The sequence below is a fragment of the Arthrobacter sp. YAF17 genome (genome assembly GCF_052113365.1).
Classification (GTDB): Bacteria; Actinomycetota; Actinomycetes; order Actinomycetales; family Micrococcaceae; genus Arthrobacter.
Window position 1 is genome coordinate 114,349 of record NZ_JBFRDB010000004.1, and the last position, 56,191, is coordinate 170,539.

A 56,191-nucleotide genomic window follows, 5' to 3' on the forward strand; every position below is an offset into this window, starting at 1 on the left:
GATGGATGGTGCCCCAAGGGCAAAACCAGAGGCGCTGAACGGAAAGGTGCTGCTGCTGTCACGGCTGTCCCAGGGTGGGGTCCGCAGTGCCCGAGGAGGCACGGACAATGAGTTCGCTCGGGAGGACGACCGATTCGGGCCTCCGTCCGTCGATGACCTCGAGCAGCAGCCTCACAGCGGTTCGGCCCATCGCCTCCACATCATGGGAGATGACGGTCAGCGGGGGATCCAGGAGCGAGAACCATTCGATGTCGTCGAAGGCAATGAGGGCCATGTCCCGGCCGATCCGCAGCCCTTTCCGGTTCAAAGTGGCCAGGGCTCCGACGGCCATGGGGCTGTCGGCGGCCAGTAGCGCGGTCGGCGGCTGCGTGAGGCCCAGCAGGTGGTGCGCGCCGGCGGAGCCGCTGGCGGACTGGAAGTCGCCAAAATACGTCAGGGCCGGGTCCGTGCTGAGCCCGAAGTCCAGGGCCGCCCGGGAGAAGGACTTGAGTCGGTCCCGACCGGTGGATGTGGTTTGAGGCCCTGCGATGTACCCGACGCGTTCGTGGCCCTGCCGGACGAGGTGCTCGACGGCCTGGCGGATTCCGGAGTCGCTGTCTGTGGTCACGCTCGGGACGTCGACGCCGTCGACGGTCCGGTCAACGAACACGGTGGGGATGTCCCGTTCCAGCAGCGCGCGAAGGCTGGAACTTCCTTCGCCCTGGGGTGCGGCGATTACGCCGTCAACACGCTGTGAGATGAAGGTATCCAGGTACCGGTCCTGCTGCGGAATGCTCTCGTTGGCGTTTCCCAGCAGGGTGACGAGTCCCTCGGCGAGGGCGGCCTGCTCGGCTGCATGGGCAAGGTCGGCGAAGAACGGGTTGCGCACATCGGACACGAGCAGTCCGATGACATTGGTTCTGGTGGAACGGAGGGCGCGCGCCTGGGCGTTGGGGTGGAAATCGAGCTCAGTGACGGCTGCGGCCACTTTCTGCCTGGACTGCGGCGACGTGGCCGGGTTTCCGGACAACACCCTTGACGCCGTTGCCGGCGAGACGCCGGCGAGTGCCGCTACGTCCTTGATGGTGATGGATGGTCCTGTCACTGCTGCGCACCTCGTTGTGGGACTGCCTTTGAAAACTGCTCATGGAATCGATTCCATGGAATCGGTTCCACAATTATGTGACGGGTATTACGTTCTGTCAATGATGGGGAGTCTTCGGCTGGATTTTTGACGTGGGCCGGTCGTGAAGGCGGGGGCCGCGGAGCTCGCATCGCCGGCGCCGATCCAGCGCGCTCAGTCCCCGTGGACGGCTTTCTGCTTCGCCTCCGAGCGGTCCAGGTAGGCCAGCAGCAGGTCCCCGGCGCGGTCCAGGTCGCCGGCTTCCAAGGCCGCGCAGATCTCCTCGTTGTCGTCGAGGTAGCCGCGGTAGAAGTGCGCATCCAGCGTGGCCTTGTGGAAGAACAGGCGCATCTCGGCGAGGACCTGGGACATGATCGTGTCCAGCCGGCGGCTTTCCGCCAGCGCCACAATGGCGCCATGGAAGTGCTGGTTCGCTGTACCCAGGGCTTCCTCGTCGCCGGCCGCCGCCGCAGCCCGGCCTTCCTCGACCGCGGCACGGACGGCTGCCACCCGCTCCGGACTGCCGCCGCTCCGGATCGCACTGACCTCGACGGCGCGGCGCACGGTGTAGACGTCATGGACGTCCCCCGGTCCCAGGCTGGCAACGAACACGCCACGGTTGGGCAGCCGGACCACCAGCCGCTCCGCCGCCAGTTCGGCAAAGGCTTCCCGGACGGTGTTGCGGGACACGCCGAGGTCCTCCGCGATGGTCGATTCGGTCAGTCTCGCGCCAGGAAGGAGGACCCCTTCCGCCAGTTGCAGGCGAAGCTCCGCCGCCACCCGGTCCGCCACCGAGGGAACCGTTACGCGGAGCCGCGCCGCCGATGCAGCCTGCGCTGCTGCCTGGGCGCGGGTTCCCGCGTCGGAAGTCGTCATGGGGCCGAATCTACACGATTGTTCCAAGATTTAATTGTCGGATTGTTGAACAATCGGTGAAAGTGATGCATCCTTGGTAGGGGGCTATCATGAGACGAGGATCACAAATGGCAACCATTGACCTGAACAGCGACGTCGGCGAGTCCTTCGGACGCTGGACCTTGGGTGACGACACAGCGATGTTCCGCTCGGTGTCCAGCGCAAACGTGGCTTGCGGATTCCACGCGGGAGACCCCAGCGTCATCCGCCAGACCTGCCGGGAGGCAGTTGGCGCCAACGTCGTGATCGGCGCCCACGTCGGCTACCGCGACCTCGCCGGCTTTGGCCGCCGCTTCCTGGACATCGATCCGAAAGAACTGGCCGACGACGTCGTCTACCAGATCGGCGCGCTGCAGGCCCTGGCCGCCGTAGAGGGCGGCGCGGTCCGGTACGTGAAGCCGCACGGCGGCCTCTACAACGCGATCGTGTCGCATACCGCCCAGGCGCAGGCCGTCGTCGACGCCGTGAAGTCAGTGGACCCGAACCTGCCGATCATGGGCCTGCCGGGCTCTGAAGTGTTGCGCCTCGCCGAGGCCGCCGGCCTCCGCGCGGTCCCCGAAGCCTTCGCCGACCGCGCCTACAACCCGGACGGCACCCTCGTATCCCGTACGCTCCCCGGAGCCGTACTGGAGGACCCCGCTCTCGTCACTGAGCATGTCCTCCGGATGGCCACCGATTCCGCCGTCCGCACCATCGACGGCTCCATCCTGAAGATCAGCGCCGAAAGCATCTGCGTCCACGGGGACTCCCCGGGAGCCGTCACCATGGCCGCGGCCGTCCGCAAGGCGCTCACCGCCGCGGGCATCACCACCGCCGCGTTCGTCTAGGCAGCTCCACCGCTTCACACCCGGCTCCACACCGGGCCCTTTCCGTACGAACACCCGAGCACAGGCAGCACCACGCACCCTGGAGGAAAATCATGTCCGCACCGCACCAGGCCACTCCGGCCGCCAGCAAGAGGAAGGTGCCGCCCGGTGCCCTCAAGGCCTACGTGGCGAGCCTCACCGGCACTTCGCTGGAGTACTACGACTTCGCGATCTACTCCGTGGCCTCGGCCCTGGTGTTTCCCAAGGTCTTCTTCCCGGGCAACGACGAATACGTCGGGCTGCTGCTGTCCTTCTCGACCTTTGCGGTGGGCTACCTCGCCCGTCCCATCGGCGGCGTGATCTTCGGCCGGCTCGGTGACAAGATCGGCCGCAAGCACGTCCTCGTGACCACCCTGCTGCTGATCGGCATCGCAACGGTGGTGATCGGCGCGCTCCCGGGCTACGCCACCATCGGTATTGCCGCACCCATCATCCTCGTGTTGCTGCGTCTGGCGCAGGGCATCGGCGTCGGCGGCGAGTGGGGCGGTGCCGTCCTGCTCTCCAGCGAATTCGGCGATGCCAAGCGTCGCGGCTTCTGGTCTTCCGCCGCGCAGATCGGCCCGCCCGCCGGCAACCTGATGGCCAACGGAGTCCTGGCCGTGCTCGCCGCGACGCTCAGCAACGAAGACTTCCTCTCCTGGGGCTGGCGCGTGGCCTTCCTCGCCTCGGCCCTGTTGGTGGGCTTCGGCCTGCTGATCCGGCTCAAGCTCGAGGAAACCCCCGTCTTCAAGGCCATCCAGGCCCAGGGCGAACAGCCCAAGGCCCCCATCAAGGAGGTCTTCACCAAGGAGCCGCGCGCCCTCGTGTCCGCCGCCCTGTCCCGCATCAGCCCGGACGTGCTGTACTCCCTGCTCACCGTCTTTATGGCCGTCTACGCCACCAAGGAACTGGGCATGAGCACCAGCAACGTACTGACCGCCATCCTGATCGGCTCCGCCTTCCAGCTGGTCCTGATCCCCGCGGCGGGCGCCCTCACCGACCGCGTCAACCGCCGGCTCGTCTACGGCATCGCAGCCGTCGGAACCGCCGTGTACATCCCGCTGTTCTTCGTCATGATCCAGGACAAGTCGGTCCTCACGCTGACCATCGGCATCGTGATCGGGCTGGCCTTCCACGCCTTCATGTACGGCCCCCAGGCTGCTTACATCACCGAACAGTTCCCGGCCCGGCTGCGCTACGCCGGCAGCTCGCTGGCCTACACGCTGGCCGGCGTGATCGGCGGCGCCATCGCACCGTTGGTCTTCACCGCCCTCTTCGCTGCCAGCGGCAACTGGTTCCTGATCGCCGGCTACCTCGCGGTCGCCTCGATCGTGACGGTGATCGGGCTGGCCATCGGGCGCAACCCGCATACCGACGAAGAAGAGCGCCTCCTGCAGGAAGCCCGCGCCTGAGCGGCGCGGATCCAATTCGAGGCACCGGCAACGATGAAGGCAGCTGATGATTGAGACAGCGGGGGAAACCCTGGCAGTACACAAGGTCCGCTCCGTGCGGCCGGTGGGAACTCGCGCGGTACTCGCCGAGCTCTCCGGAACCCAGGACGTGCTGGCACTTCAGGCGCTGCTGCTCGAGAACCCGCTGCCGGGCCAGCTGGACGTCCTCGCAGCGGCCGAGACCGTCCTGGTCACGGCGGACTCGTCGGCTGCCGCCCGGCGGTTCGCCGCGCTCCTGCTCCAACTCGACCTCACCGCCCCCGTGCAGCGGGACGGCGAGCTGGTGGTCATCGACACTGTGTACGACGGCGAGGACCTCGCCGAAGTGGGGGAGCTGACCGGCCTCGGCGCCGAGGGCGTGATCGAGGCCCACACCGGCCAGATCTGGACCGTGGCCTTCGCCGGCTTCGCCCCGGGCTTTGGCTACATGGTGGGGGAAAGCCAGGCCCTCGAGGTGCCGCGGCGCAGCTCGCCCCGCACCGCCGTCCCTGCGGGTTCGGTGGCGCTGGCCGGGAACTATTCGGCCGTGTACCCGCGCCGTTCGCCCGGCGGCTGGCAGCTGATCGGCCGGACCGGCGCCAGGATGTGGGACCTGGACCGGGAGCAGCCCGCACTGGCCGCCCCGGGCCACCGGGTGCAGTTCCGCGCCGTCCGGGACGTGGTGACGCTGGCGCCGGAACACCCGGCACACGCTCTGGAGGTCACGTCCGGCCTGCGGGTTGTCTCGCCGGGGCTGCAGAGCCTGATCCAGGACCTCGGCCGCTACGGCCACTCCGGGCTGGGGGTCTCCGCCGCCGGTGCGCTGGACCGGGCCTCGCTGCGCCGCGCCAACCGCATCGTCGGGAACGCGCCGTCGGCCGCCGCGGTTGAGACCGTCTCCGGCGGACTCTCGGTGGAGGCCGTCGGGGACCAGGTCCTCGCCGTCGCCGGAGCACCCGCGGAGCTGACCATCGAGACGCCGTACGACGTCGACCCCGAAGGCGGCGACTCCGGAGAGGTCTGGCAGCGGACCGTCCCAATGGCAACCCCCTTCGCCCTGCTCGACGGCGAAACCCTCACCATCGGTACACCGGGGAGCGGGTTCCGCAGCTACCTCGCCGTCCGCGGCGGCGTGGACGCCGCCCAGGTGCTCGGCAGCCGCTCCACGGACACCATGTCCGGGATCGGCCCCGCGCCGCTTGCTGCCGGGCAACTCTTCGCCGCCGGTGGAGAGGCGGAGTCCGGCGTCGTCGGGCACCCCGAACTACAACCGGACTTCCCGGGTGCCGGCGTCACTGTGCTCGACGTCGTTCCCGGCCCCCGCGCTGACTGGTTCGACGCCGAGGCGCTGGCATCCTTCTGCGGCCAGGACTGGGACGTGTTGCCGCAGTCCAACCGTGTCGGCATGCGCCTGCAGGGAACCCCGCTGCAGCGAACCCGCCAGGGCGAACTCGCCAGCGAGGGCACCGTCGCCGGCGCCCTGCAGGTTCCGCCGGAAGGACTCCCCGTACTGTTCCTGGCCGATCACCCGATCACCGGCGGCTACCCGGTGATCGCCGTGGTGATCGACTCCCAGCTGGACCGCGCAGCCCAGGTGCCGATCGGCGGCAAGATCCGCTTCCGCTGGGCCCCGGCTGAAACAGACGCGGCCTCCGCAAACACTGAACACACCACTTTCGAACGAAAAGCGAGTAACTGATGCGCAAGGTCCTGATCGCCAACCGCGGAGAAATCGCCGTCCGGATCGCCCGTGCCTGCGACGACGCGCAACTGGCATCCGTCGCCGTGTACGCGGACATCGACGCGGACGCCCTGCACGTATCTGCCGCAGACGAGGCCTACGCGCTGGGCGGCAACTCGCCCGCGGACACCTACCTGAACATCCCCAAGCTGCTCGCCGCCGCGGCCGAATCGGGCGCCGACGCACTCCACCCCGGCTACGGCTTCCTGTCCGAGAACGCCGAATTCGCCCAGGCCGTCCTCGACGCCGGTCTCACCTGGATCGGCCCGACGCCGGACGCCATCCGCCTGCTGGGCAACAAAATCACCGCCCGGGAAACCGCCGTCCGCGCCGGCGCACCGCTGGTCGCAGGCAGCGACGGCCCGGTGGAGTCAGCCGCCGAGGCACGGGCCTTCGCGGAACAGCACGGCCTGCCGATCGCCGTCAAGGCGGCCTTCGGCGGCGGCGGCCGCGGCATGAAGGTGGTCCGCGCCCTGGACCAGGTCGAGGAAGCCTTCGACTCCGCCGTCCGGGAGGCCATCGCCGCCTTCGGCCGCGGGGAATGCTTCGTGGAGCGCTACCTCGACCGCCCGCGCCACGTCGAGGCGCAGGTCCTTGCGGACACACACGGCAACGTGGTCGTCGTCGGAACCCGTGACTGCTCGCTCCAGCGCCGGCACCAGAAGCTCGTGGAGGAGGCACCGGCGCCGTTCCTCACCGAACAGCAGACCAGCCAGATCTACGACGCCGCCAAGGCCGTCTGCCGCGAGGCCGGCTACTCCGGCGCTGGCACGGTGGAATTCCTGGTCGCAGCGGACGGCACTGTGGCGTTCCTCGAAGTGAACACCCGGCTTCAGGTGGAGCACCCCATCACCGAGGAAACCACCGGGATCGACCTGGTGCAGGAGCAGTTCCGCATCGCAGCAGGGGAGCGGCTGCGCATCACAGAAGACCCGGCACCGCGCGGGCACTCCTTCGAGTTCCGGCTCAACGCCGAGGACGTGGGGCGCGGCTTCCTGCCCTCTCCCGGTACCGTTGAGGAGTTCTCCGGCCCCACCGGACCCGGCATCCGGCTGGACACCGGGGTCCGCTCCGGCTCCTTCGTCCCGCCGCAGTTCGACTCGCTGCTGGCCAAGCTGATCGTCACCGGCGCCGACCGGCAGCAGGCGCTGCGCCGCGCCCGCCGGGCCCTCGCCGAAATCAGCATCACCGGGTTGGCAACCGTGCTGCCGTTCCACCGCGCCGTGCTCGAGTCCCCGGACTTCACGTCCGAAACCGGCCTGGGCATCCACACCCGCTGGATCGAAACGGACTTCGCGGAAAGTGCCTCCATCTCCGCCGATCCCGGCTACAGCAACACCGCGCCCGACGGCGAACGTCGCACTATCACGGTCGAGGTGGACGGCCGCCGGATGGCGGTGGGCCTGCCGGCTGATCTGCTGGACGGTTGGGCCCGCTCGGGCGGCCCCCTCCCCGCGGGAGTGTCCGTTGATGCAGCGTCCGACGGCGGCGCTGTCGGTGCTGACGACGGCGAGTTGCGGGCTGACATGGCCGGCACGGTTGTGAAGTGGCTCGTCGAACCAGGCACCGAGGTCTCGGCGGGGGACCCCGTCGTCGTCCTTGAGGCGATGAAGATGGAAACCCAGATCTCAGCGCACCGCGCTGGGACTTTGACGGACATCCGCACGGAAGCCGGCGGCGTCGTTACTGCTGGCGCGGTGCTGGCCCTGATTGGTTAGTAGCTGCCGGGTGCGTTGTCGCGGCGATTGTGCTGATGATCTCCCCGGGAACGAGATGCGCCCCCTCGGATGGAGGGGGCGCGTCGGGGTGCTGCCGGTTTCGTCTTAGACGGCCGTGTAGCCGCCGTCGATCGGAATGGTTGCGCCGGTGATGAACTTCGCCTTGTCGCTCGCGAGGAACGTGATGAGGTCGGCGACTTCCTGCGCCTCGCCGACGCGACCGGCCGGGTGCAGTTTTGCGTACTGTTCAAGGGTCGGCTCGTCGATGAGCGGGGTGCGGATGACGCCCGGGGCCACCGCGTTCACACGGATGCCCTCCTTCGCGTACATCGTCCCGGCGGCGCGGGTCATGTTCACGACGCCGCCCTTTGACGCCGAGTAGGCGATGTTGTTCGAGACGGCCACGAGGCCGAACATCGAAGCGAGGTTTACAACGACGCCGCCGTTGCCCTGTTTGAGGAGCTGCTCAATGACGTACTTGTTGGTGTAGAACACGCCCGAGTAGTCGATGCCGTTGGTGCGCTCCCAGTTTTCGACAGTCGAGGTGACGACGTCGCCCTCGCCGCCGACACCCGCTGATGCGACGGCAATGTCCACGCTACCGAATTCCTCGACCGTCTTGGCGACGGCGGCTTCCACGCTCTCGGCCTTCGAGACGTCGCCCTGGACAAACTTCGCGCCGATCTCGTCAGCAACTTCCTGCGACTTGGGGTTGAAGTCGAAGATCATGACCTTCGCGCCTTCGGCGATGAAGGTCTTTGCGGTCGCGAGACCGAGCCCCGATCCGCCGCCGGTGATGAATGCGACCTTGTTCTCGAGCTGCATGAGTCAGTCCAATCTCTGAGCGATTTCTACGGTCACCGTTCCGCCGGTGTTCCGCACTGCGCAACTATATGCGTATGCATTTAGTTTTCCACTAATGCTTGAAAAGTCAACCAAACGTGTGCCGTCTCACGGCCCGCCGGCCATCGCGGGTAGTTGGCCGAGGCGATCCATTCCCCGGGCATTCTCGCCGCCTCAACGGCATTCATGGTCGCAATTGGTTCCTGTGGCTGTCGCTGTTTCACGGGAAGGTCGGCAAGTAGCAGGGGGTTGGGGACATGCCGGGTCCTTAGGGGGCCGCGAAGAATACATACTAGGAAGTCCTAGTAATTATTGGCCCGTCGTACTACATTGAGTCAAAATCTACGCTTTGGAGGACTGGGCATGTTTGAACTCAACGAGGACCAGCAGTCGCTGGTTGCGATGGTGCGGGACTTCGCCAACGAGGCTCTGGCCCCCAACGCCGCGAAATGGGACGAGACCAAGCACTTCCCGGTGGACGTGCTGCGTGAAGCCGGCGCCCTGGGCATGGGCGGCATATATGTTCAGGAGGAGTTCGGCGGCTCCGGGCTAACGCGCAGCGATGCGGTGCTGATCTTCGAGGAACTGGCCAAGGCCGATCCGACGATCGCCGCCTACATCTCCATCCACAACATGGTGGTCTGGATGATCGACTCGTTCGGCAACGATGAGCAGCGCGCCCAGTGGGTGCCGCAGCTTTCCTCCATGGAAGCGCTGGGCAGCTACTGCCTTACCGAGCCCGGCGCCGGCTCCGACGCTGCCGCGCTGAGCACCAGGGCAGCGCGCGACGGCGAAGAATACGTGCTGAACGGCGTCAAGCAGTTCATCTCCGGGGCCGGGTCATCGAGCTACTACATCGTGATGGCCCGCACCGCCGACACCGGAAACCGCGGCATCACGGCCATCGTTGTCCCGGCGGAAACCCCGGGCCTGTCGTTCGGTCCGAACGAGAAAAAGATGGGGTGGAACGCCCAGCCGACCCGCCAGGTCATTTTCGACAATGTCCGGGTTCCGGTTGCCAACCGCCTCGGCGAGGAAGGCAGTGGTTTTGGGATCGCGATGAAGGGGCTCAACGGTGGCCGCATCAATATGGGCGCGTGCTCCCTGGGCGGCGGCCAGACTGCCCTGGACAAGTCGGTAGCCTACCTCAAGGAACGCGAGGCCTTCGGTGGACCGCTAATCAACCAGCAATCCCTGCTGTTCCAGCTGGCAGACATGGAAACCGAGCTGGTGACCGCCCGGACCCTGCTCTGGCGGGCAGCGGACGCGCTGGACCGCGGCGCGCCCGACGCCGTGAGGCTCTGCGCCATGGCCAAGAGGGTCGCCACTGATGCCGGCTTCAACGTCGCCAACAGCGCCATCCAGCTCCACGGGGGCTACGGCTACCTTTCCGAGTACGGACTGGAGAAGATCGCCCGGGACCTGCGGGTGCACCAGATCCTCGAAGGCAGCAACGAGATCATGCGCCTGATCATCGGACGCAACGTGGCCGGCACCTAGGCCTGCTGCGTTTCCGTCTGCCGGGTCGCCGCCCAGCTGGCCAGCAGCCGCAGCGCGTCCCCGGTGGGCGAACCGGGCTCGGCCGTGTAGACCAGCAGTGAGAGCCCGGCGTCGGCCGGAAGATCCAGGGCCTCGTACATGAGGTGGAGGTCCCCCACCACGGGGTGCCGGAAGTGCTTGCGGCCGGTGTAGTGCAGGCGCACGTTGTGGGCCGCCCACCGGGTCCGGAACTCCTCGCTGCGGGTGGACAGTTCCCCCACCAGGTCGGTGAGGCCGCGGTCGTAGGGGTCGCGGCCGGCCTCGGTGCGCAGGATCGCCACCGTGTCATTCGCAGCGCGCTCCCAGTCCGGGTAGAACCCGCGGGAGCGGTCGTCCAGGAAGACGAACCGCGCAAAGTTGGCCGGGCGGGCGGGGCCGCCATACATGTCGGAGTACATGGCGCGGCCGAGCTGGTTGGCCGCGAGGACGTCCAGGCGCCCGTTGCGCACAAAGGCCGGGGCGTTGGTGATCGCGTCGAGCATGAGCTGGACACTCGCGCGGACCGCGTGGGTGGTGGTGCGGCGGCGCTGCGGCTTGCGTCCGGCGCCGGCGGCCCGGGCCAAGTCGAACAGGTGGGCCCGCTCCGCCTCATCCAGCTGCAAGGCACCCGCGAGGGCCTCCAGCACTCCCTCGGACACTCCGGAGAGGTTTCCCCGTTCCAGCCGGGTGTAATACTCGACACTGACCCCGGCCAGCATGGCCACCTCGCCGCGGCGAAGTCCGGGGACCCGGCGGCTGCCGCCGTAGTCGGGGAGACCCGCCTGTTCCGGGGTAATTTTCGCCCGCCTGGTCGCCAGGAAGTCCCGGGTCTCGCTCTGGTTGTCCATACCTTCAACGGTAGAGGGTACGGCGGCGTAAGGGAGGCCCTGCCAGTACCCCTCACAGCAGGGCCTCCCTTCCGTAAAGCTCAGTGGTGTTTGATGGATAGTGCCCCCGAAGACGTCCGGGCCGGAAGGCCGCACGTGACCCGTGCCGGACGCCGGGGCTACCCCAAACCATCCACAAGCAGGAGATCCATGCTTACCGTTAACGCTTACGCCGCCACCTCCGCGACGGAACCCCTTGTCTCCACCACCGTCGAGCGCCGGGACGTCGGCGCGCACGACGTTCTGATCGACATCAAGTTCGCCGGCATCTGCCACTCGGACATCCACACCGTCCGCGGCGACTGGGGCCCGCAGTCCTACCCGCTGGCGCCGGGCCACGAAATCGCCGGCATCGTCACCGAGGTCGGCTCGGCCGTCACCAGGCACGCCGTCGGCGACCGCGTCGGCGTCGGCTGCATGGTCAACTCCTGCCGCGAGTGCGTCAACTGCCTGAAGGGCGAAGAGCAGTACTGCCTCGCCGGGAACACGGGCACCTACGGCGCCGAGGACCGCGACGGGACCATCACCCAGGGCGGCTACACCACCCACGTGGTGGTGACCGAGGACTTCGTCGTGCGGATTCCGGAGGGCATCGAGCTCGACGTCGCCGCCCCGCTGCTCTGCGCCGGCATCACCACCTACTCCCCGCTGCGGCACTGGGGCGCCGGCCCCGGCAAGAAGGTGGCCGTCGTCGGACTCGGCGGGCTGGGACACATGGCCGTCAAGATCGCCCACGCCATGGGCGCCGAGGTCTCGGTCCTCTCGCAGTCGCTGAAGAAGCAGGAGGACGGCCTGCGTCTCGGCGCGGACCACTACTACGCCACCAGCGACGAGAACACCTTCACGGACCTGGCCGGGACTTTTGACCTGATCATCAACACCGTCAGCGCGTCGATCGACATCAGCTCCTACCTTCAGCTGCTGACCCTCGACGGCGCCCTGGTGAACGTGGGCGCCCCGGCGGAACCACTCCCGGTGAACGCGTTCGCCCTGATCATGGGACGCCGGTCCTTCGCCGGATCCATGATCGGCGGCATCCGCGAAACGCAGGAAATGCTCGACTTCTGCGCCGAGCACAAGCTCGGCGCAGAGATCGAAGTCATCCCGGCCGGGAAGATCAACGACGCCTACGAGCGGGTGCTCGCCTCCGACGTGCGGTACCGCTTCGTTATTGACACTTCCACGCTGTAGTTCCACCGCACTGTAGTTCCGGCGAACAGGCGCCTCGCCGGTCTGGACCAAGAGTTCAGACCGGCAGGGCCTTTTTTGATGTCCGCTGCCGGGTGTCGTCCCAGTTCAGGCCCTACAATGAACTCGATGATGCCTGAACGAGCTGTCGCCGCCGAAGGGAAGAATTCCCTGAGCGTGCGCGCGGGAATCATTGAATCCGTCTGGCGTCCTGGTTCGTTGGTCGACGTCGAGGACGCCAGGGACGCCATGCTGGCCGTGGAGCGAATCAGCGGCGGAACCCCAATGCCGATGCTCTCGGAAATGACCGATGTGGAGATCACCGCGGCGGCCCGGTACGAGTTCGCCCGGACGACCGGCGTGATCGCGATCGCCGTCCTTGGATCCAACGCCGTGGACCGGGTCATCGCGGCCGCCATGAGCCGCCACACCCACTACCCGCACGCGTTCTTTACCTCCAGGAGCGCCGCCCTGATCTGGCTGACGGACATCTCCAATTTGGAGCCGCGGGGTCAATGAACCGCTGCTAGCATGACCGTCAGGGGCATCAGAGGCAGCGTGCCCGAGAGATGGAGACACGATGAGTATGTCTACGACGTCGGATGCACAGTCGGAAACGCAGTCGGCCGCACCGCACGTGGCGGACAGCCACGGTTTGCTCCGGGTGCAGGGCGCCCGCGAGAACAACCTCAAAGACATCAGCATCGAGATCCCGAAGCGTCGCCTTACGGTGTTCACGGGCGTGTCCGGCTCGGGCAAGAGCTCGCTGGTGTTCGCCACCATCGCCGCCGAGTCGCAGCGGATGATCAACGAGACCTACAGCGCCTTTGTGCAGGGGTTCATGCCCAGCCTGTCACGGCCCGACGTCGACTTTCTCGAGGGGCTGACGACGGCGATCATCGTCGACCAGGAGCGGATGGGCGCGAACCCCCGCTCCACGGTGGGCACGGCCACCGACGCCAACGCGATGCTCCGGATCCTCTTCAGCCGGCTGGGATCGCCGCACGTGGGCCCGCCCACGGCGTTCTCGTTCAACGTCCCGACGCGGAAGGCCAGCGGTGTGATGAGCACCGAAAAAGCCGGCGGCAGAGTCGAGAAAAGCGTTGTGCAGAACGCCGTCTACCTGGGCGGCATGTGTCCGCGCTGCGAGGGCATGGGATCGGTCTCCGACTTTGACCTCACCGCGCTCTACGACGAGACCAAGTCGCTGGCCGAGGGTGCCCTCACGGTCCCCGGCTACAGCATGGACGGCTGGTACGGCCGCATCTTCAGCGGTGCCGGGTTCAACATGGACAAGCCGATCGCCAAGTACACCAAGAAGGAAATGCACGACCTTCTCTACAAGGAACCGACCAAGATCAAGGTGGAGGGCATCAATCTCACCTACGAGGGATTGATCCCGAAGATCCAGAAATCGATGCTCTCCAAGGACGTCGACGCGATGCAGCCCCACATCCGGGCCTTCGTGGAACGCGCCATCACCTTCCAGGCCTGCCCCGAATGCGACGGCACGCGGCTCAGCCCCGAGGCCAGGTCCTCGAAAATCCAGGGCAAGAACATCGCCGACCTGTGCGAGATGCAGATCAGCGACCTGGCCGCGTGGGTCCGAGAACTCAAGGAGCCCTCGGTCGCGCCGCTCCTGAAGGGCCTGCAGCACCTGCTCGACTCGTTCGCCGAAATCGGGCTGGGGTACCTCTCGCTGGACCGGCCGGCGGGCACGTTGTCCGGGGGAGAGGCCCAGCGCACCAAGATGATCCGGCACCTGGGCTCGTCCCTGACGGACATCACCTACGTCTTTGACGAGCCGACGATCGGCCTGCACCCGCACGACATCGAGCGGATGAACCAGTTGCTGCTGCAGCTGCGCGACAAGGGCAACACCGTGCTCGTCGTCGAGCACAAGCCGGAGACCATCGCCATCGCTGACCACGTCGTTGACCTCGGCCCCGGCGCGGGCACCGAGGGCGGCCGCGTCTGCTTCGAGGGAAGTGTGGAGGGGCTGCGGGCAAGTGACACCATCACCGGCCGCCACCTCGATGACCGGGCCAAGGTCAGGGGCTCCGTGCGGAAGCCTTCCGGGGCGATGGAGGTGCGGGGCGCCTCGACGCACAACCTGAAGGACGTCGACGTCGACGTTCCGCTTGGTGTGCTGTGCGTGGTCACGGGTGTCGCAGGTTCGGGAAAAAGCTCGCTGATCCAGGGCTCGGTGGCCGGCCGCGAGGGTGTTGTGGTGATCGACCAGGGCGCCATCAAGGGGTCCCGGCGCAGCAACCCGGCGACCTACACGGGCCTGCTTGAGCCGATCCGGAAGGCGTTTGCCAAGGCCAACGGCGTGAAGCCGGCGCTTTTCAGCTCCAACTCCGAAGGCGCCTGCCCCACCTGCAACGGTGCCGGCGTCATCTTCACCGAACTGGGCGTGATGGCCACCGTCGAGTCCACGTGCGAGGACTGCGAGGGAAAGAGGTTCCAGGCGTCAGTCCTGGAGTACAGGCTGGGCGGCCGCAACATCGCCGAAGTGCTGGCAATGTCGATGACCGAGGCCGAGGACTTTTTCGGTGCCGGCGAGGCGAAGACACCGGCGGCGCACAAGATCCTCGACCGGCTGGTGGACGTCGGGCTTGGCTACCTCACCCTCGGCCAGCCGCTCACCACACTGTCCGGCGGCGAACGGCAGCGCGTCAAGCTGGCCACCCAGATGGCGGAGAAGGGTGACGTCTACGTCCTCGACGAGCCCACCACCGGCCTGCACCTCGCCGATGTCCAGAACCTGCTGGGCCTCCTCGACCGCCTGGTGGAGTCCGGCAAATCCGTCATTGTGATCGAGCACCACCAGGCGGTCATGGCGCACGCCGACTGGATCATCGACCTGGGTCCCGGCGCAGGGCACGACGGCGGCCGGGTCGTCTTCGAAGGCACCCCGGCCGATCTGGTCGCCGCCCGGTCCAGCCTCACCGGCGAGCACCTCGCGGCCTACGTCGGCGGGTGATTCTTCCCGGTCTGATTTTTCCGGGTCTGCTCCCGGACGACCGTCCCGATCACGGCGATCGCCAGCGCCAGCAGTATTGTCGGTCCCGCCCCGCCGGCGGGGCCGAGGGCCGCCGTGAAAACCTGTTTGCCCAGCGCTGCCATCGCCGGCAGGTCTCCCGCCAGCACCCGCGTACCCAGCATGCTGCTGACCGCTGAGAAGATCGCGGGCACCACCCAGAGCAACGCCAGATCCGCCATCCACACCAAGGCCCGGATTCGCGGGCGCAGTCCGCACCAGGCGAGTGCAGCGCCCACCAGCACGGCCGGGAGCCAGCGCCACAGCATGATCAACACCACCGGGACGCTGCCGACGCCGGCCACCCCACCGACGCCGGCAGCCAGCCAGGACACCACCGGCACCGCCACCAGGCCAGGGCCCAGGGCGGCCAGCGCCGTAGATCTTGCCGCGAGGAGCAGCAACGACACCAGCCCGGCAGCCATCGCGGCCGCCACCCCGGCCAGCATGCCGGCCAGGTAGAGGCTGGACAGCTGCCCGGGCGCCAGGCCGCCGCCGAGCACAATGAACGACTGAGTCGCCGCGGCGACTTGGACTGCTGCCACAGCCCCGGCCGCGCACCACGTGGCCAGGAGCCGCCGCGCGGGGGACCAGCACCGGACCGCGAAGCCGGCGGCCGCCGCGCCCGTGACCATGAGAGCCACCAGCGTTGTGCTTTCGTACTGGTTCAGCGGCAGGAGTGCCAGGGGCATCTGGGCGGGCATCACCTGCGTGCCCCACAAGTTCTGGAGCGGGAGCCGCGCGCCGGTGATCAGCCAGGGCGCCAGTCCCAACAGCGCGGCCGCGAACCCGATCGCAAGGGCAACGGCGACATCCCTGCCCGCCCCGTGCGCAGGCGGGCCCGGCGGACGGGGCGCCCGTTGTCGCGGCGCCCGCACGGCGGGGCTGCTGCGCTGTTGTTCGTTGCTGCCGGCGAGGAGATCCGCGTCCGTGCGGGGACGGTGGCGGCCCATCTGGTCGTGGGGGTCACTCACGGGAACTCCTTCGGTGGCGGGGGGATTGCGCGGATGCCTGGGTGATGCCCCAGGCCACGGCTGGCCCGTAATGGGCCGGAATAGCAGGAAACAGGCTGGAAGATCAGATTCTATACCGAGTGGATTTATTCACGTTGTTGGTGTTCTCGCGCCACGGACGGCAACTACTTCCACTTGACCGCAACCCTTGATGCGGCAACGTGGGGAACGGCATTTGATTCCTGACCATTGCCTGTCGGCTGGGGGTGTCTGATAGACACTGCCACCGTCGGACCGGCCTGCGTAACGTGGTGGATGTGGACAGAAAAGACGAAATCCGTGACTTCCTGATCTCGCGGCGCGCGAAGATCAGCCCGGAGCAGGCCGGCATCCCCCGCTACGGGGAGTTGCGCCGCGTTCCAGGGCTGCGCCGGGAGGAAGTGGCGGAGCTCGCCGGGGTGAGCGCGGATTACTACACACGGCTGGAACGCGGCAGCATACGCGGCGTCTCGGAGGCTGTGCTCGAAGCGGTGGCCGCCGCCCTTCAGCTGGATGAAGCAGAGCGCACGCACTTGATGGACCTCGCGAGGACGGTCAACACGCCGCCTCGGCGTACGGCGCGCCGGCCACCACAGCAGCGGGTCCGTCCCGGAGTATTGCGTTTGCTGGACGGGATGACCGGAGCGGTCGCCATGGTGCAGAACGGACGTTCGGACGTACTGGCCGCCAACCCCTTGGGCCACGCGCTGTATGGGCCAGTATTCGAGTCCGCAGCAGCTGCTGGTCCGGAGGCTCCGGCCCAGCTACCGAACCAGGCACGCTATCTATTCCTGGATCCGGGCGCCGGGGACTTCTACCCCGATTGGCCAGCAGTCTCCGCCACCACGGTGGCCATGCTGCGCTCGGAAGCGGGCAGGAACCCCCACGATCGGGCCCTGAACGAGCTCGTCGGCGAGCTGACAACACGCAGCGGGCTGTTCGCCGCGTTGTGGGCAGGCCACGACGTGCGGATCCACACCACGGGAACCAAGCGCTTCCACCATCCAGTAGCGGGGGACTTGTCGCTGCAGTTCGAGACACTTCACCTTCCCGGCGATGAGGGTCAGACCCTGTTCACCTTCACCTCTGAGCCAGGCTCCGCATCCGAACACGCGCTGGCATTCCTCGCCAGCTGGGCGGCGTCGCCTCCACAAACAACCATCAGCGAAACTTCCCCGGATCTGCACTCCCACGCTCGGCCCGGAACATCAAACCCACGAAAGACAGAACATGACTGAACAAGATAACGCCAGGACCGAACAGAAGGTCTGGTTCATCACCGGCGCTGGCCGCGGTATGGGCACCGACATCGCCAAGGCGGCCCTGGCCGCCGGCCATGCGGTGGTCGCCGCCGGCCGCAACCCGGAAAAGGTCGCCCAGGCCATCGGCCAGTCCGAGCACCTGCTGGCCGTGAAACTGGACGTCACCGACCCCGCCGCGGCTGAAGCTGCCGTCAGAGCCGCCGTCGACAGGTTCGGCCGGATCGACGTCCTCGTCAACAACGCCGGCAACTTCTACGCCGGGTTCTTCGAAGAAATCACCCCGGCGGACTTCCGGACACAGATCGAAACCACCCTGTTCGGGCCCATGAACGTCACCCGCGCAGCCCTGCCGTTCATGCGTGCGCAGCGCTCAGGCCTCCTGGTCACCATCTCCTCGACCGCCGGCCTCGCCGGCGGGGAGTTCCTGACCGCCTACGCCGCGTCAAAATTCGGCGTGGAGGGCTGGGCCGAGTCCCTGGCACCGGAAGTGGCGCCGTTCGGCATCCGCACCATGATCGTGGAACCGGGATTCTTCCGCACCGAGCTGCTCAGTCCGGAATCCACACGCTACGCCGCATCCACCATCGAGGACTACGCCGAGCGCACCCGCCAGACGGTCACTGCGTGGAAGGGCATGAACGGCCTGCAGGGCGGGAACCCGGCAAAACTTGCCGACGCCCTCATCCAACTGGCCAAGCTGGATGAACCGCCGTTGCGCTTCGCTGCCGGGGCCGACGCCGTCGGAGTCTTCGAGACCAAGTCCAAGGAACTCCACGCCCAGGCCGGCGCCTACCGCGAGCTCTCCAGCAACCTCGCCCACGAGGACGCCTGACCCTCCCTGTCGGCGCCCGCCGCGTCCCTGAGCCCGGGGCGTCGGCCGGTCAGCCCGTTCAAGAAACTCCTACAACACTTCCATTGGACGCACATGGCTAGCGCCTGCCCAAAAACGGGCCCAGCCGCCGTCGCCAGCATGAGAACCACACCGAAAGGAAACAAAGACATGAAGACCGCACGCCTCGGAGGCCTGGAAGTCTCCCGCATCGGACTCGGTGCCATGACCATGGCCGGCACCTACACCAGCGAGGGTGCCCTGGATAACGCGGAGTCGATCCGCACCATCCACCGCGCGCTCGATCTCGGGGTCACCCACATTGACACCGCGGAGATCTACGGACCGTTCCTGAGTGAGGAGATCGTCGGACAGGCGATCAAGGGGCGCCGCGACCAGGTCAAGATCGCCACGAAGTTCGGCTTGGTCTCCCATTCCGGCGGCGGCCCTGGCATGATCGACAGCAGCGCGGCGAACGTGAAGGCCGCCGTCGAGGGCTCCCTCAAGCGCCTCGGCATCGACCATATCGACCTGTACTACCAGCACCGGATCGACCGGGGCACCCCGATCGAGGAGACCGCCGGCGCGGTCGCGGACCTGATCACCGAGGGCAAAGTGCTGCACTTCGGCCTGTCCGAGGCTTCCCCGGAGACGATCCGCCGGGCACATGCCGTGCAGCCGGTCTCGGCGCTGCAGACGGAGTACTCGCTGTGGACCCGCGACGTGGAGGCGGAGATCCTGCCGCTGCTGCGCGAACTCGGCATCGGCTTCGTCCCGTACTCGCCGCTCGGACACGGCCTGTTGACTGGCCAGATCCGCTCCGTCGAGGACTTCGCCAACGATGACTGGCGCAAGACCAACCCGCGGTTCACAGGCGAGAACTTCCGCCGCAACCTCGCGATCGTCGACGAGGTGACGGCCATCGGTGCCGAGATCGGCGCGACTCCCGCGCAGACCGCCCTCGCGTGGCTGCTGACCCAAGGGAACGACATTGCCCCGATCCCCGGCACCCGCCGCGTCAGCCGGGTCGAAGAAAACACCGCGGCCGACGGCATCGAACTCACCGGCGACCAGCTGGACCGGCTGGACGCGCTCGGAACCGCGGCGGGGGAGCGCCACGACGAGGCCAACATGGCCTCGATCGACCGCTGACCCGAAAGGAACGGCGCCTGAAAGTGGACAGCTGAGCGCCTCACGACGACGACCCGAAATCGGCCTCCATTCACCTTCCGCACCGAATCCCCTGGCACGGAAGGCCGCGGAAACAAATAGGGAAAGTCTCCGCGTGAATCCTGGGGACTCAAGCGCAGAGACTTCCCGGCTCTCCAAGCTGGAGGGACTGGCGCGCCGCTTCCCAGCAGGTTGGTCGGTCCAAGTTGCCGGGTGGGCGCTGCTACCGAACCGTCATGCAGGACGGGAGCCGGACTTCTCAGTCCTGCACGTCTGCGGTCGAGCCCGCCCGGATCACCGGGATGGCGGCCCCAGGTGGTCCCAATCCGCTGGGTCCTCGCGGTCAGCGCTGCGGGGCTACGGCCAGGTGCCGGTTGCGTGCCTCAATGAGCGTCCGGAGATAGCGGGCCAGAACCAGCTTCTCCGCCACGCGCCCGAGCAGGCCTAACGGGGCCGCGAACTCGATCCGGTCCACCATGGTGGTCCCGTCGGCATCCTCGCCGAACTCATGGACGTGCCGGAACCGCCGGAACGGGCCCCTGACCTGCTCGTCGACAAAAAAGTCCGGAGCCTCCATCTGTGTGATCCGGTTCGTCATCCGGATCGGGACCCCGAAGTGCCAGGCACGCCAGGTCACCTCTTCTCCCAGGGAGATCAGGCCGGTCCTGACGCCGGCGACGGCGTCTTCCCGTGAGCGCGCCATCGAGTCCTTGTGGGCGTCGATGCTGCGGGCAAGGTCAAACAATTCCGGCTTGGGCATGCTTGTCCGCGTTGTGCATTCGAAGTAGACCGCCATCGTCCGAGTATGCCAGCCCCCGGGCTAGGATCGCCCTATGGGGACGACGGAGGATTTGTTTGAAGGGACGCCGGGCGGGCTGCCGGATGCGGTGGCGCGCGGCAGGGCGCTGTACCGGTCAGCGGAGAGCCCGACGGCGGCCGTCAGGCATGTGGTCGGCTATGCCCGGTTCATCGAATTCTGTGACCGCAACGGCGTGCGGGCCAGGGAACTGGCCTCGGACCCTGCACGGCTCATCTGGTTCCTGCGGACGCACGGGTCCCGGCTTGCAGACGACGGCGCGCTCAGCGCCGCGGCGGCCATATTCGCCGGGAACACCATCGCCGGGCTGAGGCCGGACGCGCGGTGGACCGCCTACGAAGGGGCTTCGCCCACGGTGGGGAACGCGGTGAGGCAGTTCGAGGTTGATCGGCTGCTCGACGTCCTGCGCAGCGCCGACGACGAATCGATTCGAGGCCTCGTTTCCATGCTGGCGGACTGGGCCCAGGAAGAGCTGGATGAGGCCCCGGCAGCGCAGCCGATCCCGGTGGCCCCGGCGGCCGGACAGCCCCGCTATGTCCGGCCGCACCTGCCGACGACGGTCTATTACTCGCCCGAGGGGGAGCCCATTCCGTACGGCCGGCAATGGGGCGACGACGGGCCCGACCCCGATGCCTACAGCGTGGACAGCCACCCCGAGCGTTTCGCCGGGCTCCACACCGTCGCCCGTGCCCTGATCGACCATCTCAGGGACGTTTACGACGTCGACGTGGACGAGAGTCCGGTGCATGCCGCGGAAATGCTGCTGGACGTCAAGGACGTGCTGGAGTCAGTCAAGGTCACGCCGCGGCGTTCCGGAGCAGCGCCACTGACGTTTGTGCTGACCGGGTATCCGGGCGTGGCGGTGCACGCCGGGGTGCTGCACGACTTCCCGTTTCCGGTATGCGGCTGCGACGCCTGCGACGAAACGGCCGAGACAACAGCGGACCGGCTGGAGCTCCTGGTACTTTCGGTCGCCGCCGGCGGATACCGCGAACGCTACCCGGTGGGCCGCAAACGCTGGAGCGAATACGCCCTGAACGCGTTCGACGGTTCCGGCTCGGAAAGCGGCCAAGGTGAACCCGTCCCGGCCGCCGCCGCCCGTCTTCACGACGCCGAGATCCGGCTGCGGGAAGTAGCCGGGGGATGGAGTCCCTGGCCGCTGCGCGGGCACTGAAAACGACGGCTCGGCCGGGCCGGTCCCGACCCCCGGGCCACCGGTTTCAGTCAAATCCGGGCGCCGATGCCCGTGACCAGCCGTTGAGTGTCGGCACATGAGACGAGCACGGTGGTGTTGCTGCATTGAATGCGCACGGTCGGGCCGCCAACGAGGTATCCGGTGCCGCCGCCTGGGAGAATACGCAAACCCATGCCCTGGAGAAATCCGGTGATGGGCCCGGCGGAGACGGCAGTGATCTCCCCGTAGGGGACCGTGGTTGAGAACAGGCCGGCGACGCGGATGGACAGGCCGACGTCGTCGAGTTGAACCCGGACGGACATCGTCATGGCCGCCATGAAAACCGCCGCCACAAACACCGCCAGCAGCGGCATCTGTCCCGCGAGCAACAGAACGGCCACCGTAGCAACACCAATGCCGGCCAGCGCCGCACGGTACCGCAGGGGCATATAGGTCCGGAACTGCACGATTTTCGCGTCTCCCCCTGGCGTCATGCTTGCAGTCTTCTCGACGATTGCGGCGTCAGCAACTCGGGTCAGGTGTTGCGGGTGCCCGCAGTGTGCTGCATCGACCGTGCGAGGCCGTCCAGGACCAGGTCCAGCCCAAACTCGAACTCCGCGCCGTAGTCGTAGCCGGGTTTCATCACATGCTCGATCGAGAATTCGGCGAGGTGGGGGTAGTCCCCGGAGGAATAGTGGCTCATCATGCGCTCGGCAACCTCGGCCAGGGGTTCCGGGCCGTTGACGGGCAGTGTGGCCTCGGAGAGGGCGAACCCGTACACGTAGGCGTCGATCACCGCGTAGGCGTGGGCGGTCATCTCCACTGAGAAGCCCGCCGCACGCAGGGTGCCAATGACGGCGTCGTGGTGTTTCAGCGTTGCCGGGCCGGGGCTTGTCCGCGTCTCGACCAGGCCGATTGCCCAGGGATGGCGCCGCATCGCCTCGCGGGCGGAGGCGGCCCGCCGTCGCATCTCAGTGTGCCAGTCGCCGCCGATCGCCGGCAGGTCGATCTCGCTGAAGACGATGTCAACGATGCCGTCGAGAACCTCATCCTTGTTGGCCACGTGGTGGTAGATGGACATGGGCTTGACCTCGAGGGCGTCCGCGAGCGAACGCATCGTCAAGGCTCCAATGCCGCCGGCGTCGGCAACCGCGACGGCGCCGCGCAGCACCAGTTCCCGGCTGAGCCGGGGGCGGCCCGGGCTGGCTCCTGCGCGCATTTCACACTCCACGTTTCTTAAGGCCATAGACCGTTCGTACTTAGTACGATACATTAACCGTACTAAGTACGAAAAGCTCTTTGGAAAGGTCCCGACATGACAAACCACATCAGTGCGACGGCCGCAGGCAACCAGGCTGCCGCCGACGGCACCATGAAAGCCATCGTGCAGGACGCCTACGGTGCCGTCGACGTCCTGCGTTCCGGCCGGACTGAGCGGCCGCGCATCGCAGAGAATGAAGTGCTGATCCGCGTGCACGCGGCGGGCATGGACCGCGGAACGTGGCACATGATGACCGGCCGCCCCTACCTCATGCGCATCCTCGGATTCGGGTTCCGCAGGCCGAAGAACAGCGTGCCTGGACTCGATGTCGCCGGCACCGTCGTCGCGGTCGGCTCTGCCGTGTCCCGGTTCGCCGCGGGAGACCAGGTGTACGGGATGTCCCGGGGGTCGTTCGCCGAGTATGCCGCCGCACTGGAGGACAAACTGGCCCACAAGCCCTCCAACCTGTCATTCGAACAGGCGGCCGTGGTGCCGATCTCGGCGGGCACCGCCCTCCAGGCCCTCGACGCCGGGCGGGTGGAGCGCGGCCAGAAAGTGCTGGTCCTGGGCGCCTCAGGCGGCGTCGGAACCTACGCCGTGCAGCTGGCCAAGTCCCTCGGCGCGGAGGTCACCGGCGTGAGCAGTGCCGGAAAGGTCGACCTGGTGCGGTCCCTCGGAGCGGACCATGTCCTGGACTACGCTGCGGATGATTTCGCCGACGGTTCGCGTCGTTACGACGTGATCCTCGACATCGGCGGCAACCCGAAGCTTTCCCGGCTGCGCCGGGCCCTTACTCCCACCGGGACGGCCGTCGTTGTCGGAGGCGAGGAAGGCGGCAAGTGGACAGGGGGCTTCGGCCGGAGCCTGCGGGCTCCCCTCGTGTCCCTGGTCGTGCGTCAGCGCCTGGCCATGCTCGCTTCCAAGGAACGCGCCAGCGACCTCGAGCGGCTCACGCCCCTCCTCGAATCCGGTGCCGTGACGCCGAGCATCGACAGGACGTACACACTCGGGGAGGTGCAGGACGCCATGCGCCACCTCGAAGCCGGACACGTGCGCGGCAAGATCGCCATCACGGTTTTTAGCGGCGAAGCCGCCTCATAATCGCGATGGGCTCTGCCCGTTCAGACGTCCCAGCCCGAGGCGCGCCGCCGAAAGCGCACCCCCTCGGCCAGGACCAAGGCCATAAAGGACGCGATTCCCGCCGCGCCAATCGCAATGCGTCCCCACGGCGGCAGGCCCCACAGTTCGTAGGCGGGGGACTGCAGCCCGAAGACTCCGGAGATCAACACGAGTGTTCCGCCGGAGGCCAGAACCACCGCGGCGACGACCAGAGCCCAGAACCGGGCCATCCGCGACTTCGGCGCGAAGTTGTCGGCGTACTTGCCGGGGGTCCCGAACGCGGCCGTGGGGTCCTCCCCGGATTCGGCGATGCGGCTTTGGACGTCCCGCACGATCCGGGCTACCGCCGCGGGGGGAACATCCCGGAGTTCCAGAATCTCCGCCAGTTCCTCCGCGTATTCTGTTGCCGGCGTCTCAGCCATGAAGTGGTTCCTTCCCGTTAATTTGCTAGAAGCGGATTGCATCGATGACCTTGACGCGTACCGCCACCACGGCGGGGATGGCCCCGGCCAATGCGCCGACAAGAACTGCCGCACCCAGACCGAGCAGGGCCGCGTCGACCGGGAATGGCGGACAGTCCGTCAGGCTCGGCGCGATTTTGGATTCGATCCAAGGGTTCTTGACCACCGCGACGGCGATCATGACGCCGACCACCCCGGCCACCGCCGTTGCCACGACGGACTCCATCATGACGCCCAGGAAGATGCGCCGGGACGTGGCCCCAAAGCTTCGCCGGATTCCGATTTCCCGGACCCGGTACCGCACGGTGACCATGGAAATGTTCAGCATTCCGACAGCCCCCAGGAGCAAAACGAGGCCGGCCACACCGCCGACGACCAGCTGCGCCGGGGCAAAAGGATCCCCGTAGCTGGCGTAGTCCGAGCGGTCCACCATGGACTGCATGCCAGGGAACTGCTGCTCCAGGTCCGAGGCGATGGCTGCCTTGAGTGAGGCGGCCTGGTCGTCCTGGACCCAGATTTTGAACTGCTGCCCGGGTCCTGCCGCGCCGCCGGTGGTGACCCCCGACCGCTCGGCAGCGCCCGTCAGCATAAACGCCGACGGCGGGTTCTCAGGATAGGGATCCGGCACGACGCCGATGATCACAGCAGTTGTCTTCAGGTCTCCGGCCATTGTGACTTTGGGACTGGTGGCCAGGTTTGGCCGTCCGGCGGCGTTGTAGAAGCTCTCTGTCACGACCAGCGCGGGTGCGAGCCGTTCCTCGTCGTTCGCCGCGAACCAGCCCCCCTGGCTTACGTCGACCCGGTGAATGACGCCGTAGCCCGGATCGACCACCTGGAGCTGCACGGGCTGGACGCCCCGGGGAAACTGGAAGGACTGTGTCGCCGACGCCGAGTGCGAGTAATACGTTATTCCGTAGCGCTCGATGATGCCGCGGTAGGCGCCCGCCAGTTTTTCCGGATCGGGTTGGCTGGGGCCGTAAACCCCGATGGCGAGGGTCGCCGAACGGCCGCCGTTTCGCTCCGACTCTGCCTTGAACCCCTCCCGCGCGAGGTCGCCGACGCCGACGACCGACGTGAGGGCCGCGACCGACAGTGCCACTCCCACGAGAGCCAGGAGAATGCGTGTCTTGTTAATGCGGAGTTCCTGCCACGCCTCCACCAGGGCGGACACGACCCCGGTCACGCGGGCACCCCCGCCGGGATCTCGGCGGGGGTGAGCACGCCTGCTTCCAGCCGGTAGCAGGCCCGGGCAAGGGCTGCGACGTTGACGTCGTGCGTGATGGTGATGAGCGCGGCTCCCGATTCGGTTGCCACGGTATCGAGCAGCCCCATGACGGCCTGGCCGGTGTCGACGTCGAGCGCCCCGGTGGGTTCGTCCGCCAGGATCAGCCGGGGCCGGCGCACGAGCGCCCGCGCTATCGCGACCCTTTGCTGTTCGCCGCCGGAGAGCATGTTCGGCAGGGTGTCGGCGCGCTCTGCCAGGGCCACACGGTCCAGCATTTCCATGGCCAGTTCCCTGCGCCGCCAGAACTGGGATCCCCTGGCGTACAGCAGGGGAGTGATCACGTTTTCCAGCGCGCTCCGGCCCGGCAGGAGGTTGAACTGCTGGAACACGAACCCCACCGAGGACCCGCGAAGTACGGCCCGTTCGTTGCCGCGGAGCCGCTCCACAGGGGTCCCCTGGAAACGAAGTTCTCCGCTGGTGGGCAGGTCCAGCAGCCCGAGGAGGTTCAGGAGGGTGGACTTCCCGCACCCGGACCGACCGATCACCGCGGTGTGGTCACCGGCGTGGACGGCCAGGTCCACACCCCGGAGAATGTGCAGTTCTTGATCGTCGGGTAGGCGGACGGTCCGCGTTACACCCGCGAGGGACACCAGTTCCTCCATGGTTACCCGCCTGCGATGCCGGCGAACTGCTGCCCGGGCTGCGGCTGGGCGGGCGCGCCGGGAATGAACTCAAGCACGGCCTCACCTTCGGCGAGGCCCGAGACGATCTCCACCATCGAGCCGTCGTTGAGGCCCAGCTGCACCTTCCGCTCTTCTGCTTCTCCGCCCTGCGGCCCGGCCGGGGATCCTGCCGCGGAGCCCGCGGCGGAGTCCGGGAAGGTGCCGGCGGGAGCGAGCCACACGGAACCTTCCTTCACGCTGCCCCGCACCGAAGTGAGCGGCACCGTGACGACGTCGGTGGCCTGGCCGGCAGTGACCGTCATCGTCGCGCCCAGCCCGGCGAACACCTCGACGCCGGACGGAACGGCGCAGCTGATGGTGCCGGTCGGCGCGCCGCCCTGCTCGGGCATGCTGCCGCCGCCCGGGATGGCGGCAGCGTAAGGCACCGAGCGGCTCACCCCGCCGGACGCACCGCCCGCGCCCCCGGACACGCCGCTCGCTGCGCCCGTCAACGCGACCGTGGGGCAGGAGAACGGGGCGGGACCACCGACGACGGCGATCTCCGCTGAGCTTGGTTTGGCCAGCAGGCGGTACTGCTGGGCCGCGTCGACGGATCCGCTCACGGTGAAGGTCCCCGGGTTGACGGCTCCCGCGGTTTCGCCCACTCCGACCTGCTGTTTGAGCAGCACAGTGAGGCTCTCCAGCAGGCCCGACGCCGGGGCGAGGACATCGGCGTAAGTGTAGGCAGGCCCGGTTCGGCTCAGCTGCTGCCGGGTACCGGCTGCATCGGGCTGGCCGGCCGCCGTCGCGAGGCTGCTGGTGTCCTGCGCTGTTGATTCGGCCGCGACCTCAGTGCGGACCTGGTAGAGACGATCGCCGGAGGTCACTTTGTCTCCCGCTGCGACAAACAAGTGCGTCACCACGCCGGCGGTTGTATTGCGGACGCCCACGGCAGCGTCGCTTTGCACGGTTGCCTTGATCTGGACTGAATTGGTTACGGTCGCCCGGGCGGCCTGAACCACGGGGATGGCGACCTCCGCCGACGGCCCGTTCAGCATTTGTCCCGGCTTCATGCCGTCGACAAACGCAATCTTGACCAGCGCCACGGCTATGACGGCGAACACGGCCAGCCATGCCAAGGGCATAACGACGCGCCTGAAAATTCTCATCTCTGCCCCGTTCGGTAACTCCCCACAGAACCTCTCTGCGAGAGATGCAATTCACACCCTAGTGGCTGAGCGGTTTCCGGCTTGGGACGTCGCGCTGTCGGCGCGGGGGCGGGCGGGCTGAACCGACGTTGTACCGTGGGGCCGGTGAATATTTCAGAACTTCTCACGGCATACGACCAGCAGTTGCGGACGGACGCGGAGACCCCCAGCGCGGTCGCCGTCGAACGCCTTGGCCCGTTGCGTCTGGTGACCTTCGCCGGCGGCCGGGGTTTTGTGACTTACCAAAGCCTGGACGGCGCCGGTGCGGCAACGATTGCGGGCTGGGTGGCCGAAACCGCGGCGTTCTTCCGTGCGGACCCTGCCATCGTGCGGGTTGAGTGGAAGACACGCGGCCACGATGCTGCGCCCGGACTCCATGAGGCCCTGCTCGCGTTCGGATTCGAGCCGGAAGAGACCGAGTCCGTGATGGTCGGGCCGGCCAGTGCGCTGTGTGCGGACGTGGACCTGCCCGACGGCGTGAGCCTGCGACGAGTGACCGAAGAGCCGGACATCCGGGCCATGAGCGCCATGCAGGACGAGGTCTTTGGCAGCCCCGTCTCTGACGGCAACGCCGAGGCAATCCTGCGCCGCGCGGGCCTCGACGACGGAATGGAACTGTGGGTCGCCGAACACGAGGGAAAAATCGTCAGCGCGGGACGGCTTGAACCGGTTGCCGGGACGGACTTCGCGGGCATCTGGGGCGGGGCCACCCTCGAGGCGTGGCGCGGCCTGGGGATCTACCGCGCCGTCACCGCGGCACGGGCCAAGGCCGCGCTGACTATGGGCAAGAAGCTCATCCACAGCGATTCAACGGAATATTCACGGCCGATCCTGGAACGCTACGGCCTGCTCCGGGTCTCAACGACGACGCCGTATTGCTGGCGCCGCTGAGGTCCGGAGGCTCGGCGCAGCCGTTGGCGGTTCCCGCGTTTCACTGATCCTGCGAGGCGCCCGGGTGCTCGATCGTGACGGTGCCGGCGTCGCCGTCAACGCGGATCTGCCAGCCGCTCGCTATCCGCTGGGTGGCAACGCCGGTACCGAGCACGGCCGGGATGCCGTACTCGCGGGCCACGATGGAGCTGTGGCTCAACGGGCCGCCGACGTCGGTAACGACGCCCGAGGCCATTGCGAAAAGCGGGGTCCAGGCAGGAGTGGTGATGCGGGCCACCAGCACATCGCCGGGCACCATGCTGGCGAAATCCTCGGGTCCTCTCAGGACGCGGGCCGGGGCGCTGACCTGGCCCGAGCTGGCACCGGCGCCTTTGATGACGTCGCCGGGCGCTCCCTGCGAGGCTGCCGGCATCATTGACCCGAAGACCCGTTCCATCCACGGGCTCTCCGGGAGAAGTTGCGGGGCGGCGGCCTTCGCCTGGCCCCGCCACAGCATCTTGCGTTCCTCGACGGCGTGGGCGCGGACGGGGCTGTCTGCTCCGGTGATGGCTACGGCCGCCGGTGCGCCCGGCCCGGCGAGGCCAAACTCGACGGCGCTGCGCAGCTCCTGGTGGCGCAGCCAGAACACGTCGGCGGGCTCTGCGATGACTCCGGAGTCAACCAGCCGTTGTCCTAATTCGAGCAGCATCCGCCGGAGTAGCGGCCACGCCAGGCCGACGTCGGCGAGGGCATCCTCGCGGATCGGGGCGGCGCGCTGTGCCCACCGGAGCAGCCGCAGGAACGCGGCCCGGCGGCGTGGCCCCAGCCGGGTGATCATCTGACTGGTTTGATTCTCCCGGCGCGCGGCTGACAGCTGCTGCCGCTCGTGCGGGTCGACGCCCTGCCCCCGCAAGTAGAACTTCACTGTCTCCAGCAGCTGCAAGGGGTCATCGGCCGGCACCGGGCTGGCGAAGTCCAGGTTGTAGACCGCGTGGCCGAACCGGTTGAGGTGGCCCTGGAAGCGGGGATCCCACTCCTGCCAGAGGGCCGGATCCATCCCGGCGGGGGCGAGCCCGGTGCGCTGCGACTCCACAAGGGCGGCTGTGCTTTCCGCGAGAATTGCCTGCGCCAGCCCCGGAACGCCCCGGGCCCAGGCGGCGAGGTCGTACAGCGATTTCTCGGCCCGGATGGGTTCGCTGTCATAGCCCAGGAGAAACGTCTCGGCGGAGGGATCTCCCTCACGCCGCACGAACTTCCCGTAATACGTCCGGAAAGAGATTTCGCTGGTTGCGGCGATCGGAATGACCGACTGCACGGCCGTGTAGTAGACGGTGCCGGCGTCCAGCAGCGTGAGCACGCCCTCAAACAGTTCCGCTCCGGAGAGCTCCCGGACCGGCTTCGCCGACCATTCGTTGATCGCCCTTTCGTAGCGTGGATGCGAAAATTCCCGCCAGCCGCCCACGCCCATGTGCGACTGGCCGCGGACCAGCGCTCGTACCGCAGTCAGCGACTTGCCCATGACCCGCCACATCGCCGCGTTGCGGTAGTAGTAATAGGCGTAGCCGTTGATGGTGGGCAGCCCGACGTCGTCCCCGCGGATGACATCCGTGCCGACGGCCGCGGACATCAGGGCCCGCAGCGACCGGGACACCGAGCCGTCAATGAGGTCGGCGAACAAGGGCGAGAGCGGGTCAGGCATCTGTTCCACGATGCTCGCCCGGAAGTAGAGTCCTTTCGGGTAGGGCACCGGCCAGGCATCCGGGGTGTCAGCCGCCGGTTCTGGCAGGGCAGTGACGGGCCTTGACTGCAGGATAAAGAACTCCCCGCCGGCCCGGGCCCACTCGATGTCCTGCGGCACCCCGAAATGATCCCCGATCCGTGATCCATAGCCGGCCAGCCCGGCCGCTGCCTGGTCATCCAGGACGGGCTGACGACGGCGGCCCGCCGGCACCGGCTGCTCCCGCGTGCCGTGGTCCGCATAGACAGTCATGACGTCCTTGTCCGCGGTCCGGCGCGACAGCACACGGCCCGTCCCAGCGTCGACCACGACGTCGTCGGTGGTGACGCTTCCGCTGACCACCGCCTCGCCCAGGCCCCACGCGGCACTGATCACGAGCTGGTCGCGGCGCCCGTTGGCCGGATTGGCGGTGAACATCACCCCGGCGGACTCGGCCTCGATCATCCGCTGGACCACCACCGCGAGGCGCACCGTGTCCCGTCCGATGCCTTCACGGGCCCGGTAGGCCATGGCGCGCGCCGTCCACAGGGAGGCCCAGCAGTCCCTGACGGCCCCGGCGAGAGCCTCCATCCCGACGACGTTCAGGTAGGTTTCCTGCTGCCCGGCGAAACTGGCCGATGGAAGGTCCTCGGCCGTGGCGGAAGAGCGCACCGCCACGGCCGTATCACCCGTGCCGATAAGCCCGTAGGCGGCGCCGAGTTCCGCTGCGATCCCGGCCGGTATGGTGCCGGCAGTGAACAGGGCAAGGATCCGCCGGGAGGCATCCTCGTAGTCCTCTGGCCCCGCCTGCAGCGGCAGCGCGGCCAGCTCATTGATCCGTTCGCCGAGGTTGTTGGCGTCCACAAAATCCGCATAGGCCGAGGTGTTCAGCACGAATCCCGGCGGGACCGGCAGCCCGGCCTGAACGAGGCCGCCCAGTCCGACGCCCTTGCCGCCGACCAGTGCGGTGTCGCCTGGTCCCACATCACCGATGGTGTTGGTGTAGGTCATGACTGTGCGCCCTCCCTGCCCGGAAGCCCAGCGATTTGATTGAGCCTGATGCGCAACATAGTGGCACCGCCGCAAGCGGGAGGCCAGAGCTGCGCCGGCCGGATCTCAGCCCCGACCCGCGCTGAGGCTGAGGTCCCGCCGTCGGGCTCTTTCAGCACCCGCTGAGCCGTGGCAGACTGCGGCCATGAGTATGGAGCAATGGTGGCCGAAGCTGAAGCCCGCAACGCGGGAATGGCTGATCGACAACAACGGCGACGCAGTGCCGGCAGGGATCGTCGGTGAGATCGAGGAGGCTGGTGGATCGGTCAGTTCCGGCGCCTGGTGGGTGGGCGAAAACGGGCCCTCGGGCTTCTACTTCTCGGACGAGGCGATCGACTGGATTGAGGCCGTCGGAAACGGTGAAACCCCGGACGCCCGCTGAAATCTGCGCAAGGACTCTCCAACGTCAACCCGCACGAAAGTGCCCCCTGCCTGTAAATGCAGGGGGCACTTTAGTTCGGGTCTAAGGGACTGTTCCTGACGCGTCCTTTCGGCCCGCCTAGTGCGTGAGGTCCTTGCCCTTCGTCTCCGGGATGGTGAAGACGAACAGCACGCTGATGAGCAGCAACACCACGGCGTACACGTTGAACAGGTTGGAGAGGCCGATGGTCCCGAGCCAGGTCTGCAGGTACGGGGCGGTGCCGCCGAAGACTGCCACGCAGATGGAGTACGGGACGCCGACGCCGATGGTCCGGATGCTCGTGGGGAACAGTTCCGCGTAGACGGCAGGAACGATCGCGGCGCTGGCGGCGATGAAGATCAGCATGACGGACATCGCCACGGCCAGCTGCCAGGCTGAGTCCTTCAGCAGCCAGGTCATGGGGAAGTGCATGACGGCGCTTCCGGCCGCACCGGCCCAGAGGACCTTCTTGCGGCCGATCCGGTCGGACAGCTTGCCCCAGAACGGCAGGGCGGCAATGAACACGATGTTCGCGACGACGCTGGCCCAGAGCGCCTCGCCGCGGTCGATCTTCAGCGTGGTCGCGGCGTAGCTCGGGGCCACAACACCCCAGATGTAATAGATCACTGTGAGGCCCACCGTCAGTCCGATGACCTGGAGCGCCTGCTTGCGGTGCTTCACGATCTGCGGCCAGATCGCGGCTCGCTTCTGGGTGGCCGTCTCGCCTTCGAAGGCCTCTGTTTCGTGCAGCTTGGAGCGCATGATCAGCGCGTAGAGGCCCATGACGGCACCGACCAGGAACGGGACGCGCCAGCCCCAGTCGTTCATGGCCTCGGCGCTCAGGGTCATGTTGAGGACCGCGCCCAGCAGTGTGCCGGCCAGGATTCCCACGGTGCCCGAGGTGTAGATCAGGGTGGCCCACAGGCCGCGCTTCTCTTTCGGGGCCACCTCGGAAAGATAGGTCTGCGACGACGGCAGCTCACCGCCGTGGGCCAGGCCCTGGATCAGCCGGGCCACGAGAAGCATCAGCGACGCCCAGAACCCGACGCTGGCGAAGGACGGCGCGACGCCGATCATGAGGCTGCCCAGCGACGCGAGCCCGACGGCCAGGGTCATGGAGGTCTTGCGGCCGACCCGGTCGCCGATCCAGCCGAACAGGAAACCGCCGACCGGCCGTGCCACGAACCCGACGGCGAAGATCGCCAGCGTTGCCAGCACGGCCGAGGCAGGATCCGCCTTGCTGAACAGCTGGCTCGCGATGAACGGCGTGAACGTGGCGTAGATGGCCCAGTCGTACCATTCGACGGCATTTCCAATGCCCGTGCCGAGGAGGGTCTTCCGCGTGGCCGCCCGGCTGGCGAGCTGCGGGTCAACGATGGTGGTCATGATGTCTCCGAAAGAAGTAGGGCTAGGAAGCGGCGGATGTGGGGGTGCCGGCCAGGGCTGCGATCCGGGCAATGGCGAGCTCTGCGTAGAGCGCCGCGCCGTCGGTGAGGACGCCGTCGTCGAACGTTGCGTAGGGGGAGTGGTTGAACGCGGTGGCGGTGTGGTCCGCTCCCGGGGCGACGGCGCTGAGCCCGATGAAGGTGCCGGGGACCTCGTCCATCACCCGGGAGAAGTCCTCGGATCCGCTGAGGGGGGTGGCCCAACGGGTCAGCCGGGACTCGCCGAACAGGTTTTGGATGGTCTTTTCCGCGGTGAGGGTCTCGTTTTCGTCAGTGATGCTGAGCGGGTATTCCCCGCGGTATTCGACGTCCACCTCCAGGCCGTGGGCGTGGGCGATGCCCTTCAGGAGGGTGGGAACTGCGGCCATCATCCGTTCGCGGGAGGCGTGGGAGAAGGTGCGGACGGTGGCCTCGATGCGCGCTGTTTCGGGGATGACGTTGCGCGTGGTGCCCGCCTGCAGGACACCGACGGTCAGGACGACCGGGTCAAACATGTTGAACTGCCGCGTGATCATGACCTGTAGCGCGGTCACCATCTCGGCGGCCGCCGTGACGGGGTCCTTCGCCGCGTGCGGCGCGGAGCCGTGGCCGCCGGCGCCCAGGATGGTGACGAACAGCCCGTCCGAGGCACTCAGCATCACGCCCGGCTTGGTGGCGAACTGGCCGTGCGGCTCCAGCGAAGAGAACACGTGCATGCCGTAGGCGGCGTCCGCGCGCCGGCCCGCGGCGTCCAGCACGCCTTCGCGGATCATGTGGCCGGCGCCGTCGTAGCCTTCCTCGCCCGGCTGGAACATCAGGACGACGTCGCCGGCCAGCTGCCCGCGGCGTTCGGCCAGGAGGGTGGCGGCTCCGGCCAGCATCGACGTGTGGAGATCGTGGCCGCAGGCGTGCATGGCGCCGTCCAGCCGGGAGGTGAAGTCGACGCCGGTGCGCTCCTGGACGGGGAGGCCGTCCATGTCCGCGCGCAGCAGGACGACGGGTTTGTCGGCTGATGCGTGCGGTGCGCCTCCGCGCAGAACCGCGGTGACCGACGTCGTGGTCTCGCCGAGGGTGATTTCGTACGGCAGGCCGTCGAGGGCTTTGAGAACTTTCTCCTGGGTGCGCGGGAGGCTCAGGCCGATCTCGGGTTCCTGGTGCAACTCGTGGCGCAGCCGGGTGATGTGGCTTTGCAGTTCCTTGGCATCGGCGGTGACCGACATATGTTCCCTCTTCCCGAACGGTTGGCAGGTGCTTACGAACCATTGTGAAGTGACTGGAGTCACACGCGAGAGAATGGCTGGAAAAATGCAAAAGTAGGATCCTAAGTACAGGAATCATTCATCGAGGGGGGAGGTCCCGTGGAGATCAGTGAGGAAGACCTGCAGCTGATCAATGCGCTGCAGATTGCGCCGCGGATCAGCTGGTCGGATGCCGCCGGCATCCTGGGCGTCCACGCGACCACCCTGGCGGCCCGCTGGGAGCGGCTGAAGGCCTCCGGCGCGGCCTGGAGCACGGCCCACCTGATCGGCGATCCGAAGCAGATGTGCCTGGCGCTGGTCGATGTGGACTGCGAGATGAAGTCGCGGGCGGCCGTAACCGCAGCGCTGGCGGCGATCCCCGAAGTGGTCACGGTGGAGGAGGCCGCCAGCAACCGTGACCTCATGCTGACGGTCATCACGCCCACCCTGGCCCAGTTCAGCGACGTCGTCCTGGAGCAGCTCAAGGAGATTCCCGGCCTCACCAAGTACCAGACGGCGCTGTGCACCCGGCTGCACGCCGGCGGCTACGCGTGGCGGCTGAACGTCCTGGACAAGGCGCAGATGGCCGCGCTTCAGGCGCTGGCCGGGCCCGAGGCCTCCGGCACGGCACCGGCAGGAAACCAGGGTCCGCCGCTGCCGCAGAGCCACCTGGACCTGATCCCGTTCCTGGCCAGGGACGGCCGCGCGGCGGCGGCTGACATCGCCCGTGCCCTGGGGCGCAGCCCGGCCACGGTCCAGCGCCAGCTGAACCGGGTCCTGGCCAGCCAGGTTCTCTCGTTCCGGTGCGAAATGGCGCAGAAATACTCGGGGTACCCGGTGACCTGCCAGTGGTTCGCCAACGTTCCACCGGGCCGGCATGAGGCCGCCGCCGCCGAGCTGCGCAGCTTCCGCAACATCCGGCTCACTGCCTCCACCACCGGCCGCACCAACTTTGTGATCCTGATGTGGCTGCATTCCCTTGCGGACGTCATGAACGCCGAACAGGCACTCCAGCTGCGGATCCCCGGCATCGAGCTCGTGGAAAGTGTTGTGGTGCTCAACTCCGCCAAGCGGGTCGGCTGGATGCTGAACCCGGATTCCACCGCCACCGGCGCCGTTGTGGTGCCCGCCGCCGAGCTGGCGCCGACGGCCTGAGGACCTCTGTTCCCGCTGCCCGGCTGCGCTCCTGCCCGGTTACTTCGCTGCGGCGCGGCCCGACACCGGCGTGTCCCGGGGAAAACGCCGGATTCCGGGGCTGCGGCGGCCGGTAACTGGGCAGGAGCGCTGTCCGGTCTGACGGCCACATGGAAGTCGGGTCTCCAATGCAGACGGTTCCCTTCGGCGCGACAGCCTGAGCGACGCGCGTCGTGCGCCGCGGTGCGGAAGATGCCCACCGATACCCGATGCCGGCCGGGTCAGGAATTTTGCGCGTCGCAGAACAGGATGAACGCCGCGCGTCAGTCGTTTTTCGTCCAGCGCTTCGGCCACTTAACGTTCATCAGGAGCAACCCGAGCAACAGCGCGTCGACTGTAATGATTGCCGCCAACAGGTAGGCCCAGCCGACCATCATGGGGTGCCATCCGCCCGGCGGCCGGAACTGCGCGTTCGTACCAGAATGCCCAAGGCGATCTCCTGACGTGGATCCCCCCAGTCACTCGATAGTCCACCAAGTGTGCCACCGCGCCGCCCCTGGGGGAACGGCGGCACTTTACAATTCAAGCTTTTCTCAGGTCGGCGCGCAGGTGACGCCAAGAGCTGTAGACGCTGGAGGCCGAGGCGCACCGCGCCGCGCGGATCTGCTCCGGGCCGGCGGTCATGGTCGACGTCGCCCCTCTGAGATTTTGACAATAGATATTGCTCTAATCTGGGGGAGTGGCCAGCATTCGAGAAGCTCAAAAGCAGATGACCCGCCGATTGTTGCTCGAGAAGGGGCTGGAGCTTTTTGAGGAGAAGGGGTTCGCCGCCACGACGGTTGACGACATCGCTGCTGCCGTAGGCACCACTAGGGCAACGTTCTATGCGCATTTTCCGTCCAAAGCCGAGCTCATGCGGTCGCTGGTGGTGCGGTCCAATGAAATGCTGACCGAGGCCGACGTCCCGCCGCTGCACTCGGTGGTGGAATCAGGGGACCGCGAGCTGATTCGGGTCTGGCTCGCCCGGAAGTTCGACCAGTGGGCCGAAATCCGCCCCTATGTTGTGGCGGCGCACCAGGCCGCGGCCAGTGAACCGGATATCCAGGCGGCGTTGGATCAGTGGTTCGACACGGCGATCGACGACATGCAGGCCGGCCTTGACCGGGCCGGGCGGTTCGACCCGGCCAGCCGCCGGGTGCGGTGCGCGCTGGCCTTCGGGGAATTGGAGTTCTTCTCCCGGCGCTGGATGCGGCTCGGCTGGACCGTTGACCGCGACGTTTCCCTGGATCTGATGGTCGACAACTGGTGCTTCCTGCTGGCTGAGTGATCCGGAAGCAGCTGTTACCGGGGTGCGCCTCCGGCCGCGGCGTTCAGGCTGACCTGTACGCCGCGGCCTGAGTGCGTCAGCCCGCCTGGCCGTCCGCCGTCTTGCGGGTTGTGAACGGCAGGACGAGCCGGGACTGGTGGGCGGCGTCGCGGTAGATCTTGTGGGTGACGGGCCGGCCCACGGGCAGGTGGAAGGCATCCGGTGGGAGCAGCGCGTTGTGCTCGTCGGCCAGCGGCTCGGCGTTCGAGAGTTCCACCGTCAGGGTGTGGCCGGGCTTGAAGGTGTTGGCGAACGGGTAGAGGCGGAGCACGTACTCCTCGATCTGCCCGGGTTCGACCGGTACGGCACGGGTGTGCGGGTGGAACGGGTTGCCGTCGGTGGTCCGCCCGTCGAGTTCGCGGTGGGAGGCCTTGAGGTAGCCGCTGGTGATGAGCTGGCGCTTGCCGTTGGGCGCGTAGTCCCACAGGCGCAGGATGAAGTTGGTGTCCGGCTGGTCGATCTCGGCGAAGATGTGTGCGGCACCGGTGCYGATCATCTCCGTGTCCTCCTCGAAGGGAGGGGTGGACCAGCTGATGATTTCCACCTTGTCGGTCACCGTCAGCGGCGCCTGGTAGAAGCCGTCCGGGGCCGCGTATTCGGCGCCCATCAGCTCCGGCTCGGCGGACAGCTTGTGGCGCGGGCGCAGGTAGAGGTTCGTGTACTCGACGTCCTTCGGCGGCCAGGACGTGCCGGTCACCAGCTCGCGGGAACCTTCCACGAAGACGCTGACGGCCGGTTCATCCATGACACCGTTGTCGATGCCCTTGATCCAGTAGTCGTACCACCGGAACATTTTGTCGTGCTCCTCGATGAAGGGGCGGGACTGCATCGGCGGGTAGGGGCCGATGTCCAGTTTCTTGGGTCCCTTCAGCGCGTCGAACAGCTCGATGGTGCCGTCTAGGGTCCAGCCGCGGCCCTGGTCCAGCTGCAGCCACACCGGGATGTCGATGTTCGGGGCCAGCGTGATGGGGTTGCGCTCCTCGTACCAGTCGCCGTCGAGTTCGTTCATCACAATGTCGAACCAGGCTTCGTGGTTCTTCGGGTAGTTCAGGACGTGCACCAGGTTCGGCCAGGCGGCAACGTCCGGATCCTCCAGACGCTTCTGGACGAGCTCCTTCAGTTCCTCCGGGGGGTACTTCTCGATCATGCGGGACTTGACGCCGTCGGTGAAGGCCCAGCCGGAGTCGCCGCCGCGGCCCTCGCGGGCGGCCCGGGGCATAAACCACATGATGCCGCCGTGGTAGGTGGTCTCGTAGAAGTCGTAGTGGCCGCCGGAGACGAAGATCGCCTTCAGGTGCGGCGGGCGCTCGGCCGCGGCCAGCACCTGCATGGAGCCGAAGTAGGAGATCCCGACCATGCCGACGTTGCCGTCGCACCACGGCTGCTCGGCGACCCACTCGATGAAGTCGTACGCGTCCTGGCCCAGTGAGACGCCGCCGGCGTTGTAGTTGCCGATGTGTTCGCCGCCGGAGTGGCCGGAGCCGCGCAAGTCGCCGATGACGTGGACGTAGTCCTCCTTAACGATGCGGGCAATGTCGCCGGCCTCGATGCAGCCGTCCCACATCGGGCTGGGGCGCCGCTGCGGCGGGGTGGTCAGGGCCAGCGCCTGCAGCTCCTTGCCGTACGGGCTCAGCGCCACCAGCGCCGGGCGCGGCTTGTCCTCAGTTCCCTGGTAGGCGTCCGCGGCGAGTTCGACGCCGTCCCGCATCGGGACGCGGAGGTCCTTGCGGACGGCAATTTTCTCTCCGCCGGCGTCGATTGTCTGGTACTCATTCATGATTGCGAGGGCTCCTCTGTTAGGACATCGGGTTGATCTGCGTGCGGTAGCCGTGCAGCGTCGTGAAGAACGGGGAGGGCTCCAGCGTGGGGTCGCCCGTGTAGCCGAGCTCCTCAGCCACGGAGGCGAACGGGGAGTAAACCGAGTTCGTCTCCTGCAGACCCTCGTGCAGGTAGCGGCCGGCGGCGTCGCCGATCCTGGCCTCACGGTCCAGGCTTTCCTGCAGGGCGTTCCGGGCCGTCTTCCGGTCCAGTTCGACGCCGGACGGCACGCCGTCCGCGCCCCGGTACGGGTGGCCGAGGTACAGGTGCCGCGGGCGGACCTCGTCGCGCAGGTATTGCAGGCTCGCCCGGTAGGCGGCAGGATCCTCGTAGCCGGGGAAGCCGTTGGCGCCCCCGTGGATCTGGACGGCGTCGCCGACGAAGACCGACTGCTGCCCGTCCACGACGTAGGCCACGGATCCGGCCGTGTGGCCAGGGATGTGGTGCACGGAGACGGTAACGTCCCCGCCCAGGGACAGCGTCTCGCCGCCCTTGACCAGCATCGTCGGCTCCATCTCGCCCGAGATGACGTGGTCCGCGGCCTTCGTCTGCTCCTCGACGGCGTCCGGATTGTGGAGGTACTGCTGGCGCACGTCCAAGTACTGGTCGACGTGCGCACGCCGGGAACGCAGCAGGTGCGCGTCGGCCTGATGGATCACGACTTTGGCGCGCCGTCCGGTGAGCTCCCACAGCGCGTGCGCGCCGCCGAGGTGGTCGATGTGGCCGTGGGTCAGCAGGATCCAGCGCACATCCTCGATGCGCCTGCCCAGCTTCTCCAGCGCGGGGACCATGCCTTCAGCGGGAGAGGACGCGATCCCGGTGTCGACGATGGCCGGTTCGGGGGCGTCGATGAAGAAGCTGTACAGGCCGAACCGGCCCCATGGCGAGACCAGCGGATGGACAGCGACGGGCTCCGTCATTGCGTGGCCCCCGCGTTCAGGAATTCACCCGTCTCCTGGAAGGCCCGGTAGAACTCGGGGATCCAGGAGAAGTTCTGGACGAAGCCGTGGTTGGCTCCCTCGTAGCGGCTGACCGTTGTGTCCACGCCGGCGTCCGTGAGGCGCCGGCCGTAGAGTTCGCCCTCGTCGCGCAGCGGGTCGTGCTCGGCCGTGATGACCAATGCGGGCGGCAGTCCTGCGAGGTCACCGCGCTTGAGGGGGGAGACGAGCGGATCTGCCGGATCCGCTCCGCTCTTGAAGTAGAACGAGTTGAACGGCAACAGGCCCGCCGTCTCCAGACCATAGCCTTCAGCGTTCTCCCGCAGTGAGGCATAGCGGTCGACGTTGAAGTCCAGGTCCAGCGAGGGGTAGAACAGGACCTGGTGCGTGATCGCAAAGAACCCGTCATCGTGGGCCTTCGCGACGACGGCGGCGACGAAGTTGCCGCCCGAGCTGTCGCCGGCAATGGCGAGGTTCTTCCCGTCCCACTTCAGGGCGGCACCCTGTTCGGCGGCCCAGCGGACCACGCCGTAGCAGTCGTCGAGCCCGGCCGGGAAAACCGACTCGGGGGCAAGGCGGTAGCCGACGGAGATGACCTTGTGGCCGGTTTCCCTGGCCAGGGCGCGCGCCACGTGGTCATGGGTGTCCAGGCTGCCCAGGAAGAACGCGCCGCCGTGGAAGTAGACCAGCACTCCGTAGGTGTCCGCCTCGACCGGGGTGTAGATCCGCACGGGAACGTCGCCGGATGGCGTCGCCGCCGTGAGGTCCTCGACCGCGTGCAGCGGCAGCCGGTCCCCGGGCGGGGCGGCCTGGGCGGCCTCGCCGGCGCGCATGGCCGCCGGATCCAGCGGCGAGCCGTCAGGTGCCGGCAGGGTTGCAAGGATTTTGGCGATTTCGGGATGGATTGTCATGGCGTTACGCCTTCGCCGCGGCGGGCTGCTGGGACGAGGGCTTCTGACCCGGGAAGACGTCGTTGACCTCTTCTTCGGACCAGCCCTGGCGCGAGATGCGCTGCAGCTCGTCCGTGACCGGCTTGCGCGTCGCCTGGAACCGTGCCAGCGCCTCCTTGACCGAGCCGGCCTGGGCCAGCGCATCGGCCAGCGCCCCCGCGTCCTCGATGGCGGAATTCGCGCCTTGCCCCTGGTGGTGCAGCATGGAGTGGGCCGCATCGCCCATCAGGACCACCGAGTCCGTGTGCCAGGTGTCAACAGGATCGATGTCGTAGACCGCGCGGATGTTGACAGTGTCCATGTCCAGGCCGCGGGCGATCCCAACGATCCGCTCGTCGAAACCTTCCACAGTCTTCAGGAGCTCTTCCTTGGTGATCGCGGGCGCCCAGGTGCCGTCAGGGTTCAGGGCGGTGATGTCGAAGGACATCTGGTTGCGGTGGCGCAGCGGCAGGAGATAGACCTTCGTGCCCCTGCCCATGTACATCCTCAGGTTGTCGTCAACCACCATGCCGTGGGCGTCGTCGGCGGAGATCACCACGCGGTAGGCGTGCTCGCCGGAGAACACCGGGCCCTTGTCGCTGAACAGCTGCTCGCGCACCACGGACTTGATGCCGTCGGCACCGACCACCAGGTCTGCCTCGACGGTCTCGCCGTTGGCAAAGGTCAGAACGGAGTGGCCGCCCTTGTCCTCGATGGTCTCCAGCCTGTGGCCAAGCTGCACCATGCCCTCGGGCAGGACGCTAAGAAGGGCCTCGATGAAGTCGCGGCGGTGGATGAGGTAGGTCTGCTTCTCGTCGCCGGACTCCGGCCAGGTGTCCTTCATGATCGGGTCCCCGGTGGCCGTGAGGATCTCGAAGTAGTCACTCGCCGAGCTCACCTTGGCGATCGCGTCATAGATCCCCCACTGACGGAACCGGGCCATGGTGGCGGGGCGCAGGCCGATGCCGGCGCCGACCTCTCCCATCTGGGGAGCCTGCTCATAGACCTTGACGTCTGCACCGAGCAGGCTCAGGGCCTTGGCTGCCGCAGCGCCGCCGTAACCTGCGCCGATGACGGCGATCTTGAGGTTCTTGATTTCTGAAGCCTTCATGGATTCATCTCTTTCTTGGCTTTGACTTGGCCCGGGCCAAGTCTGGGGAACGGGTAAGTGGTGGTGGCCTGACCGGGGTCAGGCGCTGAGCGAGAGGAAGTCGGCCGGGTTGTCCTCGAGCAGGAGTTTGATGGTGGCGTCGTCGATGCCGGCCGAGCGCATGTCGGGGATCATGTCCTCGAAGATGTAGTTGATGGTGTGGCCCTTTACTCCCGGCCAGCCCAGCGGGCTGCAGTTTGCGTCGGCCGAGACGAGGAGCTTGTCCGCGTAGCCCTTGTTCACGAGGTTGACGAAGTGCCCCATGCGTTCGGCGCGCTTGCGGCCCCAGAACGGCGGATCGGGCAGCTCGAGATCGTAGCCGAAGGTGTCGAAGCCGATGCGGCCGCCCTGCTCGTAAATCCAGTCGTGCGGGGTGATCGGGGCGTTCAGGCCGTCGTCGGCGTGGCCGAAGAGCACACGGTCCAGCGAGAGGCCCTCTTCATTGAAGATGTTCACTGCCGGTTCGGGGTCGATCGCCAGGTGGGTGAGGATCGGCGCGCCGGTGACGACGGCGGCGCGGGCCGCGGCCCGGTAGATGCGCTTGTCCAGGTCAGTCATGCGTCCGCCGCGGCTCACGCCGACCTTGATGACGCCGGCCTTGGCGCCCGTGTTGCCGATGCCGACCGTGATCTCGTGGATGAACACTTTTGCGAGGTAGTCCACGGTTGCGCGGGAGAAATGCGGCAGGGCGGTGTCGCCGCCGACGAATCCGGTGCAGGCCACAATGTGCACGCCTGTCTTGGCGGACAGGGACTTGTAGTAGTCCACGTCGCGGCCGTTGCAGATGCCCGTGGCGTCCACGAAGGTCCCGCCGCCGTATTCGCGGAATTTCCGCAGCTTCGGCACGGTCTCCTCATAGGCCTGCTCGGGGGTCTTCCACCACGTGGTGTCGAGTTCGGATCCGGGCATGCCGTAGCCGATGTGTTCGTGGACCGCCACGATTTCCAGTTCTTCGGCCGGGATGGTTCCCAGCACGGTGTTGACCTTGGTCATTTCGTTCATTCACCTCAGGGGTTCGAAAGTTGCTTGTGTGGGCCGACGGGTGCTTAGCGCACGGTCAGCAGGTTGCGCGGGTTGTCCACGAGGATGCGCCGGGCGTCCTCGTCGCTCAGGCCCTGGGCCTGGAGGAAGGGTGCGAACGTGGACAGGACGTGGCTGAACGGCAAGTCGTAGTCGGGCTGGCCCTTGGCCACGCCGATCGAGTTGCCCGAAAGGATGATCCTGTCGGCGTGGCCGGCCGCAACGAGCTTGAGCACCAGTTCGGCCCGGTCATGGTCGGTGAGGTAGTCCGCGTCCTCGTTCAGGCCCACGTGGTCGATGCCGACGAACGCTCCGCGGCGGGCCACCTCGAGGGCAGCGCCGTCAGCGTCCTTGCGGTCCAGGCCGCCGACGAGCACCCGGTCGGCCGGGAGCTCTTCGGCCAGGACGATGTCGAGATCGTGCAGCGCGTCGGCACCAAACCGGATAGACACCGGGACGCCGGTCTTCACGGCTGTCCTGGCCGCACCGCGGAACAGGCTCTCCTCTGTCGGTGTCATGCCGGCCCGGTCGGCCGTGGTGGTCACCAGCCCGGCGGCGCAGCGCCGCTCAACGCGCGGAACCACCATGCCCTCGGTGACTTCCCTGCTGAAGAGTTCGGCGAACCTCTCGGCGGGCCACGGCGTCGGCGGGTTGGTCTGCGGCGTCAGGAAGTAGCCGCCGAGCATTTCCTCCGGGCCCATGCCCGTCGAGGCGATGATGTGCACGCCGGTAGAGCGCGACAGCGCCTCGTACAGTTTCACGTCGCGGCCGTGGAACATGCCTGTGCTGTCCACAATCGTTTGCCCGCCGTGCTCGCGGAAACCTGTCAGCTTGCCGGCCAGGATCTCGAAGATCTCCGCCCGGTCCATGGAGATGTCCGGGGCGTACTGGGCCCCGGGCACCACCGACAGCAGCGCCTCGTGGACGGCAACCACACCCAGTTCAGAAGCTGGGACGGGCCCAAGGACCGTATTGACGGTTTGTTGGGTCGGGGGATGGAACGTATCACCGGTGGCGACGGGTGGGGTGGAACTCACGGGCTTCTCCCTTGAAGATCGGTGCTGAATGCGGAGCGTGACTGTGCCGGCGTCGCCCCGTTGCGGTGTAGTCAGCGTCACATATTTCTATACACAGTGTCAAGAAAATATACGTGACGTACATTTATGAACCTCCTTGTCGCCCACAAGTCCAACAGTTCGTTAATACTCTTGACACTCTGTAAATCTAATGGCCACAATGTGTTGAAAGCCACATCCACCACCGGCTCAGCCCGGGGCTGGCCCCGGTGGGGCACCAGCCCCGGCGAAACGCCGGAGGATCGACCGGAAACAAAGGAGTTTCATCGATGAGTCAAACCATTAAGGTGTCGAGCCGAGGCTCGGTACGCGCCACCTTCGTAGCCGCCTACAGCGCGGTCACGCTGGCCCAAATCACCAACGCCCTGCCAGGAGCCCTCAGCGGCACGTTTGCTGTGGAATTCCACACCTCGGGGGCTGGCCTGACCTGGATTGCAGGCATGTTCCTGATGGGCATCGTCGTGTTCGAGCTCAGCTGGGGCCTTCTGGGTGACGTGTTCGGACGCAAGAAGTTGCTCTACGTCGGCGCTGCTGTCAGCGTCGTCGGCTCCGTGCTGGCCGCGCTGGCGCCGACCACCGAAATGATGATCTTCGCACAGGCGGTCGGCGGCATCGGGGCGGGCATCCTGTTCCCCATTTCGCTGTCCATGATCGCGGCGATTACGCCGGACCACCGCGCACGGGCGAAGGTCATCGCCACGTGGGCAGGGTTCCTGTCCCTCGGCGCGGTGATCTCCCCGGTACTCGCAGGTTTCACGGCGCAGTTCTTCACCGTGCCGGGTGTTGCTCCGGGCGCACCGAACGCGTTCAGCGGCTGGCGGGCGGCCTACCTGGTTGCGGCCGCCGTCGCCGTGCTCGTTCTCATCGTCGCGCTCCGGGCGAAGGACTCGGCGGCGGGGGAGGGGCGCAAACTGGACCTGCCCGGCCAGATTACGCTCGCGCTCGGCCTTATCGCCGTCCTCTACGCCACCGTGACAGCGGTGGATGCAGGCTTCGGCAGCGCCCAGGTGATTGCAAGCTACGTTGTCGGCGGAATCCTCCTGGTCGCCTTCGTCGTCATCGAATCACGCACCGCGCAGCCGCTGATCCACCTTTCGCTGTTCAAGAACAGCGCCTACTCGATCACGGGCATAGTGGCGGTCACGGGCATGTTCGCCTTCCTCGCGATCTGCTTCAGCACGAGCGTCGCCGTCAGCGGCCTCGCCCTTGCCGAAACCTGGAAGATCGGTGTGCTCTTCGTCTTCATCCAGGGTCCCGCATTCGCCTTCATCCCGGTTGTGGGATGGCTCATTCACCACGTGGCCCCGCGCTGGGTACTCACCGCGGGCTTCGCACTCATGGCCGTCTCCGGTTTCTGGCTCTCGACATTCGCCCTCGGCACTCCGGAGGTCTTCGGCGGCACCCCCTGGACGGCCTTCATCCCGCCGCTTCTGGTGCTCGGTATCGGATTCGCCCTCACCGTCGGCTCCGTCACCGCCGTTGCCATCAACACCGTCCCGCCCCAGCAGATCGGCATGGCTTCGGCGACGACGAACCTCCTTCGCGACCTCGGCTTCGCCCTCGGCCCCGTTGTCGGCTCAGCCATCGCCTTCGGCATCGGAGCGACGGCCTTCGCGGGTCCCCTTGCCGGGATCCTCGGCGGGGCGGGACTCCCCGCAGAGGCCGTCAGCGGGCTGGCGAACGTGCCGCCGCTGGGCTTCCTCGCCGGCTGGGACGGCGTCATCGCCCAGTTCACCGGCCAGGCAGTGGCCGGAGGCGCACCCGCCCCTGCCGTCGACGGCATGGTCCAGGCCCTCAACGCCGCACAACCGCAGATCCAGGGCGTGGCAGGGACCTCGCTGGGCCAGGGGTTCCAGGCTGTGTACCTCACCGCGGGCATCGCGGCGGTCCTCTCCGCCATTCTTACCCTCTTCATCTCCGCACGGTCGTCGGCACCCAAGTCCGATGCCGTCGCGGATACGACTGAAACGAACGTCGAGGCTGCCGTCTAAGACGGCACGTCCCGACCCCAACCATCCGCAAGGAGAACTCCGTGACTGCACCCCTCGAATCAGACATCGACATCTGGAACGACGACATCCTCGTCGACCCGTATCCCACCTACGCCGCGCTACGTGGGCAGGCCGCCGTCGTCCACCTGCCAAAAAACGACCTGTACGTCCTGACGCGTTACGACGCCATCCGCGACGCACTGGGGGATCCGGAAACCTTCTCGTCCACCAGCATCGGGTTCAACCCCATGGTGAACGAGGCGCTGCAGGGCACCTCGCTGGCCTCCGACCCGCCCATTCACACGCAGCTCCGAGCCACCCTGTCCCAGAACCTCACGCCCCGCGCACTCCGCGGTCTGAAAGTGGTCATCGACGAAAAGGCGGACAAGCTTGTCGCCGAGCTCGCCGCCAGTGGCAGCTTCGAGGCCGTCGACTCGCTGGCCCGCGCCTTCCCGATCGAGATCGTGGCCGACCTCATTGGCTTCAGCGGCCACGTCAGGGACAACATGCTGCGCTGGGGCCAGGCCGCGATGCAGGTCCTTGGCCCGCTGAACCAGCGCACCCAGGAGAACTTCCCGATTGCCGGCGAGCTCTACGGCTGGTGCTCCACGGTCACCGCCGAGGACCTCGCGCCCGGCTCCATCGGCCGCGGCATCTTTGACGCCGAGACGCGGGGGGAGATTCCCCAGGGAACTGCCGGGCACATCATCCACCAGTATCTGGGGGCGGGTGTCGACACTACCATCGCGTCCATCGGGAACATCATCGCCCTGTTCGGACACCACCCGGAACAGTTCAAGCTGGTCCGGGAGAACCCGGAGCTCGTCCCGGCGGCTTTCGCCGAGGTGCTGCGCTACTGGGCACCGATCCACGTGTGGGGCCGCAAAGCAACACGTGATGTGCAAGTCGACGGCGTCACCATCCCTGCAGGCGCCCAGGTGGGCATCCTCTTTGGCGCCGGCAACCGCGACCCGCGGCACTACGAGAACCCCGACACCTTTGATGTGCTCCGCAACCCGGTGGACCACCTCGCCTTCGGCTATGGACCGCACGGCTGCGCCGGCCAGGGTCTGGCAAAGCTTGAAGCGCATGCAATCATCGAGGCGCTGGCCCGCCGGGTGGAATCCATGACCATCTCCGACGAGCTCCGCGAACCGAGCAACATGACCCGGAGCTTCGAGAAGCTCCAGGTCACCAAGGTGGTGGCGGCATGAGGATCGAGCTGGACCGGCCGCGCTGCGAGGGACACGGACTGTGCGAGGAAGCCGCACCTGCACTGATGCATCTGGATGACGACGGCGAACTGGTCATCGATGTGCCCGAGGTGGACGGGGCCGGGCTTGATGCCGCGAAGGCGGCCGTCAGGGTCTGCCCGGTCGCCGCGCTGCGGCTGGCCGCGGCATGACGATGCGCAGGATAGTGGTGGTGGGCAATGGCATCGCCGGCCTCACTGCCTGCGACTCGCTCCGTTCGGCCGGCTTCGACGGTGAGCTGACGGTCGTGGGTGCCGAACGCCACCATCCCTACAGCCGCCCGGCCCTGTCGAAAGCGCTGTTGCACGGTGTAAATGGGAGCGGTGGCGGCGATCTCCACGCTCATGAGCTGCCCGAGCCGAGCCACAACGCGGCCGAGCTGCTCGGGATCAGCGCCACGGGTCTCGACGTCGACGCCCGCCTGGTCCGCCTCGACGGGGGCGGTGAGCTGCCGTATGACGGCCTTGTCATCGCCTCCGGATCCCGGGCGAAGCGCCTCGCCGCGGGACCAGGGCCAGGAGGAACGCAGGGGGACGGCCCGCCCCGGGAGCTCACCCTGCGCACCATCGAGGATGCGGTACTCCTCAAGGAACGCGTCGCGTCGCGCCCCACGGTCATCGTGATTGGCGGCGGACCGCTCGGTATGGAGGTCGCGTCGGGATGCCTGCACATGGGCTGCGAGGTCACCCTCGTCGCCGACGCCAAGCCGCTGTCCGGCCAGCTGGGTGACCATCTGGCCGGGCTCTTCACCGACGCTGCCATCCGCCGCGGACTCCGGGTGGTCCGCGGCGGCAAGGCCCGCCTGGTCGATCACGGTTCCGGGTCCAGAGTTGTCCTGGCTGACGGCACCGAACTCGAGGCAGATCTGGTCGTCACGGCCATCGGCGACGAGCCAAACATCGGCTGGCTGGCCGGCTCCAAGCTCCTGGTCGACGGCTCGCTGCGGGTGGACACCCGCGGCCGGCTCCGGCCGGAGATTGTTGCCGCCGGCGACGTGGCGTTCTTCCCGACGACCCGCGGGCTGCAACGCGTGCCCCTGTGGACCAGCGCCATCGACCAAGCCAAGGTCGCTGCCGTCGGTCTGCTCCAAGGCGATGCGGCGCCCGAGCTCAACTTCCAGCCGTATTTCTGGACGGAGGGCTTCGGCCTGTCGCTCAAGTCGGTCGGCTTCACCCCCGTGGCCGGCGCCCCCGACCACTGCGAGCCGGGCAACGGCCCTGAGTCGGTGCTGCTGCGCTGGGAGAACCAGGACGGCTCCGGAACTGCCGCTGCGGTCAATTACAGGATCCCCATCCCGAAACTGCGCCGACTGGCGGACGCCGGCCCGGGAGCGTTCCGCCCGGCAGCGCCCGTGACCGTCTGATGCGCGGCTGCGCGCAGCTTGCTTTACAGCATGTCCGGTGGCCTGCCTTAGCGCATCTTTGCTCTTCCGCCGGGCAACAACCGCACACCATGGATAGGATTGGCTCATGTCGTCACTGCGAGAGGCCCAGAAGCAGCTGACCCGCGACATGATCATCGACCGGGCGCTCGAGCTCTTTACCGGGAAGGGCTACGCTGCGACGACGATCGACGAGATCGCCGTGGCGGCCGGGACAACCCGGGCGACGTTCTATGCGCACTACCCCACGCGTGCTGACCTGATGAGGGACTTCATGGCGCGGGTGAACGCCGTGCTCGACCGCGCGGATGGCCCCGGCCTGGCGACCACCGCCGCCGGCCTCGTCGACGTCGTCCGTGGCGGCGAGCTGGAAGGCATCCTTGCCTGGCTCGAGTCGCGCGCTGCGCTCTGGCCGGTCTTCCGCCCTTACCTCGACGTGCTCGACGAGGCTGCCGCCGTCGACCGCGAGGTGCGGGCGTTGGTCCGGGGGTGGCATGAGGAGGTCATCTCCGACATCGTCCGCGGCATGCAGCTGGCCGGCCGCTTCTCGCAGGAGACGCACCACATCCGGGGAACGCTCGCGTTCACCCAGCTCGACTACGTCGCCACGCTGTGGACGCGACGCAAACTCGAGCCAAACCGCGACCACGCCCTCGAAGTGCTCGCCGACAGCTGGTACCACCTGCTCTGCGATGAACGCTAAGGGTGAGCCGCCCGTAGTCCTTGCCGTCCCGGTGCGTGCTCAGTACAGGAAGATCGGCAGCCAGTCGCGGTTGTGTGCGTGGACCAGCGCGAGGAACAGGACGAAGTCGAACGTCAGGTGCACAGCCACAACGTAGGTGAGGGACTTCGTCAGCTTGAACGTGTAGCCCTGCAGCAGCGCGAACGGGAACGTCAGCAGCGGCCCCCACGACTGGTAGCCGATCTCCCACAGGAATGACGAGAAAATCACGGCCTGCAGGATGTTGGCCAGCCAGTCCGGAAAGTGTTGCCGCAGCAGCGTAAACGTAGTGCAGATGAAGAACAGCTCGTCCCAGATACCGACGGCGTTCACTCCGAGGAAGAGCCGCCAAAAGATGGCCGGGTCGGTTGCGTCCGGCCAGTTTTGGTAGACCCCGGTGCGGATCAGGTACGCGGGCAGAATGAAGTAGCCGAGCAGTACGACGCCGGCCAGGTACAGCTTTGCGGGCAGCGGCCATTTCCGGCCGGTTTTCACCGGAAACCGGATGATTCTCTCGCCGTAGACGAACCGCGACACCAGCCACGGCACGAGCACGGCCAAGGCGAGGGCGCCGCCCATGAGGACGATGTGCTGGGTGCTCAGGTCAGCGTTCAGCGGGACCGCGCTGATGATGACCATGCCCGCCGCGATCAGCGCGAGATGCCGCAGCAACGCGCGGTCGATGAAAGCCGCAGTGATTAGGCCCAGGGCAAGAATTCCGTAGCCGAGGCGATTTTCTGCCCCGAACAGCACCACGCCGGACACCGAGACAAGCGCCGCCGGCACCAGCTTCCAGCTGAGCGCGGTGCGTGGAGCGTCCGTCGAGATGGATTGCACACCACCAGCATGTCAGTGCCGACGACGGCACGCATCGTTCGCCGGAAAGGGCACGTGGGGTGCCGCCGTCATCTCCCTTGCCGGGCTCAGTTCCGGCTCAGGAACTAACGCAGGAAATGTCAGTGCGCGCCGGGCCAGCCCGTGTAGGCCTCGGCGAGGTAGGCGCGGCCGTGGCGGGATGACACCACCGAGTTGAGTTCGCCGAGCTGGCGGGCGCGGGCGAAGTCGTCGCCGTCGGCCGGGGTGTGGAGCATGGAGGTCATCCAGTAGGAGAACTGCTGGGCCTTCCAGACCCGGTCCAGTGCGTTGTGGCTGTAGGCATCCAGGAGTGCGGTGTTTCCGGTTGTGTAAAAGCTGTCGAGGCCTTCAAAGAGGACCTTGACGTCGTGCAGGGCCAGGTTCAGGCCCTTGGCCCCGGTCGGCGGGACGGTGTGGGCGGCGTCGCCGGCGAGGAACAGCTTGCCGTGGCGCATCGGGGTGTGCACGAAGCTGCGGAACTTCAGGACGGTCTTGTCGATGACCGGGCCCTCCTTGAGTTCGAAGCCGTTGCCGTTGACCCTGCTGCGGAAGGTGTCCCAGATCCGGTCCTCGCTCCAGTCGTTGACGTCCTCGTCGGGGTCGCACTGGAAGTACATCCGCTGGACGGTCTCGGTCCGCTGGCTGATCAGGGCGAAGCCGTTCCCGGAGTTCGCGTAGATCAGTTCCTCGGAGCTGCGCGGGGCTTCGGCCAGGATCCCGAACCAGGCGAAGGGATATTCGTGGAAGTACCACTTGCGCCGGGCTTCGGGGATCTGGAAGCGGCTGTGGCTGCGCGAGCCGTCGGCGCCGGCGATGAAGTCCGCCTGCAGCTCCCAGTCCACGCCGTCGGCGTCGGTGAACCAGACCTTGGGCTTGCCCTCGAGGTCATGGATCGTGGTGCCGGTGACGCTGTAACGGACGTCGCCGCCGTCGGCCCGGCGCCGTGCGGCGAGGTCGAGGAACACGTCGGTCTGGGGGTAGAGCCAGACGGACTCGCCGACGAGGCCCTGGAAGTCGATCCGGTGGCTCTCCCCGTTGAAGCGCAGTTCGATGCCGTCGTGGCGGTCGCCGTCGCGCAGTACCCGGTCCGAGACGCCGCTGTCCACGAGCAGGTTCACGGAGCCGTGTTCCAGGATGCCCGCGCGGACGGTTTCGGAGATTTCCTGGTGGCTGCGGATCTCGATTACGGTGGATTCGATGCCCTGCCTGGCCAGCAGGTGCGAGAGCATCAGGCCCGCCGGGCCGGCGCCGATGATGGCGACCTGGGTGGTGATGACTTTGCGGCTTGCCATGGGTGTCCTCGCTTCATTGCGGTGCCGGACTGCGGGGCGGCCGGGCCGGGTGGGTGCTGGCTACAGTGTGCGCCCGGACACGTGAGGTGCGTTACTCGGATTCCGTTGAACGGAATGCATGGCAGGTTCCGGATTCTGCAGTTGCCGCCCAATTCCGCGGGCGGCGGTCTGCAGGGCCGGAACCAGTGCCTGGAGCCGCATCTCCCGCAGGGGAACGACGACGCCGAGCGCCGCCACAGTCCGGTTTCCCGCGTCGCGCACCGGTACAGCGATGCCCCACGTGTCCGGATCCACGACGCCGGCCAGCTGCGCGAAGCCCATGCCGGCCGCCTCGTCCAGCAGGGCGCGGATTTCCTCCGGCTGCACCTTCCCGGCGGGATCGTGGAACTGCCGCACGTACTTCGCCTGCACAGCGGACGGCTGGTTGGCCATCAGTGCCAGCCCGACGGAGGACAGGTGCACCGGCATCCGGCCCGCCACCCGGGCCCGGTTCGTCACAGAGCCGCGGCGCGACAGCCGCTCGACAAACAGCGCCTCCCCGCCCTCCAGCACGGCGAGGTTCACGTTCTGGTTGAGTACCTGTTGGATGTCCTCCATAAAAGGCACAGCAGCCTGGCGGAGGGCCAGGGTGGGCGAATTCCGGTTGACCAGCTCCCACAGGCGCAGGCCCAGCCGGACCGACCCGCCGCTGCCCAGCTCCAGAAGCCCGTGGCCGGCGAGCTGTCGGACCAGCCGGTGGGCCGTGCTCAGCGGCAGGTCGGCCCGGTCCGCAAGCTCGGAGAGCGGCAGCACGGTAATTCCCTCCGGGAAAGCTGCGATCACCCGGACCACCCGGTCCACCACCGAGTCGCCGGTGCCTGAATTCGCCATGGCCGTCACTTCCGTTGAATGGATTCTGCTGCCACTCTACGTGCCCGGACGGCTCTCCGGGCTCACCGGGTGCCCTGCGCCGGGGCCGGGGAGCGGCATTCCGCTTTCTGCGGCAGCTGCCGCCGCACCCGAACCCGACGACTGTTTATTCCTCGTGCCCCTGGTCGCGGCTCATCTGGTCCTCGGCCGGCGGGGTTTCTCCCGGAGGCACTCCTCCGCCGGGTTCCAGCCCGGTGATCTTCCCGCTGAGCGGATCCGGGTTGGCCGAGGAAGCCGGGTCTGCAGCGCCGTCGCCGCGCGCTCCCGGGTGCTCTGCGCGGTCCGCCGGCTTCGGCGGATCCGGATTGGCCGGGTCATTTTCAGGATGGTAGCTGCTCATATTTCTGCCTTTCGTGGGTCGTTCCGGCGGTACCTTCCAGCTATGGCTTCAGGACCACCTTGATGCAGCCGTCTTCCTTTTTCTGAAAGATCTCATAGGCGGCTGCGGCGCCGTCGAGGGAGACTTCGTGTGTTTTGAGGTCCATGACGCCAAGCGGGTCGGCGGGATCTTCCACGAGCGGGAGAAGTTCGTCCGTCCACCGGCGGACGTTGCACTGGCCCATCCGAAGCTGGATCTGCTTGTCGAACATGCTGAGCAGCGGCATGGGGCTGGCTGTGCCGCCGTACACGCCGCTCAGCGAGACGGTCCCACCCCGGCGCACGGAGTCGATGGCGGCATGGAGGACCGTCATCCGGTCGACGCCCGCGGTCTCCATGGCCTTCTTGGCCAGGGCGTCGGGCAGGAGGCCCACCGCGTTCTGTGCAAAGGCGCCGACGGGCGAATTGTGCGCTTCCATGCCGACGGCGTCGACCACCGCGTCGGGGCCTCTTCCGTCGGTCATGTCGCGAAGCTGGTCACCGACGTCCTTGGTGAAATCGATCGTTTCCACTCCGTGCCGCTCGGCCATGCGGCGGCGTTCCGGAACCGGTTCGACGGCGATGACCCGGTGGCCGAGGTGCCGGCCCACCCGGCTGGCGAACTGCCCCACCGGTCCGAGGCCGAAGACGGCCAGCGTCCCGCCGGCGGGGACGTCGGCGTACTTCACGCCCTGCCAGGCGGTTGGGAGGATATCCGAAAGGTAGAGGTACCGCTCGTCGGGCAGTTCCTGCCCCACCTTGACCGGTCCGTAGTCGGCGTGCGGCACGCGCAGGTATTCTGCTTGGCCGCCGGGGACCGACCCGTAGAGCTCGGAGAATCCGAACAGGCTCGCCCCGCTGTTGTGCGCGTGGACCTGGGTTGTCTCGCACTGGGACTGCAGGCCCTGTTTGCACATCCAGCAGTGGCCGCAGGAAATGTTAAACGGGATAACAACCCTGTCGCCGGGCTTGAGGTTTATGACTCCGGACCCCACCTCCTGGACAACCCCCATGGGCTCGTGGCCCAGGATGTCGCCGGACTTCATATACGGCCCGAGCACCTCGTACAGGTGAAGGTCTGAACCGCAGATCGCCGATGAGGTGATCTTCACGATGGCGTCCGTCGGTTCCTGGATTACCGGATCCGGAACCTCCTCGACGCTGACCGACCGTTTCCCCTGCCAGGTAAGTGCCCTCATGCCCGCTCCTTCAGTTGCTGTTGGAATTGATAAGTATGCTGACCAATCTGATTATTGCCTGTCTTCGCTTCGATGGGAAGGCGGCCCGGCCCGCGGGCGGCACCGCCGCCTATGCTTATGGAATGGAAAGTGTTCGCGCAGACGAAGGACCGGTGAAGGCTGTGGACCAGCGCGCCCTGGCCGTCTCCGTGATCGACATTTCCGCCGATATCCGCCGGAAATCGCTCAATGACACCGGCGTCCGGCCGCTGTCCAACGGCGTGCTGGAGATCCTTCGCGTCATCGAAAGCCACCCGGGCATCACTGTCGCGGAAGTCGCCGCCCGGCTTGGCCGGCAGTTCAGCAACGTCAGTGTCCAGCTCCGGGAACTGGTCGCCGCCGGCCTCGTCACGCGCACCCGCGACGCCGCCGACAAGCGCTACGTGGCCCTCCACCCCACGCCGGAATCCCAGCGGATCAAAGCGCTCCTTGAAGGCGCCTGGGCGGATGCCCTGGCCGCCGCGAGTTCACGCCTGCTGCCCGAAGAGCGCGAGCAGATCGCCGCCAGCCTGCCGGCCCTGCAGCGCCTCGCCGCGCTTCTCGCCGAGCCCGAGTAGCGCACGTCACCGCCCAATTCACGTCCTATGTACTCACCGATAGTAGTTATACTTGCATAAGTATTATTACTTTGAAGGGTGGAAACAGGCGTGGCAACACAGTTGGCAGAAACAGGCATACAGCAGGGGAGCAGGCCCAAAAGCCGCTGGTGGGCGCTGGTGTTCCTGGCCCTCGCGCAATTCATGGTGGTGCTCGACGGCACCATCGTGAACCTGGCGCTGCCGCGGCTCCAGGTCGAGATGGGTATCAGTGACTCGACGCGTTCCTGGGTGGTGACGGCCTACGCCCTGGCCTTCGGCGCCTTCCTGCTGCTCGGCGGCCGGATCGCCGACTTCTGGGGCCGCAAGCGGACCTTCATCGTGGCCGCCCTCGGCTTCGCCGTCGCGTCCCTGGCCGGCGGCATCGCGCAGCAGCCGTGGGAACTGATCGGCGCCCGGGCGCTGCAGGGTGTGTTCGCGGCGCTGCTGGCCCCCGCCGCGCTGGCGCTCCTCACGGTCGCGTTTCCGGGCGGAAGGGACCGCGGCACGGCGTTTGCGATCTTCGGCTCCATCACCGGTGTCGGTGCAGCCGCCGGCGTCCTGCTGGGCGGCTTCCTCACGGAACACGTGAGCTGGCGCTGGTGCTTCTTCGTGAACGTGCCGATCGCCCTCGTCGCCCTCGCCGGCGTGTGGTCCCTCGTCAGCGAAAGCAAGGCCCAGGGATCCACCAGGTACGACTGGCCCGGCGTTGTCCTGGCCGCCCTCGGCCTGGGGTCCCTGGTGTACGGCTTCACCAACGCGGAGCACGGCTGGGACGCCCCCGAAGCCTGGGGTTTCATCGCCGCCGGCGCCGTGCTCATGGTGCTGTTCGTCGCCGTCGAGCGGAAGGTCAAACACCCGCTCCTGCCGCTGCGCGTGGCCACCGAGCGGAACCGCGGTGCGGCCTTCCTGGCCTCGTTCCTGTCCGGGGCCGTCCTCATTGGCGGCATCCTCTTCATCAACTTCTACATCCAGATCGTCCTCGGCTTCGCACCGTTCCTCGCCGGCCTCGCGTCGCTGCCCATGACGGTTGCGGTGCTCATCACGGCGGGTCTCGTGGCGAAGAACCTGCCGAAACTCGGGGCAAAGATCCCGACGGCCGTGGGCCCGGTCTTTCTGGCCGCTGCGATGCTGTGGCTCTCCCGGGTCAGCGCCGAGGGCAGCTACCTCGTCAACATGCTGCCCGCGCTGCTGCTCATGGGTATTGGCCTGGGCATGGTCTTTGTGCCGATGCAGAACCTCGCCCTGTTCGGCGTGGACAAGGAAGACTCCGGCGTCGCCAGCGCCCTGGTCAACGCCTCGCAGCAGATCGGCGGGTCCCTGGGCATCGCGCTGTTCAGCACCATCGCCGCAGCGGCCACGGCCGGCGGCGTGTCCCTTGCGGCGCTTTCGACCGGCTACGCCATGGTCTTCCTGTGGGCCGCGGGCATCGCGATCCTGATCGCCCCGATCGCCGTGCTGCTCATCAACATCGACCGCGCGACGTTCACCGGCACCGACGGCGACGCGCCGGTCGTCCACCTGGGCTGACGGGCAGCCGCTGCGGTCCGGGGGCACTTTGGCGCGGACACGCCGTCAGCCTGCGCGCCGGCGTCGAAGATCGCCCTCAAAGTGCCCCGGGACGGAGGATTTGAGGCGTTAACAAGGAAAGCCCCCTCGGTGTGAGGGGGCCTTCCGCTAATAGCTGCGGTTCAGATCCACTTCGGCGCGGCCGGAACCGTGCCGTTGGATGATCCAGCACCGGGTCCGACGGCGGTGATGCCGCCGTTGCCGCGGCCTGCGGCCCATTCGACGACGGCCGCCAGCGGCCCGGAGACCACGGTGGGGGACGCCGACGTCGTGTCCCCGAACGTGAGATCGCGGTCCGTCACCTTGACCACGAGGCCAGCGTCGGTGCCGCGGGTCTTCCAGGCGCCGGTGATGTCCTTCAGCAGCCGTTCCAGGACGGGGGCCGGGATGTCGGCAAAGGCGGCGCCGTTGGCCAGGTCCACGGCGTGCATCCAGACTTCGCGGCTGCGCATCCAGACGGTTTCGGTGGCGGGCACTTCGCGGCCCTGGATGGTGCGGACCTTGTGGTGC

51 protein-coding genes (1 of these 51 cut by a window edge) are annotated in these 56,191 nt (G+C 67.3%); 24 read left to right on the plus strand and 27 right to left on the minus strand.

The annotated features are described in order from the left end of the window. Positions 1-58: 58 nt before the first annotated feature. Together AB4Y67_RS05645 and AB4Y67_RS05650 are read right to left on the minus strand one after the other, a co-directional pair. Entirely contained in the window at positions 59-1,084 is a 1,026-nt protein-coding gene (locus tag AB4Y67_RS05645; RefSeq protein ID WP_441404806.1) for a LacI family DNA-binding transcriptional regulator, read from the minus strand. A gap of 192 nt (positions 1,085-1,276) precedes the next feature. Continuing rightward, the gene (locus tag AB4Y67_RS05650) at positions 1,277-1,978 is read right to left on the minus strand and encodes a GntR family transcriptional regulator (protein WP_441404807.1); all 702 of its coding nucleotides are present in this window, start codon (positions 1,976-1,978) and stop codon (positions 1,277-1,279) included. Positions 1,979-2,085: 107 nt separating this feature from the next. Here AB4Y67_RS05650 and AB4Y67_RS05655 point away from each other — a divergent pair, with 107 nt between their 5' ends. The 4 genes from AB4Y67_RS05655 (at position 2,086) to AB4Y67_RS05670 (ending at position 7,751) form a co-directional block, all read left to right on the plus strand. Continuing rightward, entirely contained in the window at positions 2,086-2,844 is a 759-nt protein-coding gene (locus AB4Y67_RS05655) for a LamB/YcsF family protein (RefSeq protein WP_441404808.1), read from the plus strand. Between the two features lie 92 nt (positions 2,845-2,936). Further along, positions 2,937-4,274, plus strand: coding sequence for an MFS transporter (locus AB4Y67_RS05660; RefSeq protein ID WP_441404809.1), 1,338 nt, complete (start codon positions 2,937-2,939; stop codon positions 4,272-4,274). A gap of 46 nt (positions 4,275-4,320) precedes the next feature. Then, the gene (locus tag AB4Y67_RS05665; RefSeq protein ID WP_441404810.1) at positions 4,321-5,991 is read left to right on the plus strand and encodes a 5-oxoprolinase/urea amidolyase family protein; all 1,671 of its coding nucleotides are present in this window, start codon (positions 4,321-4,323) and stop codon (positions 5,989-5,991) included. Next, positions 5,991-7,751, plus strand: coding sequence for an ATP-binding protein (locus AB4Y67_RS05670; RefSeq protein ID WP_441404811.1), 1,761 nt, complete (start codon positions 5,991-5,993; stop codon positions 7,749-7,751). The genes AB4Y67_RS05665 and AB4Y67_RS05670 overlap by 1 nt, the downstream gene beginning before the upstream one ends. A 105-nt stretch (positions 7,752-7,856) precedes the next feature. Here AB4Y67_RS05670 and AB4Y67_RS05675 read toward each other — a convergent pair whose 3' ends face one another. Further along, positions 7,857-8,576 (minus strand): SDR family NAD(P)-dependent oxidoreductase, encoded by a 720-nt coding sequence (locus AB4Y67_RS05675; protein WP_441404812.1) that lies wholly within the window; start codon positions 8,574-8,576, stop codon positions 7,857-7,859. Positions 8,577-8,957: 381 nt separating this feature from the next. Between AB4Y67_RS05675 and AB4Y67_RS05680 the strand changes: the two genes are divergently transcribed. Next, positions 8,958-10,094 carry an acyl-CoA dehydrogenase family protein gene (locus AB4Y67_RS05680; RefSeq protein ID WP_441404813.1) on the plus strand — a complete coding sequence of 379 codons (1,137 nt, stop codon included), beginning with the start codon at positions 8,958-8,960 and terminating at the stop codon, positions 10,092-10,094. Here the strand turns inward: AB4Y67_RS05680 and AB4Y67_RS05685 are convergent. Then, positions 10,091-10,960 carry a helix-turn-helix transcriptional regulator gene (locus AB4Y67_RS05685; protein WP_441404814.1) on the minus strand — a complete coding sequence of 290 codons (870 nt, stop codon included), beginning with the start codon at positions 10,958-10,960 and terminating at the stop codon, positions 10,091-10,093. The genes AB4Y67_RS05680 and AB4Y67_RS05685 overlap by 4 nt on opposite strands. A 189-nt stretch (positions 10,961-11,149) precedes the next feature. Here AB4Y67_RS05685 and AB4Y67_RS05690 point away from each other — a divergent pair, with 189 nt between their 5' ends. The 3 genes from AB4Y67_RS05690 (at position 11,150) to AB4Y67_RS05700 (ending at position 15,173) form a co-directional block, all read left to right on the plus strand. After that, positions 11,150-12,190, plus strand: a complete 1,041-nt coding sequence (locus AB4Y67_RS05690) for an NAD(P)-dependent alcohol dehydrogenase (protein WP_441404815.1) — start codon at positions 11,150-11,152, stop codon at positions 12,188-12,190. A gap of 126 nt (positions 12,191-12,316) precedes the next feature. Next, a complete protein-coding gene (locus AB4Y67_RS05695; protein WP_441404816.1) occupies positions 12,317-12,706 on the plus strand; it encodes a DUF7793 family protein in 390 nt (129 codons plus the stop codon). A gap of 61 nt (positions 12,707-12,767) precedes the next feature. Beyond that, positions 12,768-15,173 (plus strand): ATP-binding cassette domain-containing protein, encoded by a 2,406-nt coding sequence (locus AB4Y67_RS05700; protein WP_441404817.1) that lies wholly within the window; start codon positions 12,768-12,770, stop codon positions 15,171-15,173. On the opposite strand, the gene AB4Y67_RS05705 is transcribed toward AB4Y67_RS05700, so the two are convergent. Further along, positions 15,158-16,204, minus strand: a complete 1,047-nt coding sequence (locus AB4Y67_RS05705) for a hypothetical protein (RefSeq protein WP_441404818.1) — start codon at positions 16,202-16,204, stop codon at positions 15,158-15,160. The genes AB4Y67_RS05700 and AB4Y67_RS05705 overlap by 16 nt on opposite strands. A 296-nt stretch (positions 16,205-16,500) precedes the next feature. On the opposite strand from AB4Y67_RS05705, the gene AB4Y67_RS05710 reads away from it, so the two are divergent. The 3 genes from AB4Y67_RS05710 to AB4Y67_RS05720 all read left to right on the plus strand — a co-directional run bounded on the left by AB4Y67_RS05710 (position 16,501) and on the right by AB4Y67_RS05720 (position 19,465). Next, positions 16,501-17,460 (plus strand): helix-turn-helix domain-containing protein, encoded by a 960-nt coding sequence (locus AB4Y67_RS05710; protein WP_441404819.1) that lies wholly within the window; start codon positions 16,501-16,503, stop codon positions 17,458-17,460. Further along, positions 17,453-18,316: an SDR family oxidoreductase gene (locus tag AB4Y67_RS05715; RefSeq protein WP_441404820.1), complete on the plus strand. Its 864-nt coding sequence runs from the start codon at positions 17,453-17,455 to the stop codon at positions 18,314-18,316. The genes AB4Y67_RS05710 and AB4Y67_RS05715 overlap by 8 nt, the downstream gene beginning before the upstream one ends. 168 nt (positions 18,317-18,484) lie before the next feature. Next, a complete protein-coding gene (locus AB4Y67_RS05720) occupies positions 18,485-19,465 on the plus strand; it encodes an aldo/keto reductase (RefSeq protein ID WP_441404821.1) in 981 nt (326 codons plus the stop codon). A gap of 361 nt (positions 19,466-19,826) precedes the next feature. On the opposite strand, the gene AB4Y67_RS05725 is transcribed toward AB4Y67_RS05720, so the two are convergent. Further along, complete coding sequence (locus AB4Y67_RS05725; protein WP_441404822.1) at positions 19,827-20,243, minus strand: SRPBCC family protein; 417 nt, start codon at positions 20,241-20,243, stop codon at positions 19,827-19,829. Positions 20,244-20,316: 73 nt separating this feature from the next. Here AB4Y67_RS05725 and AB4Y67_RS05730 point away from each other — a divergent pair, with 73 nt between their 5' ends. Beyond that, a complete protein-coding gene (locus tag AB4Y67_RS05730) occupies positions 20,317-21,474 on the plus strand; it encodes a DUF6226 family protein (RefSeq protein WP_441404823.1) in 1,158 nt (385 codons plus the stop codon). A 50-nt stretch (positions 21,475-21,524) separates the two neighbouring features. On the opposite strand, the gene AB4Y67_RS05735 is transcribed toward AB4Y67_RS05730, so the two are convergent. Next, complete coding sequence (locus AB4Y67_RS05735; RefSeq protein ID WP_441404824.1) at positions 21,525-21,968, minus strand: hypothetical protein; 444 nt, start codon at positions 21,966-21,968, stop codon at positions 21,525-21,527. Positions 21,969-22,009: 41 nt separating this feature from the next. After that, positions 22,010-22,693, minus strand: a complete 684-nt coding sequence (locus AB4Y67_RS05740; protein ID WP_441404825.1) for a TetR/AcrR family transcriptional regulator — start codon at positions 22,691-22,693, stop codon at positions 22,010-22,012. Positions 22,694-22,789: 96 nt separating this feature from the next. Here AB4Y67_RS05740 and AB4Y67_RS05745 point away from each other — a divergent pair, with 96 nt between their 5' ends. After that, the gene (locus tag AB4Y67_RS05745) at positions 22,790-23,836 is read left to right on the plus strand and encodes an NAD(P)-dependent alcohol dehydrogenase (RefSeq protein WP_441404826.1); all 1,047 of its coding nucleotides are present in this window, start codon (positions 22,790-22,792) and stop codon (positions 23,834-23,836) included. Between the two features lie 20 nt (positions 23,837-23,856). Here AB4Y67_RS05745 and AB4Y67_RS05750 read toward each other — a convergent pair whose 3' ends face one another. Genes AB4Y67_RS05750 through AB4Y67_RS05765 form a run of 4 tightly spaced genes read right to left on the minus strand, consistent with a single transcriptional unit; the run spans position 23,857 to position 27,371 of the window. Further along, a complete protein-coding gene (locus tag AB4Y67_RS05750) occupies positions 23,857-24,276 on the minus strand; it encodes a hypothetical protein (protein ID WP_441404827.1) in 420 nt (139 codons plus the stop codon). 25 nt (positions 24,277-24,301) lie between these two features. Then, the gene (locus tag AB4Y67_RS05755; protein ID WP_441404828.1) at positions 24,302-25,498 is read right to left on the minus strand and encodes an ABC transporter permease; all 1,197 of its coding nucleotides are present in this window, start codon (positions 25,496-25,498) and stop codon (positions 24,302-24,304) included. Further along, positions 25,495-26,202: an ABC transporter ATP-binding protein gene (locus AB4Y67_RS05760; protein ID WP_441404829.1), complete on the minus strand. Its 708-nt coding sequence runs from the start codon at positions 26,200-26,202 to the stop codon at positions 25,495-25,497. The genes AB4Y67_RS05755 and AB4Y67_RS05760 overlap by 4 nt, the downstream gene beginning before the upstream one ends. Positions 26,203-26,204: 2 nt before the next feature. Continuing rightward, positions 26,205-27,371 (minus strand): hypothetical protein, encoded by a 1,167-nt coding sequence (locus AB4Y67_RS05765; RefSeq protein ID WP_441404830.1) that lies wholly within the window; start codon positions 27,369-27,371, stop codon positions 26,205-26,207. Positions 27,372-27,515: 144 nt separating this feature from the next. Between AB4Y67_RS05765 and AB4Y67_RS05770 the strand changes: the two genes are divergently transcribed. Beyond that, positions 27,516-28,301, plus strand: a complete 786-nt coding sequence (locus tag AB4Y67_RS05770) for a GNAT family N-acetyltransferase (protein ID WP_441404831.1) — start codon at positions 27,516-27,518, stop codon at positions 28,299-28,301. Positions 28,302-28,341: 40 nt separating this feature from the next. Here the strand turns inward: AB4Y67_RS05770 and AB4Y67_RS05775 are convergent, their stop codons facing one another. After that, positions 28,342-31,008 carry a PEP/pyruvate-binding domain-containing protein gene (locus AB4Y67_RS05775; protein ID WP_441404832.1) on the minus strand — a complete coding sequence of 889 codons (2,667 nt, stop codon included), beginning with the start codon at positions 31,006-31,008 and terminating at the stop codon, positions 28,342-28,344. A gap of 184 nt (positions 31,009-31,192) precedes the next feature. Between AB4Y67_RS05775 and AB4Y67_RS05780 the strand changes: the two genes are divergently transcribed. Further along, positions 31,193-31,429, plus strand: a complete 237-nt coding sequence (locus tag AB4Y67_RS05780; RefSeq protein ID WP_441404833.1) for a hypothetical protein — start codon at positions 31,193-31,195, stop codon at positions 31,427-31,429. Positions 31,430-31,546: 117 nt separating this feature from the next. On the opposite strand, the gene AB4Y67_RS05785 is transcribed toward AB4Y67_RS05780, so the two are convergent. Then, positions 31,547-32,833 (minus strand): MFS transporter, encoded by a 1,287-nt coding sequence (locus AB4Y67_RS05785; RefSeq protein WP_441404834.1) that lies wholly within the window; start codon positions 32,831-32,833, stop codon positions 31,547-31,549. A 22-nt stretch (positions 32,834-32,855) separates the two neighbouring features. After that, positions 32,856-34,091: a M20 metallopeptidase family protein gene (locus tag AB4Y67_RS05790; protein WP_441404835.1), complete on the minus strand. Its 1,236-nt coding sequence runs from the start codon at positions 34,089-34,091 to the stop codon at positions 32,856-32,858. A gap of 138 nt (positions 34,092-34,229) precedes the next feature. Here AB4Y67_RS05790 and AB4Y67_RS05795 point away from each other — a divergent pair, with 138 nt between their 5' ends. Both AB4Y67_RS05795 and AB4Y67_RS05800 read left to right on the plus strand, forming a co-directional pair. Then, complete coding sequence (locus AB4Y67_RS05795) at positions 34,230-35,264, plus strand: Lrp/AsnC family transcriptional regulator (RefSeq protein ID WP_441404836.1); 1,035 nt, start codon at positions 34,230-34,232, stop codon at positions 35,262-35,264. Positions 35,265-36,012: 748 nt separating this feature from the next. Then, positions 36,013-36,570, plus strand: coding sequence for a TetR/AcrR family transcriptional regulator (locus AB4Y67_RS05800; RefSeq protein WP_441404837.1), 558 nt, complete (start codon positions 36,013-36,015; stop codon positions 36,568-36,570). A 76-nt stretch (positions 36,571-36,646) separates the two neighbouring features. Here AB4Y67_RS05800 and AB4Y67_RS05805 read toward each other — a convergent pair whose 3' ends face one another. The 6 genes from AB4Y67_RS05805 to AB4Y67_RS05830 all read right to left on the minus strand — a co-directional run bounded on the left by AB4Y67_RS05805 (position 36,647) and on the right by AB4Y67_RS05830 (position 43,501). Next, positions 36,647-38,386, minus strand: coding sequence for a CocE/NonD family hydrolase (locus AB4Y67_RS05805; protein WP_441404838.1), 1,740 nt, complete (start codon positions 38,384-38,386; stop codon positions 36,647-36,649). Between the two features lie 19 nt (positions 38,387-38,405). Beyond that, entirely contained in the window at positions 38,406-39,347 is a 942-nt protein-coding gene (locus AB4Y67_RS05810) for an MBL fold metallo-hydrolase (RefSeq protein WP_441404839.1), read from the minus strand. Continuing rightward, positions 39,344-40,276 (minus strand): alpha/beta hydrolase, encoded by a 933-nt coding sequence (locus AB4Y67_RS05815; RefSeq protein ID WP_441404840.1) that lies wholly within the window; start codon positions 40,274-40,276, stop codon positions 39,344-39,346. The genes AB4Y67_RS05810 and AB4Y67_RS05815 overlap by 4 nt, the downstream gene beginning before the upstream one ends. A 4-nt stretch (positions 40,277-40,280) precedes the next feature. Further along, positions 40,281-41,405 carry an FAD-dependent monooxygenase gene (locus tag AB4Y67_RS05820; RefSeq protein WP_441404841.1) on the minus strand — a complete coding sequence of 375 codons (1,125 nt, stop codon included), beginning with the start codon at positions 41,403-41,405 and terminating at the stop codon, positions 40,281-40,283. A gap of 78 nt (positions 41,406-41,483) precedes the next feature. Next, positions 41,484-42,446, minus strand: coding sequence for a phosphotriesterase family protein (locus tag AB4Y67_RS05825; RefSeq protein WP_441404842.1), 963 nt, complete (start codon positions 42,444-42,446; stop codon positions 41,484-41,486). Positions 42,447-42,490: 44 nt separating this feature from the next. Next, positions 42,491-43,501: a phosphotriesterase gene (locus AB4Y67_RS05830; protein ID WP_441404843.1), complete on the minus strand. Its 1,011-nt coding sequence runs from the start codon at positions 43,499-43,501 to the stop codon at positions 42,491-42,493. 308 nt (positions 43,502-43,809) lie between these two features. Here AB4Y67_RS05830 and AB4Y67_RS05835 point away from each other — a divergent pair, with 308 nt between their 5' ends. The 5 genes from AB4Y67_RS05835 to AB4Y67_RS05855 all read left to right on the plus strand — a co-directional run bounded on the left by AB4Y67_RS05835 (position 43,810) and on the right by AB4Y67_RS05855 (position 48,868). Beyond that, positions 43,810-45,531, plus strand: coding sequence for an MFS transporter (locus AB4Y67_RS05835; protein ID WP_441404844.1), 1,722 nt, complete (start codon positions 43,810-43,812; stop codon positions 45,529-45,531). Positions 45,532-45,572: 41 nt separating this feature from the next. Next, entirely contained in the window at positions 45,573-46,745 is a 1,173-nt protein-coding gene (locus tag AB4Y67_RS05840; protein ID WP_441404845.1) for a cytochrome P450, read from the plus strand. Beyond that, positions 46,742-46,936: a ferredoxin gene (locus tag AB4Y67_RS05845; RefSeq protein WP_441404846.1), complete on the plus strand. Its 195-nt coding sequence runs from the start codon at positions 46,742-46,744 to the stop codon at positions 46,934-46,936. The genes AB4Y67_RS05840 and AB4Y67_RS05845 overlap by 4 nt, the downstream gene beginning before the upstream one ends. Continuing rightward, the gene (locus AB4Y67_RS05850; RefSeq protein WP_441404847.1) at positions 46,933-48,147 is read left to right on the plus strand and encodes an NAD(P)/FAD-dependent oxidoreductase; all 1,215 of its coding nucleotides are present in this window, start codon (positions 46,933-46,935) and stop codon (positions 48,145-48,147) included. The genes AB4Y67_RS05845 and AB4Y67_RS05850 overlap by 4 nt, the downstream gene beginning before the upstream one ends. A 106-nt stretch (positions 48,148-48,253) precedes the next feature. After that, the gene (locus AB4Y67_RS05855; RefSeq protein WP_441404848.1) at positions 48,254-48,868 is read left to right on the plus strand and encodes a TetR/AcrR family transcriptional regulator; all 615 of its coding nucleotides are present in this window, start codon (positions 48,254-48,256) and stop codon (positions 48,866-48,868) included. A 39-nt stretch (positions 48,869-48,907) separates the two neighbouring features. On the opposite strand, the gene AB4Y67_RS05860 is transcribed toward AB4Y67_RS05855, so the two are convergent. The 5 genes from AB4Y67_RS05860 to AB4Y67_RS05880 all read right to left on the minus strand — a co-directional run bounded on the left by AB4Y67_RS05860 (position 48,908) and on the right by AB4Y67_RS05880 (position 53,498). Further along, a complete protein-coding gene (locus AB4Y67_RS05860; protein WP_441404849.1) occupies positions 48,908-49,723 on the minus strand; it encodes a CPBP family glutamic-type intramembrane protease in 816 nt (271 codons plus the stop codon). Positions 49,724-49,842: 119 nt separating this feature from the next. Further along, a complete protein-coding gene (locus AB4Y67_RS05865) occupies positions 49,843-51,033 on the minus strand; it encodes a 4-hydroxybenzoate 3-monooxygenase (protein ID WP_441404850.1) in 1,191 nt (396 codons plus the stop codon). A gap of 60 nt (positions 51,034-51,093) precedes the next feature. Next, entirely contained in the window at positions 51,094-51,903 is an 810-nt protein-coding gene (locus tag AB4Y67_RS05870; RefSeq protein ID WP_441404851.1) for an IclR family transcriptional regulator, read from the minus strand. Positions 51,904-52,048: 145 nt separating this feature from the next. After that, positions 52,049-52,282 carry a DUF6480 family protein gene (locus AB4Y67_RS05875; RefSeq protein ID WP_441404852.1) on the minus strand — a complete coding sequence of 78 codons (234 nt, stop codon included), beginning with the start codon at positions 52,280-52,282 and terminating at the stop codon, positions 52,049-52,051. A 40-nt stretch (positions 52,283-52,322) separates the two neighbouring features. Continuing rightward, complete coding sequence (locus AB4Y67_RS05880; protein WP_441404853.1) at positions 52,323-53,498, minus strand: zinc-dependent alcohol dehydrogenase; 1,176 nt, start codon at positions 53,496-53,498, stop codon at positions 52,323-52,325. Between the two features lie 122 nt (positions 53,499-53,620). Here AB4Y67_RS05880 and AB4Y67_RS05885 point away from each other — a divergent pair, with 122 nt between their 5' ends. Both AB4Y67_RS05885 and AB4Y67_RS05890 read left to right on the plus strand, forming a co-directional pair. Beyond that, complete coding sequence (locus AB4Y67_RS05885) at positions 53,621-54,094, plus strand: MarR family winged helix-turn-helix transcriptional regulator (protein ID WP_441404854.1); 474 nt, start codon at positions 53,621-53,623, stop codon at positions 54,092-54,094. 90 nt (positions 54,095-54,184) lie between these two features. Beyond that, complete coding sequence (locus tag AB4Y67_RS05890; protein ID WP_441404855.1) at positions 54,185-55,642, plus strand: MFS transporter; 1,458 nt, start codon at positions 54,185-54,187, stop codon at positions 55,640-55,642. Between the two features lie 161 nt (positions 55,643-55,803). Here the strand turns inward: AB4Y67_RS05890 and AB4Y67_RS05895 are convergent, their stop codons facing one another. After that, positions 55,804-56,191, minus strand: partial view of a maleylpyruvate isomerase family mycothiol-dependent enzyme gene (locus tag AB4Y67_RS05895; RefSeq protein ID WP_441404856.1) — the 3' portion only. It continues 371 nt past the right edge of the window; only the last 388 of its 759 coding nucleotides appear in the window; its start codon lies off the right edge, out of view; it ends in the stop codon at positions 55,804-55,806.

Coding starts and splice junctions, on each gene's coding strand:
- AB4Y67_RS05650 (WP_441404807.1), bottom strand. CDS start 1,978: ATGACGACTTCCGACGCGGGAACCCGCGCCCAGGCAGCAGCGCAGGCT.
- AB4Y67_RS05655 (WP_441404808.1), top strand. CDS start 2,086: ATGGCAACCATTGACCTGAACAGCGACGTCGGCGAGTCCTTCGGACGC.
- AB4Y67_RS05660 (WP_441404809.1), top strand. CDS start 2,937: ATGTCCGCACCGCACCAGGCCACTCCGGCCGCCAGCAAGAGGAAGGTG.
- AB4Y67_RS05665 (WP_441404810.1), top strand. CDS start 4,321: ATGATTGAGACAGCGGGGGAAACCCTGGCAGTACACAAGGTCCGCTCC.
- AB4Y67_RS05670 (WP_441404811.1), top strand. CDS start 5,991: ATGCGCAAGGTCCTGATCGCCAACCGCGGAGAAATCGCCGTCCGGATC.
- AB4Y67_RS05675 (WP_441404812.1), bottom strand. CDS start 8,576: ATGCAGCTCGAGAACAAGGTCGCATTCATCACCGGCGGCGGATCGGGG.
- AB4Y67_RS05680 (WP_441404813.1), top strand. CDS start 8,958: ATGTTTGAACTCAACGAGGACCAGCAGTCGCTGGTTGCGATGGTGCGG.
- AB4Y67_RS05685 (WP_441404814.1), bottom strand. CDS start 10,960: ATGGACAACCAGAGCGAGACCCGGGACTTCCTGGCGACCAGGCGGGCG.
- AB4Y67_RS05690 (WP_441404815.1), top strand. CDS start 11,150: ATGCTTACCGTTAACGCTTACGCCGCCACCTCCGCGACGGAACCCCTT.
- AB4Y67_RS05695 (WP_441404816.1), top strand. CDS start 12,317: ATGATGCCTGAACGAGCTGTCGCCGCCGAAGGGAAGAATTCCCTGAGC.
- AB4Y67_RS05700 (WP_441404817.1), top strand. CDS start 12,768: ATGAGTATGTCTACGACGTCGGATGCACAGTCGGAAACGCAGTCGGCC.
- AB4Y67_RS05715 (WP_441404820.1), top strand. CDS start 17,453: ATGACTGAACAAGATAACGCCAGGACCGAACAGAAGGTCTGGTTCATC.
- AB4Y67_RS05720 (WP_441404821.1), top strand. CDS start 18,485: ATGAAGACCGCACGCCTCGGAGGCCTGGAAGTCTCCCGCATCGGACTC.
- AB4Y67_RS05725 (WP_441404822.1), bottom strand. CDS start 20,243: ATGCCCAAGCCGGAATTGTTTGACCTTGCCCGCAGCATCGACGCCCAC.
- AB4Y67_RS05730 (WP_441404823.1), top strand. CDS start 20,317: ATGGGGACGACGGAGGATTTGTTTGAAGGGACGCCGGGCGGGCTGCCG.
- AB4Y67_RS05735 (WP_441404824.1), bottom strand. CDS start 21,968: ATGACGCCAGGGGGAGACGCGAAAATCGTGCAGTTCCGGACCTATATG.
- AB4Y67_RS05740 (WP_441404825.1), bottom strand. CDS start 22,693: ATGCGCGCAGGAGCCAGCCCGGGCCGCCCCCGGCTCAGCCGGGAACTG.
- AB4Y67_RS05745 (WP_441404826.1), top strand. CDS start 22,790: ATGACAAACCACATCAGTGCGACGGCCGCAGGCAACCAGGCTGCCGCC.
- AB4Y67_RS05750 (WP_441404827.1), bottom strand. CDS start 24,276: ATGGCTGAGACGCCGGCAACAGAATACGCGGAGGAACTGGCGGAGATT.
- AB4Y67_RS05760 (WP_441404829.1), bottom strand. CDS start 26,202: ATGGAGGAACTGGTGTCCCTCGCGGGTGTAACGCGGACCGTCCGCCTA.
- AB4Y67_RS05765 (WP_441404830.1), bottom strand. CDS start 27,371: ATGAGAATTTTCAGGCGCGTCGTTATGCCCTTGGCATGGCTGGCCGTG.
- AB4Y67_RS05775 (WP_441404832.1), bottom strand. CDS start 31,008: ATGACCTACACCAACACCATCGGTGATGTGGGACCAGGCGACACCGCA.
- AB4Y67_RS05780 (WP_441404833.1), top strand. CDS start 31,193: ATGAGTATGGAGCAATGGTGGCCGAAGCTGAAGCCCGCAACGCGGGAA.
- AB4Y67_RS05785 (WP_441404834.1), bottom strand. CDS start 32,833: ATGACCACCATCGTTGACCCGCAGCTCGCCAGCCGGGCGGCCACGCGG.
- AB4Y67_RS05790 (WP_441404835.1), bottom strand. CDS start 34,091: ATGTCGGTCACCGCCGATGCCAAGGAACTGCAAAGCCACATCACCCGG.
- AB4Y67_RS05800 (WP_441404837.1), top strand. CDS start 36,013: ATGACCCGCCGATTGTTGCTCGAGAAGGGGCTGGAGCTTTTTGAGGAG.
- AB4Y67_RS05810 (WP_441404839.1), bottom strand. CDS start 39,347: ATGACGGAGCCCGTCGCTGTCCATCCGCTGGTCTCGCCATGGGGCCGG.
- AB4Y67_RS05815 (WP_441404840.1), bottom strand. CDS start 40,276: ATGACAATCCATCCCGAAATCGCCAAAATCCTTGCAACCCTGCCGGCA.
- AB4Y67_RS05820 (WP_441404841.1), bottom strand. CDS start 41,405: ATGAAGGCTTCAGAAATCAAGAACCTCAAGATCGCCGTCATCGGCGCA.
- AB4Y67_RS05825 (WP_441404842.1), bottom strand. CDS start 42,446: ATGAACGAAATGACCAAGGTCAACACCGTGCTGGGAACCATCCCGGCC.
- AB4Y67_RS05835 (WP_441404844.1), top strand. CDS start 43,810: ATGAGTCAAACCATTAAGGTGTCGAGCCGAGGCTCGGTACGCGCCACC.
- AB4Y67_RS05845 (WP_441404846.1), top strand. CDS start 46,742: ATGAGGATCGAGCTGGACCGGCCGCGCTGCGAGGGACACGGACTGTGC.
- AB4Y67_RS05850 (WP_441404847.1), top strand. CDS start 46,933: ATGACGATGCGCAGGATAGTGGTGGTGGGCAATGGCATCGCCGGCCTC.
- AB4Y67_RS05855 (WP_441404848.1), top strand. CDS start 48,254: ATGTCGTCACTGCGAGAGGCCCAGAAGCAGCTGACCCGCGACATGATC.
- AB4Y67_RS05865 (WP_441404850.1), bottom strand. CDS start 51,033: ATGGCAAGCCGCAAAGTCATCACCACCCAGGTCGCCATCATCGGCGCC.
- AB4Y67_RS05870 (WP_441404851.1), bottom strand. CDS start 51,903: ATGGCGAATTCAGGCACCGGCGACTCGGTGGTGGACCGGGTGGTCCGG.
- AB4Y67_RS05875 (WP_441404852.1), bottom strand. CDS start 52,282: ATGAGCAGCTACCATCCTGAAAATGACCCGGCCAATCCGGATCCGCCG.
- AB4Y67_RS05880 (WP_441404853.1), bottom strand. CDS start 53,498: ATGAGGGCACTTACCTGGCAGGGGAAACGGTCGGTCAGCGTCGAGGAG.
- AB4Y67_RS05885 (WP_441404854.1), top strand. CDS start 53,621: ATGGAAAGTGTTCGCGCAGACGAAGGACCGGTGAAGGCTGTGGACCAG.